49 protein-coding genes, 5 tRNA genes and 1 pseudogene are annotated in these 50,888 nt (G+C 73.2%); 14 read left to right on the forward strand and 41 right to left on the reverse strand.

The window, feature by feature from the left end; all coding sequences use genetic code 11:
* The 4 genes from ACYVPE_RS23365 to ACYVPE_RS23380 form a co-directional block, all read right to left on the reverse strand.
* Nucleotides 1–1,405 (reverse strand): replication-associated recombination protein A (locus ACYVPE_RS23365; RefSeq protein ID WP_461035648.1); only part of this gene is annotated, 1,405 nt, incomplete at its 3' end.
* Nucleotides 1,406–1,445: 40 nt separating this feature from the next.
* Nucleotides 1,446–2,093, reverse strand: coding sequence for a vitamin K epoxide reductase family protein (locus tag ACYVPE_RS23370; protein WP_461035690.1), 648 nt, complete (start codon nt 2,091–2,093; stop codon nt 1,446–1,448).
* 101 nt (nt 2,094–2,194) lie between these two features.
* A complete protein-coding gene (hisS, locus tag ACYVPE_RS23375; RefSeq protein WP_461035691.1) occupies nt 2,195–3,457 on the reverse strand; it encodes a histidine--tRNA ligase in 1,263 nt (420 codons plus the stop codon).
* Nucleotides 3,458–3,484: 27 nt separating this feature from the next.
* Entirely contained in the window at nt 3,485–4,198 is a 714-nt protein-coding gene (locus ACYVPE_RS23380; protein WP_461035649.1) for an MBL fold metallo-hydrolase, read from the reverse strand.
* A 217-nt stretch (nt 4,199–4,415) separates the two neighbouring features.
* Between ACYVPE_RS23380 and ACYVPE_RS23385 the strand changes: the two genes are divergently transcribed.
* Nucleotides 4,416–5,276: a peptidylprolyl isomerase gene (locus ACYVPE_RS23385; protein ID WP_461035650.1), complete on the forward strand. Its 861-nt coding sequence runs from the start codon at nt 4,416–4,418 to the stop codon at nt 5,274–5,276.
* 198 nt (nt 5,277–5,474) lie between these two features.
* Nucleotides 5,475–6,704, forward strand: coding sequence for a DUF349 domain-containing protein (locus ACYVPE_RS23390; RefSeq protein ID WP_461035651.1), 1,230 nt, complete (start codon nt 5,475–5,477; stop codon nt 6,702–6,704).
* Nucleotides 6,705–6,790: 86 nt separating this feature from the next.
* Here ACYVPE_RS23390 and ACYVPE_RS23395 read toward each other — a convergent pair whose 3' ends face one another.
* From ACYVPE_RS23395 to pgsA, 15 genes are all read right to left on the reverse strand, one after another.
* A complete protein-coding gene (locus tag ACYVPE_RS23395) occupies nt 6,791–9,238 on the reverse strand; it encodes a RelA/SpoT family protein (protein ID WP_461035652.1) in 2,448 nt (815 codons plus the stop codon).
* 206 nt (nt 9,239–9,444) lie between these two features.
* A complete protein-coding gene (locus tag ACYVPE_RS23400) occupies nt 9,445–10,020 on the reverse strand; it encodes an adenine phosphoribosyltransferase (protein WP_461035653.1) in 576 nt (191 codons plus the stop codon).
* Nucleotides 10,017–11,189, reverse strand: a complete 1,173-nt coding sequence (gene secF / locus ACYVPE_RS23405; protein WP_461035654.1) for a protein translocase subunit SecF — start codon at nt 11,187–11,189, stop codon at nt 10,017–10,019. The genes ACYVPE_RS23400 and secF overlap by 4 nt, the downstream gene beginning before the upstream one ends.
* Before the next feature lie 2 nt (nt 11,190–11,191).
* Nucleotides 11,192–13,108 (reverse strand): protein translocase subunit SecD, encoded by a 1,917-nt coding sequence (secD, locus tag ACYVPE_RS23410; protein ID WP_461035655.1) that lies wholly within the window; start codon nt 13,106–13,108, stop codon nt 11,192–11,194.
* A gap of 87 nt (nt 13,109–13,195) precedes the next feature.
* Nucleotides 13,196–13,681 (reverse strand): preprotein translocase subunit YajC, encoded by a 486-nt coding sequence (gene yajC / locus ACYVPE_RS23415; protein ID WP_461035656.1) that lies wholly within the window; start codon nt 13,679–13,681, stop codon nt 13,196–13,198.
* Between the two features lie 162 nt (nt 13,682–13,843).
* Nucleotides 13,844–14,932: a Holliday junction branch migration DNA helicase RuvB gene (ruvB, locus tag ACYVPE_RS23420; protein WP_461035657.1), complete on the reverse strand. Its 1,089-nt coding sequence runs from the start codon at nt 14,930–14,932 to the stop codon at nt 13,844–13,846.
* Between the two features lie 41 nt (nt 14,933–14,973).
* The gene (gene ruvA, locus ACYVPE_RS23425; RefSeq protein WP_461035658.1) at nt 14,974–15,597 is read right to left on the reverse strand and encodes a Holliday junction branch migration protein RuvA; all 624 of its coding nucleotides are present in this window, start codon (nt 15,595–15,597) and stop codon (nt 14,974–14,976) included.
* Nucleotides 15,594–16,148, reverse strand: a complete 555-nt coding sequence (gene ruvC / locus ACYVPE_RS23430) for a crossover junction endodeoxyribonuclease RuvC (protein ID WP_461035659.1) — start codon at nt 16,146–16,148, stop codon at nt 15,594–15,596. Before ruvC ends, ruvA begins: the two co-directional genes overlap by 4 nt.
* A gap of 144 nt (nt 16,149–16,292) precedes the next feature.
* On the reverse strand, nt 16,293–17,045 hold the full coding sequence (locus ACYVPE_RS23435) for a YebC/PmpR family DNA-binding transcriptional regulator (RefSeq protein ID WP_461035660.1): 753 nt from the start codon (nt 17,043–17,045) through the stop codon (nt 16,293–16,295).
* A 65-nt stretch (nt 17,046–17,110) separates the two neighbouring features.
* A complete protein-coding gene (pdxT, locus tag ACYVPE_RS23440; protein WP_461035661.1) occupies nt 17,111–17,701 on the reverse strand; it encodes a pyridoxal 5'-phosphate synthase glutaminase subunit PdxT in 591 nt (196 codons plus the stop codon).
* Between the two features lie 16 nt (nt 17,702–17,717).
* Entirely contained in the window at nt 17,718–18,629 is a 912-nt protein-coding gene (gene pdxS, locus ACYVPE_RS23445) for a pyridoxal 5'-phosphate synthase lyase subunit PdxS (protein WP_461035662.1), read from the reverse strand.
* Nucleotides 18,630–18,903: 274 nt separating this feature from the next.
* Nucleotides 18,904–19,446, reverse strand: coding sequence for a LemA family protein (locus ACYVPE_RS23450; RefSeq protein ID WP_461035663.1), 543 nt, complete (start codon nt 19,444–19,446; stop codon nt 18,904–18,906).
* 67 nt (nt 19,447–19,513) lie between these two features.
* Nucleotides 19,514–20,674: a glycosyltransferase family 4 protein gene (locus tag ACYVPE_RS23455; RefSeq protein WP_461035664.1), complete on the reverse strand. Its 1,161-nt coding sequence runs from the start codon at nt 20,672–20,674 to the stop codon at nt 19,514–19,516.
* Between the two features lie 8 nt (nt 20,675–20,682).
* Entirely contained in the window at nt 20,683–21,651 is a 969-nt protein-coding gene (locus ACYVPE_RS23460) for a phosphatidylinositol mannoside acyltransferase (RefSeq protein WP_461035665.1), read from the reverse strand.
* Nucleotides 21,648–22,319 (reverse strand): phosphatidylinositol phosphate synthase, encoded by a 672-nt coding sequence (gene pgsA / locus ACYVPE_RS23465; protein WP_461035666.1) that lies wholly within the window; start codon nt 22,317–22,319, stop codon nt 21,648–21,650. Before pgsA ends, ACYVPE_RS23460 begins: the two co-directional genes overlap by 4 nt.
* A gap of 248 nt (nt 22,320–22,567) precedes the next feature.
* On the opposite strand from pgsA, the gene ACYVPE_RS23470 reads away from it, so the two are divergent.
* The gene (locus ACYVPE_RS23470; protein ID WP_461035667.1) at nt 22,568–24,238 is read left to right on the forward strand and encodes a hypothetical protein; all 1,671 of its coding nucleotides are present in this window, start codon (nt 22,568–22,570) and stop codon (nt 24,236–24,238) included.
* Nucleotides 24,239–24,245: 7 nt separating this feature from the next.
* On the opposite strand, the gene ACYVPE_RS23475 is transcribed toward ACYVPE_RS23470, so the two are convergent.
* The 4 genes from ACYVPE_RS23475 to ACYVPE_RS23490 form a co-directional block, all read right to left on the reverse strand.
* The gene (locus tag ACYVPE_RS23475) at nt 24,246–24,803 is read right to left on the reverse strand and encodes an HIT family protein (RefSeq protein ID WP_461035668.1); all 558 of its coding nucleotides are present in this window, start codon (nt 24,801–24,803) and stop codon (nt 24,246–24,248) included.
* Nucleotides 24,804–24,858: 55 nt separating this feature from the next.
* The gene (gene thrS / locus ACYVPE_RS23480) at nt 24,859–26,838 is read right to left on the reverse strand and encodes a threonine--tRNA ligase (RefSeq protein WP_461035669.1); all 1,980 of its coding nucleotides are present in this window, start codon (nt 26,836–26,838) and stop codon (nt 24,859–24,861) included.
* 103 nt (nt 26,839–26,941) lie between these two features.
* Nucleotides 26,942–27,013: transfer RNA gene (locus ACYVPE_RS23485), tRNA-Val, on the reverse strand.
* Between the two features lie 58 nt (nt 27,014–27,071).
* The gene (locus ACYVPE_RS23490; RefSeq protein ID WP_461035670.1) at nt 27,072–27,575 is read right to left on the reverse strand and encodes an SRPBCC family protein; all 504 of its coding nucleotides are present in this window, start codon (nt 27,573–27,575) and stop codon (nt 27,072–27,074) included.
* 161 nt (nt 27,576–27,736) lie between these two features.
* Between ACYVPE_RS23490 and ACYVPE_RS23495 the strand changes: the two genes are divergently transcribed.
* Both ACYVPE_RS23495 and ACYVPE_RS23500 read left to right on the forward strand, forming a co-directional pair.
* Nucleotides 27,737–28,150 carry an SsgA family sporulation/cell division regulator gene (locus ACYVPE_RS23495; protein WP_003959770.1) on the forward strand — a complete coding sequence of 138 codons (414 nt, stop codon included), beginning with the start codon at nt 27,737–27,739 and terminating at the stop codon, nt 28,148–28,150.
* 189 nt (nt 28,151–28,339) lie between these two features.
* Nucleotides 28,340–28,960, forward strand: a complete 621-nt coding sequence (locus ACYVPE_RS23500; RefSeq protein ID WP_461035671.1) for a CGNR zinc finger domain-containing protein — start codon at nt 28,340–28,342, stop codon at nt 28,958–28,960.
* Here the strand turns inward: ACYVPE_RS23500 and ACYVPE_RS23505 are convergent.
* Together ACYVPE_RS23505 and ACYVPE_RS23510 are read right to left on the reverse strand one after the other, a co-directional pair.
* The gene (locus tag ACYVPE_RS23505) at nt 28,922–29,116 is read right to left on the reverse strand and encodes a hypothetical protein (protein WP_461035692.1); all 195 of its coding nucleotides are present in this window, start codon (nt 29,114–29,116) and stop codon (nt 28,922–28,924) included. The two genes, ACYVPE_RS23500 and ACYVPE_RS23505, sit on opposite strands and share 39 nt — an antisense overlap.
* A gap of 150 nt (nt 29,117–29,266) precedes the next feature.
* Nucleotides 29,267–29,659 (reverse strand): hypothetical protein, encoded by a 393-nt coding sequence (locus tag ACYVPE_RS23510; RefSeq protein WP_461035672.1) that lies wholly within the window; start codon nt 29,657–29,659, stop codon nt 29,267–29,269.
* A gap of 85 nt (nt 29,660–29,744) precedes the next feature.
* On the opposite strand from ACYVPE_RS23510, the gene ACYVPE_RS23515 reads away from it, so the two are divergent.
* Complete coding sequence (locus tag ACYVPE_RS23515) at nt 29,745–30,284, forward strand: DsbA family protein (protein WP_461035673.1); 540 nt, start codon at nt 29,745–29,747, stop codon at nt 30,282–30,284.
* Here ACYVPE_RS23515 and ACYVPE_RS23520 read toward each other — a convergent pair.
* From ACYVPE_RS23520 to ACYVPE_RS23530, 3 genes are read right to left on the reverse strand one after another with little or no spacing between them, the layout of a single operon-like run.
* Complete coding sequence (locus ACYVPE_RS23520; protein ID WP_461035674.1) at nt 30,266–31,105, reverse strand: GNAT family N-acetyltransferase; 840 nt, start codon at nt 31,103–31,105, stop codon at nt 30,266–30,268. The two genes, ACYVPE_RS23515 and ACYVPE_RS23520, sit on opposite strands and share 19 nt — an antisense overlap.
* A complete protein-coding gene (locus tag ACYVPE_RS23525) occupies nt 31,102–31,926 on the reverse strand; it encodes an aminotransferase class IV (RefSeq protein ID WP_461035675.1) in 825 nt (274 codons plus the stop codon). Before ACYVPE_RS23525 ends, ACYVPE_RS23520 begins: the two co-directional genes overlap by 4 nt.
* Nucleotides 31,901–32,986 (reverse strand): chorismate-binding protein, encoded by a 1,086-nt coding sequence (locus tag ACYVPE_RS23530; RefSeq protein WP_461035676.1) that lies wholly within the window; start codon nt 32,984–32,986, stop codon nt 31,901–31,903. Before ACYVPE_RS23530 ends, ACYVPE_RS23525 begins: the two co-directional genes overlap by 26 nt.
* Nucleotides 32,987–33,097: 111 nt before the next feature.
* Between ACYVPE_RS23530 and ACYVPE_RS23535 the strand changes: the two genes are divergently transcribed.
* The 4 genes from ACYVPE_RS23535 to ACYVPE_RS23550 all read left to right on the forward strand — a co-directional run bounded on the left by ACYVPE_RS23535 (nt 33,098) and on the right by ACYVPE_RS23550 (nt 33,433).
* Nucleotides 33,098–33,170, forward strand: a tRNA-Gly gene (locus ACYVPE_RS23535).
* Nucleotides 33,171–33,192: 22 nt separating this feature from the next.
* Nucleotides 33,193–33,263: transfer RNA gene (locus ACYVPE_RS23540), tRNA-Cys, on the forward strand.
* A gap of 1 nt (nt 33,264) precedes the next feature.
* Nucleotides 33,265–33,336: transfer RNA gene (locus ACYVPE_RS23545), tRNA-Val, on the forward strand.
* 22 nt (nt 33,337–33,358) lie between these two features.
* A tRNA-Val gene (locus tag ACYVPE_RS23550) sits at nt 33,359–33,433 on the forward strand.
* A gap of 219 nt (nt 33,434–33,652) precedes the next feature.
* Here ACYVPE_RS23550 and ACYVPE_RS23555 read toward each other — a convergent pair.
* The gene (locus ACYVPE_RS23555) at nt 33,653–33,820 is read right to left on the reverse strand and encodes a hypothetical protein (protein WP_461035677.1); all 168 of its coding nucleotides are present in this window, start codon (nt 33,818–33,820) and stop codon (nt 33,653–33,655) included.
* A 324-nt stretch (nt 33,821–34,144) separates the two neighbouring features.
* On the opposite strand from ACYVPE_RS23555, the gene ACYVPE_RS23560 reads away from it, so the two are divergent.
* Nucleotides 34,145–35,188: a serine/threonine-protein kinase gene (locus ACYVPE_RS23560; RefSeq protein WP_461035678.1), complete on the forward strand. Its 1,044-nt coding sequence runs from the start codon at nt 34,145–34,147 to the stop codon at nt 35,186–35,188.
* On the opposite strand, the gene ACYVPE_RS23565 is transcribed toward ACYVPE_RS23560, so the two are convergent.
* The 8 genes from ACYVPE_RS23565 to ACYVPE_RS23600 all read right to left on the reverse strand — a co-directional run bounded on the left by ACYVPE_RS23565 (nt 35,185) and on the right by ACYVPE_RS23600 (nt 45,283).
* Nucleotides 35,185–36,033 (reverse strand): TrmH family RNA methyltransferase, encoded by an 849-nt coding sequence (locus ACYVPE_RS23565; RefSeq protein ID WP_461035679.1) that lies wholly within the window; start codon nt 36,031–36,033, stop codon nt 35,185–35,187. The genes ACYVPE_RS23560 and ACYVPE_RS23565 overlap by 4 nt on opposite strands.
* Complete coding sequence (gene cobA, locus ACYVPE_RS23570; protein WP_461035680.1) at nt 36,030–37,241, reverse strand: uroporphyrinogen-III C-methyltransferase; 1,212 nt, start codon at nt 37,239–37,241, stop codon at nt 36,030–36,032. Before cobA ends, ACYVPE_RS23565 begins: the two co-directional genes overlap by 4 nt.
* A gap of 142 nt (nt 37,242–37,383) precedes the next feature.
* On the reverse strand, nt 37,384–40,284 hold the full coding sequence (gene cobT, locus ACYVPE_RS23575) for a nicotinate-nucleotide--dimethylbenzimidazole phosphoribosyltransferase (protein WP_461035693.1): 2,901 nt from the start codon (nt 40,282–40,284) through the stop codon (nt 37,384–37,386).
* A gap of 264 nt (nt 40,285–40,548) precedes the next feature.
* On the reverse strand, nt 40,549–41,787 hold the full coding sequence (gene cbiE / locus ACYVPE_RS23580) for a precorrin-6y C5,15-methyltransferase (decarboxylating) subunit CbiE (protein ID WP_461035681.1): 1,239 nt from the start codon (nt 41,785–41,787) through the stop codon (nt 40,549–40,551).
* A 47-nt stretch (nt 41,788–41,834) separates the two neighbouring features.
* The gene (locus tag ACYVPE_RS23585) at nt 41,835–42,449 is read right to left on the reverse strand and encodes a GNAT family N-acetyltransferase (RefSeq protein WP_461035682.1); all 615 of its coding nucleotides are present in this window, start codon (nt 42,447–42,449) and stop codon (nt 41,835–41,837) included.
* A gap of 134 nt (nt 42,450–42,583) precedes the next feature.
* A complete protein-coding gene (locus ACYVPE_RS23590; RefSeq protein ID WP_461035683.1) occupies nt 42,584–43,456 on the reverse strand; it encodes a MetQ/NlpA family ABC transporter substrate-binding protein in 873 nt (290 codons plus the stop codon).
* Nucleotides 43,457–43,541: 85 nt separating this feature from the next.
* Nucleotides 43,542–44,213, reverse strand: a complete 672-nt coding sequence (locus tag ACYVPE_RS23595) for a methionine ABC transporter permease (RefSeq protein WP_461035684.1) — start codon at nt 44,211–44,213, stop codon at nt 43,542–43,544.
* Entirely contained in the window at nt 44,213–45,283 is a 1,071-nt protein-coding gene (locus tag ACYVPE_RS23600; protein WP_461035685.1) for a methionine ABC transporter ATP-binding protein, read from the reverse strand. The genes ACYVPE_RS23595 and ACYVPE_RS23600 overlap by 1 nt, the downstream gene beginning before the upstream one ends.
* Before the next feature lie 411 nt (nt 45,284–45,694).
* Between ACYVPE_RS23600 and ACYVPE_RS23605 the strand changes: the two genes are divergently transcribed.
* Nucleotides 45,695–46,069, forward strand: a complete 375-nt coding sequence (locus ACYVPE_RS23605) for a hypothetical protein (RefSeq protein ID WP_461035686.1) — start codon at nt 45,695–45,697, stop codon at nt 46,067–46,069.
* On the forward strand, nt 46,062–46,496 hold the full coding sequence (locus ACYVPE_RS23610) for a hypothetical protein (protein WP_461035687.1): 435 nt from the start codon (nt 46,062–46,064) through the stop codon (nt 46,494–46,496). Before ACYVPE_RS23605 ends, ACYVPE_RS23610 begins: the two co-directional genes overlap by 8 nt.
* 116 nt (nt 46,497–46,612) lie before the next feature.
* Here ACYVPE_RS23610 and ACYVPE_RS23615 read toward each other — a convergent pair whose 3' ends face one another.
* Both ACYVPE_RS23615 and ACYVPE_RS23620 read right to left on the reverse strand, forming a co-directional pair.
* Entirely contained in the window at nt 46,613–47,113 is a 501-nt protein-coding gene (locus ACYVPE_RS23615; protein ID WP_461035688.1) for a GNAT family N-acetyltransferase, read from the reverse strand.
* 218 nt (nt 47,114–47,331) lie between these two features.
* Nucleotides 47,332–48,450, reverse strand: a complete 1,119-nt coding sequence (locus ACYVPE_RS23620; protein ID WP_461035694.1) for a glycerophosphodiester phosphodiesterase — start codon at nt 48,448–48,450, stop codon at nt 47,332–47,334.
* 303 nt (nt 48,451–48,753) lie between these two features.
* On the opposite strand from ACYVPE_RS23620, the gene ACYVPE_RS23625 reads away from it, so the two are divergent.
* Nucleotides 48,754–49,434 (forward strand): lysophospholipid acyltransferase family protein, encoded by a 681-nt coding sequence (locus ACYVPE_RS23625; protein ID WP_461035695.1) that lies wholly within the window; start codon nt 48,754–48,756, stop codon nt 49,432–49,434.
* A gap of 31 nt (nt 49,435–49,465) precedes the next feature.
* On the opposite strand, the gene ACYVPE_RS23630 is transcribed toward ACYVPE_RS23625, so the two are convergent.
* Nucleotides 49,466–50,440, reverse strand: coding sequence for an aldo/keto reductase (locus ACYVPE_RS23630; protein WP_461035689.1), 975 nt, complete (start codon nt 50,438–50,440; stop codon nt 49,466–49,468).
* Nucleotides 50,441–50,556: 116 nt separating this feature from the next.
* A pseudogene (locus ACYVPE_RS23635) lies at nt 50,557–50,888 on the reverse strand (hypothetical protein); the annotation flags it as partial.

The raw sequence follows: 50,888 nt of genomic DNA on the forward strand, positions 1-50,888 counted from the left end.
CTGGCCGGAGGCCGGGCAGCGGCAGCGGGGAGAAGGGCGGGCGGGCGGGGAAAACCCCCGGCCGGCCCAAGCGGTCGCGTACTCGGGCCAGTATCTCCGTGAACCGCGCCTCCGCCCCATGCGTCGTCGGCCGGTAGTACCGCTTGCCCTGGATCGCGTCCGGCGCGTACTGCTGCGCGGCGATGCCGCCTGGCACGTCGTGCGGGTACTGGTAGCCCTCGCCGTGGCCCAGCTTGCCGGCGCCGCCGTAGTGGCTGTCCCGCAGGTGGGCCGGCACCGGGCCGGCCAGGCCGGCCCGGACGTCGGCCTGGGCCTCGCCGATGGCGAGGACGGCCGCGTTGGACTTGGGCGCCAGGGCCAGCGCGATCGTGGCGTGGCCGAGGGTGATCGCCGCCTCGGGGAAGCCGATCATGGCCACCGCCTGGGCCGCGGCCACCGCCGTCGGCAGGGCCGTCGGGTCCGCCATGCCGATGTCCTCGCTGGCGGAGATCATCAGCCGCCTGGCGATGAACCTCGGGTCCTCGCCGGCCTCGATCATCCTGGCGAGGTAGTGCAGCGCCGCGTCCACGTCGGAGCCGCGGATGGACTTGATCAGCGCGCTGGCCACGTCGTAGTGCTGGTCGCCGTCCCGGTCGTACGTGACGGCCGCCCGGTCGACCGCGGTCTCCAGCGTGGCCAGGGCGATCTCCGACTCGCCCTTGGCGAGCGCCGCGCCCGCGCCGGCCTCCAGCGCGGTGAGCGCGCGCCGCGCGTCGCCGCCGGCGATCCGGAGCAGCATCTCCTCGGTGTCGGTCGGCAGCACGACGGAGCCCGCCAGGCCGCGCTCGTCGGCCACCGCGCGGCGCAGCAGGCCGCGCAGGTCGTCCTCGGCGAGCGGTTCGAGCGTGAGCAGCAGGGAGCGGGAGAGGAGCGGCGAGATCACCGAGAAGTACGGGTTCTCGGTGGTGGCGGCGATCAGCGTGACCCAGCGGTTCTCCACGGCGGGGAGCAGCGAGTCCTGCTGGGCCTTGCTGAAGCGGTGGATCTCGTCGAGGAAGAGCACGGTGTCCTTGCCGTAGCCCCCTGAGGCGCGCCGCGCGCCGTCGATCACGGTGCGCACCTCCTTGACGCCCGCGGTGATGGCCGACAGCTCGGTGAACCGCTTGTCGGTGGCCTGGCTGACGACGTGGGCCAGCGTGGTCTTGCCGGTGCCGGGGGGACCCCAGAGGATCACCGAGGAGGGCCCGGCGGGGCCGCCGCCGCCCTCGCCGACCAGCCGCCGCAGCGGTGAGCCCGGCCGTAGCAGGTGCTGTTGGCCGACGACTTCGTCGAGCGTGCGGGGACGCATCCGGACGGCCAGCGGACGGCCCGTGGGGTTCCGCTCGGCGCGCTCCTCGGCGGCCGCGGTGAACAGGTCGGCTTCCACGCCCCCGACCCTAAGCCACCCCGCTGACAGTCAGGGTGGCTCAGCTGGTCCAGAAGTCCCACCAGCGGGTCAGGATCAGCATGCCGATGATCCCGACGTGCACCGCGGGCAGCAGCCAGTGGAACTCGTCGAGGGCGTTGCGGACGCCGGCCGGCACCCGCAGGACGCCCTGCCGGACGTTGTGCACCGTCGTGTACCAGAACATGACGATGGTGGCGACCCAGGCCAGGCAGCACCACAGGCACAGCGCGTTGATCTCGTACAGCGACTGGTACTGGAGCCAGGTGCAGAAGCCGACGCCGAAGAGCGTGCCGCCCTGCAGCCCGAGCCAGAACCAGCGCCGGTAGCGGGCGCCGGACAGCAGGCCCACGCCGATGGTGATCACCGAGCCGTAGGCGACGAGGCCCAGCATCGGGTTGGGGAAGCCGAAGGCCGACGCCTGGTCGCTCTCCATGATGCTGCCGCACGAGATCACCGGGTTGAGGCTGCACGCCGGCGTGAAGTTCGGGTCCTCGAGGAGGTGGAACTTGTCCAGGGTGATCACCCAGGACGCCAGCAGCCCCGCGAACCCGGTGACGACGAGCAGCAGCGCGAAGCCGCGCCCCGCGCCGACGCCCTGCCGCTCACCGCTCGGCGCGGCCGGTCGCTCGGTCCGCACCTCATCTACTGCCGAAGCCATATCGCCCATCCGCTCGGTCACGGGTACCGGTCCATTCTGCACCAGTGACGCACCGTGCACCCTCCGCCGTCAACGGACGAAGGGCCCCGGGCGAAGGACCCGGGCGGGGTTCAGCCGAGCCGGCGGACCAGCTCGGCGGCGATCCCGTCCCGCGTCACCGGCTCCTGTTCCCCGCTCTCCAGGTCCTTGAGCTGGACGACGCCCTCGGCCAGGTCCCGCTCGCCGGCCACCACGGCGAACCGGGCGCCGCTGCGGTTGGCGGCCTTCATGGCGGCCTTCACGCCGCGCCCGCCGTAGGCGAAGTCGGCCGCGAGCCCGGCCCGGCGCAACTCGGTGACCAGGCCGAAGAGTTCGCTCCTCGCCTCCTCGCCGAGCGGCACCGCGAAGACCTGGGTGGTCGCGGGCAGCGGCAGCTCGATGCCCTCGGCGCGCAGCGCGAGCACGACCCGGTCCACGCCGACGGCCCAGCCGACCGAGGGCAGCGACGGGCCGCCGATCATCTCGGAGAGGCCGTCGTAGCGCCCGCCGCCGCCGACCCCCGACTGCGCGCCCAGGCCGTCGTAGACGAACTCGAAGGTGGTCCGCGTGTAGTAGTCGAGGCCGCGGACCAGCTTCTCGTCGTCGGTGAAGGCGACGCCCGCGGCGGTCAGCAGCTCGCGCACCCGCTCGTGGTACGCCTTGCACGCCTCGCACAGGTGATCACGCATCATCGGGGCGTCGACGAGTTGACGCTGGACCTCCTGGCGCTTGTCGTCGAGCACCCGCAGCGGGTTGATCTCGATCCTGGCCCTGGTGTCCTCGTCCAGGTCGAGGGCGCGCAGGAACTCCTGGAGCCTGGCCCGGTAGGCGGGGCGGCACTCGCGGTCGCCGAGCGAGTTGAGCAGCAGCCGCACACCGCTCAACCCGAGCGAGCGGTAGGCGTCGGCGGCGAGGATGATCAGCTCGGCGTCGAGCGCCGGGTCCTCGGATCCCAGTGCCTCGGCGCCGACCTGCGAGAAGTGCCGGTAGCGCCCGGCCTGCGGCCGCTCGTAGCGGTAGTAGGAGCCCGAGTACCAGAGCTTGACCGGCAGCCCGCCGGCCCGGTGCAGGTTGGCCTGGAGCGCGGCGCGCAGCACGGAGGCGGTGCCCTCGGGACGCAGTGCGAGCTCGGCGCCGCCCTTGGTGGTGAGGGTGTACATCTCCTTGGTGACGATGTCGGTGGACTCGCCGACACCGCGGGAGAACAGCTCCACGTTCTCGAAGCCCGGCGTCTCGACGTAGCCGTAGCCGGCGCGGCGCAGCGGCGCGGCGAGCGCCTCGCGGACCGCGAGGAAGGTCGCCGAGTCGGGCGGGAGCAGGTCGTAGGTGCCCTTGGGGGCGGAGAAGGTGCTCACAGTGCTGGTGCTCACGGAGTGGTTTCTTCACATTCCTTGTCGCGGGGGCGCCTGCTCGGCGGCCCCGTGGCCAGCGGCCAGCTCCCGCAGGAACGGGTTGCTGGCGCGCTCGCGGCCGATGGTGGTCTGCGGGCCGTGCCCGGACAGCACCACGGTCGAGTCGTCGAGCGGGAGGCAGACACGGGTCAGCGACCGCAGGATCTCGGCGTGGTCACCGCCGGGGAGGTCGGTGCGTCCGATGGAGCCGGCGAACAGCAGGTCGCCCGAGAAGAGGACCGACGGGACGTCGGTGTGCTCGGGCAGCCGGAAGGTCACCGACCCCCTGGTATGGCCCGGGGCGTGCGCGACGGAGAACGAGAGGCCGGCCAGTTCGAGCTCGGCCCCGTCGGTCAGCTCCCGAAGGTCGTCGGGCTCGCCGATGGTGAGGTCGCCGAGCAGCGGCTGGCCGATCCGCATGCCGAGTGCCCTGCCGGGGTCGGTCAGCATGTAGCGGTCCTCGGGGTGCAGCCAGGCCGGCACGTCGTGCGCGCCGCAGACCGGGACGACGGAGGCCACGTGGTCGAGGTGGCCGTGGGTGAGGACGACGGCGACGGGCTTGAGGCGGTGCTTGGCGATGGTCTCCTCGACGCCGGGGGCCGCCAGGTGGCCGGGGTCGACGACGACGCACTCCTCGCCCGCCGCCGGGGCGACCAGATAGCAGTTCGTCCCCCAGGCTCCGGCGGGGAAGCCAGCGATGAGCACGGGCGTCCTTAGGTCGTCGTTACGCGGCTTCGGCTACACGTTGAACCCGATCGCGCGTCGTCGGTGTGCGGGATCAGGTCAGTTCGGGTGCGGGCCGGGTCGGATGCGGGCCCTCCCGAGCCAAGAGCCTACCGGCGTCGGTGCGACGTGGGCGAACCCGTATACGGTACGCCCACGGGTCCAGTCGAGAGCAGGCCGGTTGTGGGAGGAGAGCGCGGTGGTCACCAGGGATCAGCGGCGAAAGCAGCTGGCACGGGCCAAGTTCGAGCGGCAGACGGAGCGCAGGCACGACCGGGCGCGGCGGGGGCGTCGGCGCCGGGTGCTGTTGAGTGCGTTGCTGGTGCTCGTGGTGGCCGGCGGCGGCACGGCGCTCGTGATGCTCAACCGCGACGACGACAGCACGGAGGAGGTGGCGGACGACCAGCCGACCACCGAGCCCACCGCGGAGCCGAGTGACCCGCCGGAGGACCCGTGCGAGGCACCGGCCGAGGGTGAGCCGTCGACCGGCCAGTGGGACGCCGAGCCCGAGATGGCGGTGGACGAGGGGGCGAGCTACGTGATGCGGCTCGCCACCACCTGCGGCGACATCGAGATCACCATGGACGCCGGGGCCGCCCCGCGCACCGTGAACTCGTTCGCCTTCCTGGCCGGCGAGGGCTACCTCGACCACTCGCCGTGCCACCGGCTGGTGACCGAGGGCATCTACGTGCTGCAGTGCGGGGACCCCACCGGCTCGGGGCAGGGCGGTCCCGGGTACACCATCCCGGACGAGAACCTGGACTCCCCCGCGCTGGCCGAGGGCGTCTACCCGGCCGGCACGGTGGCCATGGCCAACACCTACGACGCGTCGACCGACAGCGGGCGCGACTCGGGCGGCAGCCAGTTCTTCCTGGTCTACCAGGACAGCCAGCTGCCCCCTGACTACACCCCCTTCGGCCAGGTGACGGCCGGGATGGACGTGCTGGAGACGATCGCGAGCACCGGTGCCGCGCCGCCGGACCCGACGACCGGCAACACCGCGCCCTATGCGACCGTGGTGGTCGACGAGGCGACGGTGGAACCGGCCGCCGAGGGCTGAGCGGGACGCCCCCCGGGTGCCGGGGGGCAATTTCCGCACGGCAAGGTGCGGACAGCCGGGTGGGGCGTCGCCTATGTTGGCGTTGTGTAGGGTCCCTTCGCCGGTCAGGCGGGCCCGACAGCCGGTTGCACCGGACGAGAACTGTGGACGATGCCGGGGGCGTCACATTCCCCCGCGGGCATCAAACGAGGAGGCGCTGTGAGCAGCGAGCCGTGGGGCCGCGTCGACGAGACGGGGACCGTTTACGTGCGGACGGCCGACGGTGAGAAGGTCGTCGGCTCCTGGCAGGCCGGTTCGCCGGACGAGGCGCTGGCCTATTTCGAGCGCAAGTTCGACGGCCTCGTGGTGGAGATCGAGCTGCTGGAGCGTCGGGTCAAGACGACCGACCTGTCCGCCAAGGACGCGACGACGGCCATCGGTCACCTGCGGGAGCAGGTCGACGCGGGGCACGCGGTCGGCGACCTGGCGTCACTCGGCCGGCGTCTCGACGAGCTGACGGGCGTGGTCGACGCCCGCCGTGAGGAGCGCAAGGCGGCCAGGGCCAGGCAGTCGGAGGAGGCCAGGGGCGCCAAGGAGGCGCTGGTCGCCGAGGCCGAAGAGCTGGCGGCCAGCGAGCAGTGGCGGTCCGCGGGCGAGCGGCTGCGGGGTCTCGTCGACACGTGGAAGGGCCTGCCGAGGCTCGACCGCAAGACGGACGACGAGCTGTGGCACCGCTTCTCCCAGGCGCGGTCCGCCTTCTCGAAGCGGCGGAAGGCGCACTTCGCGGCGCTCGACACGCAGCGCGAGGACACCAGGCGGCGCAAGGAGAAGCTGATCTCCGAGGCCGAGGCGCTCTCCGACTCAACGGACTGGGGCACGACCGCGGCCCGCTACCGCGATCTGATGCGGGAGTGGAAGGCCGCCGGCCGGGCGCAGCGGGACGCGGAGGAGGATCTGTGGGCCAGGTTCCGGGCCGCGCAGGACGTGTTCTTCCAGGCCAGGGGCGCGACGTTCGCCGAGCGTGACGCGGAGCAGCGGGACAACCTGGCCCGCAAGGAGGAGCTGGCGGCCGAGGCCGAGAAGCTGCTTCCGATCACGGACCTGCGGGCCGCCAGGGCCGCGCTGCGGTCGATCGGCGAGCGCTGGGAGGCCATCGGTCACGTGCCGCGCGACGCGAGGCCCGCGATCGAGGGCCGGATGAGCGCGGTGGACCGGGCCGTCTCGGAGGCCGAGGAGGCCGAGTGGCGGCGCACCAACCCGGAGGCGCGGGCGCGGGCCGCCGGCCTCACGGGGCAGCTCCAGGACGCGGTGGACCGACTGCGTGAGCAGGCGGAGAAGGCCAGGGCCGCGGGCAACACGGCCAAGGCCGACAAGCTGGAGCAGGAGCTCGCCGGGCGGCAGGCGCTGCTCGACCAGGCGCTCAAGGGGCTCGCCGAGTTCGGCGGCTGATCGGCACCCGGCACGACGAGGGCGGCCGCCCGGGACTCCTCCCGGGCGGCCGCCCTCGTCGTGGCCCGCGTGGTGCCGCGGGCCGCTCAGCTCCTGCGGGAGGAGGTGACCCGGTAGACGTCGTAGACGCCCTCCACGCCCCGCACCGCCTTCAGCACGTGCCCGAGGTGCTTGGGGTCGCCCATCTCGAAGGTGAACCGGGAGGTGGCCACCCGGTCCCGCGAGGTCTGCACGGCGGCCGACAGGATGTTGACGTGCTGGTCGGAGAGCACCCGCGTCACGTCGGACAGCAGCCGGGACCGGTCGAGCGCCTCGACCTGGATGGCGACCAGGAACACCGAGGACTGGGTGGGCGCCCACTCGACGTCCAGGATCCGCTCGGGCTCCCGGGACAGCGAGTCGACGTTGACGCAGTCGGCGCGGTGCACCGAGACGCCGTTGCCCCGGGTGACGAAGCCGATGATCGGGTCGCCTGGCACGGGGGTGCAGCAGCGGGCGAGCTTGACCCAGAGGTCGTCCACGCCCTTGACCACCACGCCGGGGTCGGCGTTGCTGCGCCGCTTGCTGCGGACGGGCACCGGCGGCGCCGCCTCGGCGATGTCCTCGTTGGCGGCCTCCTCGCCGCCGACCGCCTGGACCAGCTTCTGCACCACGTTGTGCGCCGAGACGTGGCCCTCGCCGATGGCGGCGTAGAGCGAGGAGATGTCCGGGTAGCGCATCTCGTGGGCCAGGGTGACCAGGGCGTCGCCGCTGAGCACGTGCTGGATGGGCAGGTTCTGCTTGCGCACGGCGCGGGCGATGGAGTCCTTGCCGAGCTCGATGGCCTCGTCCCGGCGCTCCCTGGAGAACCAGCCGCGGATCTTGTTCCGCGCCCGCGGCGACTTGACGAAGCCGAGCCAGTCGCGGGACGGCCCGGCGCCGTCGGCCTTGGAGGTGAAGATCTCCACCGTGTCGCCGTTGTCCAGGGTGGACTCCAATGGCACCAGGCGGCCGTTGACCTTGGCCCCTATGGTGCGGTGGCCCACCTCGGTGTGCACCGCGTAGCCGAAGTCCACCGGGGTGGCGCCGGCGGGGAGCGCGATCACGTCGCCCTTGGGCGTGAAGACGAAGACCTCGTTGCGCGACAGGTCGAAGCGCAGCGACTCGAGGAACTCCCCCGGGTCCTCGGTCTCCTTCTGCCAGTCGAGCAGCTGACGCAGCCAGGCCATGTCGTCGACGGTGCTGCGGCCGCCGCGCCGCTCGCCCTTCTTGGGGGCGTCGGAGCGGACCTTGGAGGCGCCGGCGACGGCCTGCTGCTTGTACTTCCAGTGGGCCGCGATGCCGAACTCGGCACGGCGGTGCATGTCGAAGGTGCGGATCTGCAGCTCGACCGGCTTGCCCCCGGGTCCTATGACCGTCGTGTGCAGCGACTGGTACATGTTGAACTTGGGCATCGCGATGTAGTCCTTGAACCGGCCGGGCACCGGGTTCCACCGGGCGTGCACCGTGCCGAGCGCCGCGTAGCAGTCACGGACCGTGTCCACCAGGACCCGGATGCCCACCAGGTCGTAGATCTCGGCGAAGTCCCGGCCGCGCACGATCATCTTCTGGTAGACGCTGTAGTAGTGCTTGGGCCGGCCGGTGACGGTGGCCTTGATCCTGGCCCCCCGCAGGTCGGCCTGGACCTCGTCGATGACGGTGGCCAGGTACTCGTCCCGCTTGGGCGCGCGCTCGGCGACCAGCCGCACGATCTCGTCGTACATCTTGGGGTAGAGGATGGCGAAGGCCAGGTCCTCGAGCTCCCACTTGATGGTGTTCATGCCGAGCCGATGGGCCAGCGGAGCGTAGATCTCCAGCGTCTCGCGGGCCTTCTGCTCCTGCTTCTCGCGCTTGAGGAAGCGCATGGTGCGCATGTTGTGCAGCCGGTCGGCGAGCTTGATCACCAGGACCCTCGGGTCCTTCGCCATGGCCACGACCATCTTGCGGACCGTCTCGGCCTGCGCCGCCTCGCCGAACTTGACCTTGTCGAGCTTGGTGACGCCGTCGACGAGCAGCGCGACCTGGTCGCCGAAGTCGCGCCGCAGGGTGTCGAGGCCGTACTCGGTGTCCTCGACGGTGTCGTGCAGCAGGCCGGCCATCAGCGTCGCCGCGTCCATGCCGAGCTCGGCCAGGATGGTGGTGACGGCCAGCGGGTGGGTGATGTAGGGATCGCCGCTCTTGCGCTTCTGGCCGCGGTGCCAGCGCTCGGCGACCTGGTAGGCGCGCTCGATCTGGCGCAGGGCCGCGGTGTCGGCCTTGGGGTCGTTGGCCCGGACGACGCGGAGCAGCGGTTCGAGCACCGGGTTGTACGGGGTGGAGCGCTGGACGCCCAGCCGGGCGAGCCTGGCCCGCACGCGGTTGGAGGAGCCGGAGCGACCTGAGACGCCGGAGACCGCGGCCGTGGGCTGCGGGGCCGGCGGCTGGGCGCGGGTGTCCGCGCCCTCCCGCCAGCCGAGGGTCGACGGCTGCGAGTTCTTCCGCTGAGCCGAGGTGAGCGGCTGGGCGTCGTCTGGCAAGGGCACTCCTCTGCGGGCCCTTCCCCGCCATGGGCGGCCGGGAAAGGGAACGGTCCTCCTGGGCCCTCAGCGGCCCGAGGCGGAGTCCGGCCGGGTAACGATCGGACTGCCATCGTAACGAGGTCTGGCCGACCGCTCGCGCCGGACAGGCGTACGCGCCCGGGCTCCGCCTTCTCGGCGGGGCCCGGGCGCGTAGCGGTGGAGACTCACACGGTGAGCAGGGCCTGGTAGGGGGCCTCGCCGAGCGCCCCGGTCACCCGGTCGCGGCCGGACAGGAACGTCAGCTCCATCAGCACGGCCAGACCGGCCAGCTGGGCTCCGGTGCGCCGGATCAGGTGGATGGCCGCCTCCGCGGTGCCGCCGGTGGCCAGCACGTCGTCGATGATCAGCACCCGGTCGTCCGGGGTCAGGTCCTCGGCGTGGATCTCCATCTCGGCGGTGCCGTACTCCAGCTCGTAGGACTGGGCCAGCGTGGCGCCCGGCAGCTTGCCGGCCTTGCGGACCGGCACGAAGCCCATGCCGGCCCGGACGGCGACCGGCGCGGCCAGGATGAAGCCGCGAGCCTCGAGACCGACCACCTTGGTGGCGCCCTGGGCCAGGGAGAACGCCGCGAGCTCGTCGGTGAGGGCGGTCAGCGCCTCGGGGTCGGCGAGCAGCGGGGTGATGTCCTTGAAGAGGACCCCTGGCCGCGGGTAGTCGGGCACGTCCCTGATGCGGCTCAGCAGCAGGTCCGCGAGGGCGGGGCGGGAGGAGACCGGCGAGGTCTCGGCCCGCGGGCTCACCGGCGCTTCCCCGAGGGCCTGCCGCGGCCGCGGGAGCGGGCCGCCGGCTGGCGGCGCGGGCCGCGCGGGCCACCGACCCCGGCCGGCGCCGCCGGCTCCTCGTCTACGGGCTCGACCGGCTCGTTCTCAGGCTCGGCGCCGGACGCCACGCCCTCCTCGTCCAGGTGATCCTCGCCCTCGGTGCCCTCGGCACCCTCGGCGCGCTTCGCGCGCCTGGAGAGGACGCGCCGATCCTGGGCCCTGATCTCCGACTCCCGCGACTTGAGGTCGGAGACCAGCGGGGTGGCGATCACGATCGAGGAGTAGGCACCGGCGGTGAGGCCGACGAAGAGCGAGAGGGCGATGTCGTTGAGCATGCCGCCACCCAGCAGGCCACCGCCGATGAAGAGCAGCGCCCCCACCGGGAGCAGCGCGACCACCGAGGTGTTGATGGAGCGCACCAGGGTGCCGTTGAGGCTGCGGTTGGCCAGCTCCGCGTAGGTGTAGCGGGTCTGCCGGGTGAAGTGCTTGGTCTGCTCCTTGAGGCCGTCGAAGACGACGACGGTGTCGTAGAGCGAGTAACCCAGGATGGTGAGCAGGCCGATCACCGTGCCCGGGGTGACCTCGAAGCCGACCAGCGCGTAGACGCCGACCGTGATCGTGAGGTCGTGGACCAGGGCGACGAGCGCCGCCAGGGCCATCCGCCACTCGAAGGCGATGGCGAGGTAGATCACCACCAGCACGAGGAAGATGGCCAGGCCCTGCCACGCCTTGTTGGCGATCTGGTCGCCCCAGCTGGGGCCGATCACCTCGGCGTTGAGGCTGTCGGTCGGGACGCCGAGCTCCTCGGCGAGCGCCTCCCTGGTGGCGTTCGACTGATCGGTGTCCAGGCCGCTGACCTGGATCCGCATCGAGCCGTCGTCGCCCAGGGTCTGCACCAACGCCTGGCTGCCCGACGCCTCCTCCGCCACCTCGCGGGCCTCCTCGACGGAGACCTCGGTGGCCGAGGTGGTGAAGACCGCGCCGCCCTCGAACTCCACGCCCATGTGCAGCCCGCGGATCAACACCCCGGCGAACGCCAGGATGGTGATCAGGACCGAGACGCCGTACCAGATCTTCCGCCTGCCGACGAAGTCGACGCCGATCTCGCCACGGTACAGCCGGGCCCCAAGATCGCCGATCCGTGACATGCTCACGCCTCCTTCACGTCGGGCTGGACGGGGGCCGGACCGCGACGGGCGCCGCGGAGCAGCGGTCGGGCACCGAGCCGCTTGGGATCGAGGCCGGACCACTTGTGCCCGCTGGAGAAGAACTTACGCCGGGCGAGCAGCGTCATCAGCGGCTTGGTGAAGAGGAAGACCACCACCACGTCGAGCAGGGTGGTCAGGCCGAGAGTGAAGGCGAAGCCCTGCACCTTGCCGACCGTGACCACGAAGAGCACGGCAGCGGCGAGGAAGGACACGAAGTCCGAGACCAGGATGGTGCGCCGGGCGCGCGGCCAGGCACGCTCCACCGCCGGCCGCAGGCTGCGGCCCTCCCTGACCTCGTCCCTTATCCGCTCGAAGTACACGATGAACGAGTCGGCGGTGATGCCGATCGCCACGATGGCGCCGCAGACGGCCGGCAGGTTCAGCGCGAAGCCGATGGCCGGGCCGAGGAGCGACATGAGCGTGTAGGTGAGGACGGTGGAGACCAGCAGGCTGGCGACCGCGATCAGCGAGAGACCCCGGTAGTAGACCAGCATGTAGATCACCACGAGGGCGAGGCCGATGCCGCCGGCGATCAGACCGGCATCCAGCTGCTCGCCACCCAGGGTCGGGGAGACCGTGGAGACGCTGGCCTCCTCGAAGCTGAGCGGCAGCGCGCCGTACTTCAGGATGTTGGCCAGGTCCTCGGCGGACTCCTGGCTGAAGCTGCCGGAGATCTCGGCCCGGCCGCCGCCGAGGCGCTCGGAGACGCTGGGCGCGGAGACGACCTCGCCGTCCAGCACGATCGCGAACTGGTTCATCGGCTGGACCTGGGTGGCCAGGTCGGCGGTGACGTCGGCGAACTTGCCGGCGCCCGAGTTGCTGAACTCCATCTGGACGATCCAGCCCTGACCGCGCTGGGTGTCGTAGACGGCGCTCGCGTCGGTGACGTCGGTGCCGGGCACGGCCACCGGGCCGAGGGCGTACTTGGCGTCCTGGTCCGGGTAGCAGGCGACGACCGGGTCCTCGGGGGCGGCCTGCCCGGCCGCCCGGCCGGAGGCCAGCCGCGCCTCGTCGGTGCCGCAGTCCAGCGCGTCGAGCTGCGCCTGCAGCTCGGCGGCCTGCTGCTGCGCGGGATCGGTCGCGGCGTCGCCGGTGTCGCCACCTGTGTCACCCGCGTCGCCACCGGTGTCGCCCTGGTCCGACTCCTCGGTGGTGAAGGACGCGGTGCTCGCGGTGGTGGCGGAGCCGCCCTGGCCGAGCGGGGCGAGGCCCTGGTCGGTGGTGTCGGACTCGGTGCCCGCGTCGCCCTCGGTGCCGGCCGAGTCGCCGGAGTCGGCGGACTCGCCCGAGTCCTGGCCGGCGCCGGAGTCCGCGGTCTCCTCCGAGCCGCCGGTGTCGGCCGAACCCTCGGTGTCCCCGGTGTCACCCGTGTCGCCGGTCTCCCCGGTTCCGCCCGTCTCCCCGGTGTCCTCGGGAAGCGGCTGCGCGGAGGTGGCGCTCAGCACGGGCCGGAAGCCGAGCTCGGCGGTGGTGCCGACCTGCTCCCTGGCCTGCTGCTCGTCGGAGCCCCTGGGGATGTTGACGATGATGTTCCGGTCGCCCTGAGTCTGGACCTCGGCCTCCGACACGCCCAGACCGTTGACCCGCCGCTCGATGATGTTGACGGCGGTGTTCAGGTTGGTCGTGTTGATCGCGTCCTGGTTGTCGCCGTCCGGCACGGCGGAGAGCGTGATGCTCGTGCCGCCGGCGAGGTCGATTCCCAGGCGGGGGGTGGTGTGCCCGGAGGCGAACATCCCTCCGATGAGGCCGCCCATGATCAACACGATCAGGAACAGGGCGCGCCCGGGCCTGCCCTGGGCTGCCCGGGACCCGAGATCCCTCTTCCGCGAGGACCCGAGGTCCTTCTTCGGTGTCGCCACCTTCTCGTCTTCTCTCTGTCCAACGACCGGCGCGATGATCGCCGCGCGGTTCAGCGGATGACTACGGACGGCCCGGTGCCGTCGCCCTCAGCTGTCGGACCTGGAGCCGCGCTCGCCGTCGTCCTTCTTGGGCTCCTCCGCCGCGGACTCGGCCGTGGCGCCCTCCTTGCCCAGCTCCACCCGCTCCTCCCGGTCCTCCCGGTCATCCCGGTCCTCGTCGGCGTCGGCCGAGGTCTCGGTCAGCGAGGAGGCGTCGTCGGGGACGACCGGAGCCTCCTCGTCGATCTCCTCCACGCCGTTCACGATGCGCTCGTACTCCTCGGCGTCCAGGACGGCGCCGATGGCGTTCTTCGCGAACAGGGCGTGCACACCGGGGGTGAGCTCGAGCAGCACGGTGTCGTCACGGACTTCCTTGACCTGGGCATACATGCCGCCGATGGTCCGCACACCAGTGCCCGGTTCCATCGCGTCGCGCATCTCCATGGCCTGACGCTGCCGGTTCTTGGCCGAGCGCGTCATCAGGAACATGACGCCGATGAGCAGAATGAATGGGAAGAGAAACGCGAGATCCACGATGGAGGAATTTCCTTTGTATGACCGCTGCCGCGGCCTCTATTCGGGGGTGGGCACGCCGCCCTCGAAATGGGGACGGCATCGGCGGAGTCTAGGCGAGCTGCACCGGGGGAACAACGCCTCGGATGCTATCGGAGTTCCCACTCGGGAAAATCCACGCCCTCACGTCCCGAACAGTCCCTCTTGTCCGCCCGGGGCCGGCTGCTGGGGCGGTTCCATGCCGAGATGGCGCCAGGCCGCCGGGGTCGCCACCCGCCCCCTCGGGGTGCGCGCGAGCAGGCCCTCCCTGACCAGAAACGGTTCGGCGACCTCCTCCACCGTCTCCCGCTCCTCCCCCACCGCCACGGCCAGCGTGGCCAGGCCGACCGGGCCGCCGCCGAACAGCTTCAGCAGCGCCAGCAGCACCGCCCGGTCCAGGCGGTCGAGGCCGCGCTCGTCCACCTCGTAGACCGCGAGCGCCCGGGTGGCCGCCTCCTTGGTCACCACGCCGTCCGCCCTGACCTGCGCGTAGTCCCTGACCCGGCGCAGCAGCCGGTTGGCGATGCGGGGGGTGCCCCGGGAGCGGCCGGCGATCTCGGCGGCGCCCTCGCCCGTGGTCTCGACGCCGAGCAGCCCGGCCGAGCGGTGCAGCACCCGCTCGAGCTCGGCCGGGGCGTAGAACTCCATGTGTCCTGTGAAGCCGAACCTGTCGCGGAGCGGCGGCGGGAGCAGCCCGGCCCTGGTGGTGGCGCCGACCAGGGTGAAAGGCGGCAGCTCGAGCGGGATGGCGGTGGCTCCCGGGCCCTTGCCGACGATCACGTCGACCCGGAAGTCCTCCATTGCCATGTAGAGCATCTCCTCGGCCGGCCTCGACATCCGGTGGATCTCGTCGAGGAAGAGCACCTCGCCCTCGGTGAGCGAGGAGAGGATGGCGGCGAGGTCACCGGCATGCTGGATGGCGGGGCCCGAGGTGATCCGGATCGGGGCGCCCATCTCGGCGGCGATGATCATGGAGAGCGTGGTCTTGCCGAGCCCGGGGGCGCCGGAGAGCAGCACGTGGTCGGCGGTGGCGCCGCGCGCCCTGGCGGCGCGCAGCACCAGGTCGAGCTGCTCGCGGACCCGGGTCTGGCCGACGAACTCGCCGAGGTCCTTGGGGCGGAGCGCGGCCTCGACGGCCAGGTCGTCGCGGTCGGCGTCGGCGCCGACCAGCCGCTCCTCCCCCACGGCCTCGCCGTGGCCCGTCTCCTCTTCCCAGCTCGGCTGCTGCGGCATGCCGCCCTTCCCTCTCGATGCTTCGGAGCCCGTGCGGTGCGTCATCGGGCGCGGTTGAGGCTCTGCAGCGCGGCGCGCAGCAGCCGGGCCACCGACGGCTGGGCGCCCTCGGCGCCGGCCTCGGCGGCCGGGGCCACCGCCTCGATCGCCTGGTCGGCCTCGCGGGGCGCGTAGCCGAGGCCGACGAGGGCCTGGTGCAGCTGCTCGCGCCAGCCGGCCGCGGTCGAGGCCGCGGCGCTCCGCGGGGCGACGACGGTGCCGAGGGGTTCGCCGAGCCGGTCCTTCAGGTCGAGGAGCAGCTTCTGGGCGCCCTTCTTGCCGATGCCCGGCACGGCGGTCAGCGCCTTCTCGTCGCCGGCGGCGACCGCGCGGCGCAGCGCGTCCGGTGTGTGGACGGCGAGCATGGCCTGGGCGAGCCGGGGGCCGACACCGCTGGCGGTCTGCAGCAGCTCGAAGACGGTGCGCTCGTCCTCGTCGGCGAAGCCGTAGAGGGTGAGCGAGTCCTCCCTGACGACCAGCGAGGTGGCGAGCCTGGCGGGCTCGCCGACCCGCAGCCCGGCCAGCGTGCCGGGGGTGCAGTGGACGGCCATGCCGACGCCGCCGACCTCGACCACGGCGGTGTCCGGGCCGAGGGCGGCGACCTGCCCTGCGACGGAGGCGATCAAGACGGGGTGCCGCCCTTCGGGCTCGACGGGGTGGGGGGCCGGCGGGCCGCCGTGTAGGCCCGCTCGAGGCGCTGCTTGGCCGGGGCGCGCCAGATGTGACAGATGGCGAGGGCCAGCGCGTCGGCGGCGTCGGCCGGCTTGGGCATCGCGCTGAGCCTGAGCAGGCGCACCACCATGGAGCCGACCTGTGCCTTGTCCGCCCGGCCGTTGCCGGTGACCGCAGCCTTGACCTCGCTCGGGGTGTGCAGCGCGACGGGCAGGCCGCGCCGGGCCGCGCAGAGCATGGCGACCGCGCTCGCCTGCGCGGTGCCCATCACGGTGCGGACGTTGTGCTGGCTGAACACCCGCTCGACGGCGACGACTTCGGGCTGGTGCTCGTCCAACCACGCCTCTATGCCCTGCTCGACGAGGACCAGCCGGCGGGCCGTGTCCTCCTCGGCCGAGGTGCGGACCACGCCCACCGCGACCATCCGCAGCGGTCGGCCCGCGGTGCCGTCCACCACGCCAACCCCACAGCGCGTCAGCCCGGGGTCGACCCCAAGTACCCGCACCGGCCCCTCCTCTCGCGATCGCGCACGGCGTGACCCGCCGTGGCCGACCAGCCGCTCAGGAGGCTACCGGGCGCCACTGACAATCGGTGGGAACGGGCGGACCCGTGGCGCCGCACCTCGGCGCCACGGGCCCGCCCGACGGAACTACGCCTCGATGCTGGCCATGATCTCGTCGGCCACGTCGAAGTTGGCGAAGACGTTCTGCACGTCGTCGCTGTCCTCGAGGGCGTCGATCAGCCGGAAGATCTTGCGCGCCCCGTCCTCGTCCAACTCGACCTGCATGGTGGGCAGGAAGCCGGCCTCCGCCGAGTCGTAGTCGATCCCGGCGTCCTGCAGCGCGGAGCGCACCCCCACCAGGTCGCCGGCCTCGCTGACCACCTCGAAGGACTCGCCCAGGTCGTTGACCTCCTCGGCGCCCGCGTCGAGCACGGCGCCGAGCACGTCGTCCTCGCTCAGCCCGCTCTTCGGGACGAGGACCACGCCCTTGCGGTGGAACAGGTAGGAGACGGACCCGGGGTCGGCCATCGATCCGCCGTTACGGGTCATGGCGACCCGGACGTCGGAGGCGGCGCGGTTGCGGTTGTCCGTCAGACACTCGATCAGGACGGCGACACCGTTGGGGCCGTAGCCCTCGTACATGATCGTCTGGTAGTCGGCGCCGCCGGCCTCCAGGCCGGCGCCGCGCTTGACGGCCCGATCGATGTTGGTGTTGGGGACCGAGCTCTTCTTGGCCTTCTGGATGGCGTCGAAGAGGGTGGGGTTACCGTCCGGGTCCGCGCCACCCGTCCGGGCCGCGACCTCGATGTTCTTGATCAGCTTGGCGAACAGCTTGCCACGCTTGGCATCGATCACGGCCTTCTTGTGCTTGGTGGTTGCCCACTTGGAGTGGCCGGACACAGCGCTGCTCCTTCAGAGATGTCACCTGTTCTTCAACCCGACGTGGTGATCCTACCGGCCGTGGTCTACGCCGCCGCCCGCACCATGTCGGCGAACATCGCGTGCACCCGGTGGTCGCCGGTCAGCTCGGGGTGGAAGGCGGTGGCCAGCAGGTGGTCCTGGCGGACGGCCACCGTGCGCCCCTCGAAGGCGGCGATGGACCGGGCGCCGGCCCCCAGGGACTCCACCCAGGGGGCGCGGATGAAGACCCCGTCGACCGGTCCGCCGTCCACCCCGGCCACCTCGACGGCCGCCTCGAAGGACTCGTTCTGCCGCCCGAAAGCGTTACGCCGCACGATCATGTCGATGCCGCCGACGGTCTCCTGGCCCGAGCGCGGGTCGAGGATCTTGTCGGCGAGCATGATCATGCCGGCGCAGGAGCCGTAGGTCGGCATCCCGGCGCGCACCCGGGCGCGCAACGGCTCGAACAGGCCGAAGGCGTCGGCCAGCTTCGAGATGGTGGTGGACTCGCCGCCGGGGATCACCAGGCCGTGGACGGCGGCCAGCTCCTCGGGGCGGCGCACCTGGCGCGCCTCGGCGCCGGCGGCGGCGAGTGCGGCCAGGTGCTCGCGGACGTCGCCCTGGAGGGCCAGGACGCCGATGACCGGGGATGTCACGCGCACGATCCCCCGCTCACCAGCCGCGGGACGCGTAGCGCTCGCCCTCGGGCAGCACGTCGATGTTGATGCCGACCATGGCCTCGCCGAGGCCACGCGAGACGTCGGCGACGACCTTGGGGTCGTCGAAGAAGGTGGTGGCCTTGACGATGGCGGCCGCGCGCTTGGCCGGGTCGCCCGACTTGAAGATGCCGGAGCCGACGAAGACGCCCTCGGCGCCGAGCTGCCGCATCAGCGCGGCGTCGGCCGGGGTGGCCACGCCGCCGGCGGAGAACAGCACGACCGGCAGCTTGCCGAGCTCGGCGACCTCCTTGACCAGCTCGTGGGAGGCGCGCAGCTCCTTGGCGGCGGCGTAGAGCTCGTGGTTGTCCAGGCCCCTGAGGCGGGCGATGTCGCCCTTGATCTGCCGCAGGTGGCGGACGGCCTCGACCACGTTGCCGGTGCCGGCCTCGCCCTTGGAGCGGATCATGGCCGCGCCCTCGGAGATCCGGCGCAGGGCCTCGCCCAGGTTGGTGGCGCCGCAGACGAAGGGGGTGGTGAAGGACCACTTGTCGGTGTGGTTGACCTCGTCGGCCGGGGTCAGCACCTCGGACTCGTCGATGTAGTCGACGCCGAGGGCCTGGAGCACCTGGGCCTCCACGAGGTGCCCGATGCGGGACTTGGCCATCACCGGGATGGAGACGGCCTCGACGATGCCGTCGATCATGTCCGGGTCGGACATCCGGGCCACGCCGCCGTCCTTGCGGATGTCGGCCGGCACCCGCTCCAGGGCCATCACGGCGACGGCGCCGGCGTCCTCGGCGATCCTGGCCTGCTCGGGGGTGACGACGTCCATGATCACGCCGCCCTTGAGCTGCTCGGCCATGCCGCGCTTGACGCGGGCGGTGCCGGTCTCGGGGGTCTGGGCGTTGCTGGGGGACGTGCTCACGGTGGCGACCTCACTCGGGGTTCGGCGGTCGTTCAGGACGGCTGAACGACGGGACGACTGGACTACAGGACGGCTGGACGGCTGGACGGCTGGACGGCTGGACGGCTGGCTGAACCGGGTGGAAACCACCCGATACGACCATCGTAGGCCCGTTCGAACACGAATCCGGCCGGCCGGCGTGTGGAGCCGGGCCACGGCCGCCCATGGAAGTCCAGCGGTGGCCCGGTCGGAAAGGGCCAATCGGCAGCCAGTGGCCTGGAGCGCCGCCCGGCGGTCAGCCCGCTGAGCGATTGGTGAGCGAGGTCGGCGGCTCGTCGTCCATCTCGAACGCCATCGGGAACGCCGCGTGCCCGGCCAGCCGGAACCAGCGGACCGTCCGGTGCCGGCGCACGGCCCGGGCCGCGCGCACCGCGTCGTTGTGGAAGCGCCTGGCCATCGGGACCCGGCGCACCGCGGCGACCAGCTCGTCGACCATGGGCGGCCCGCCGGGGGCGTCCCTGATGGCAAGCACCTGGGCGCTCTCGGCCAGCACCGCCCGCAGCGCCTGGCTGAGTTCGCTCTCGGCGACCTCGCGCTGCTCGTCCTCGGCGAGCCGGGCGGCGTGCGCCGCCTGGTAGAGGACCATCGAGGCGGCCGGGTCGAAGACGCCCGCGGTGGCCAACTCCTGGGCGATGGAGGCGCGGCGCAGCAGCTGCGCGTCGAGCGCGGCGCGGGCGGCGTCGATGCGGGCGTGCAGCCGGTCGAGCCGGCCCGCGGTCCAGCTGAGGTAGACGCCGACCAGCAGCAGCGCCACGGCGATCCAGATGACGGTGGTCACGCCCGGTCACCCTACCGGGCCGCCCGGACGCCCCGGCCGCCGGCCGGCACTCGGGGGCCCCGAGGGCTCAGTCGCGGGCGAAGCCGAGCCGGCCGAGCAGGCCGACGCGCTCGTCGGGGGCGACGGCGCCCGCGCCGTCGGTGACGGTCTCGTAGACCGCCAGGATGTCGGAGCCGACCGTGGACCAGTCGAAGCGCCGCACATGGGTGCTGCCGCGCTCCCGCAGCTCGGCGAGCCGTCCCGGGTCGGCGAGCAGCCGGTTCGCGGTGGCGGCCAGGGCGTCGGCGTCCTCGTTGGGGAAAAGCTCGCCCGCCGCGCCGCCGTCCAGCACCTGGGCGAAGGCGTCGAGGTCGCTGGCGAGCACCGGGGCCGCGGCCGACATGGCCTCGACGAGGATGATGCCGAAGCTCTCGCCGCCGGTGTTGGGCGCCACGTAGAGGTCGACGCTGCGCAGCAGCCGCGCCTTGTCCTCGTCGCTGATCATGCCGAGGAACTCGACCCGGTCCCGCATCCTGACCGGCAGGTCGGCCACGGCCTCCTTCTCGTCGCCGCGCCCCGCCACCAGCAGCCTGGCGTCCGGGTGTTCGGCGAGGATCCCGGGCAGCGCGCGCATCAGCACCGGGAGCCCCTTGCGCGGCTCGTCGATCCGGCCGATGAAGCCGATCGTGCCGCCCTGCCACTCGGCCTTGGGCTCGGCGCCCGCGAAGAACTCGACGTCGACGCCGTTGGGGATGACCACCGCGTCGCCGCCGAGGTGCTCGACCAGGGTGCGCCTGGCGTACTCGCTGACCGCGATCCGGGCGCTGATCTTCTCCAGCGCCGGCTGGAGAATCGGATAGGCGGCGATCATGGCCCGGGAGCGCGGGTTGGAGGTGTGGAAGGTGGCGACGATCGGGCCCCGGGCCGCCCAGCAGGTGAGCAGGGCGAGCGAGGGGGCGGCGGGCTCGTGGATGTGGAGCACGTCGAAGTCGCCCTCGTGCACCCAGCGGCGGACCCGGGCGGCGGACAGGAAGCCGAAGTTGAGCCGGGCCACGGATCCGTTGTACGGCACCGGCACGGCCCGGCCGGCGGAGACGGCGTAGGCGGGCAGCGGGGTCTCGTCGTCGGCCGGCGCGAGCACGGAGACCGTGTGCCCCTGTCTGATCAGGTGCTCGGCCAGGTCCCTGACGTGGAACTGCACCCCGCCCGGGACGTCCCAGGAGTAGGGGCAGACGATGCCGATCCTCATGCCGTTCCCTACGTTCCTTCCCTGGCTTCCGGGCCCTCGCGCGCCTCGACCGGCCGGGCCGCCGGGGGCTCGGTCCCGGCGGTGTCCGCGGTTCCGCCGAGGTCGCTGAGCCACAGGCGTTGGAGCATGTGCCAGTCCTGCGGGTGCGCGGCGATGCCGGCCGCGAACGCGTCGGCCAGGGCCTGGGTCATGACGGCGGTCCTCTGCGCCCTGGTGCCGGTCTCCGGCACCGGGATGTGGGGGTGTATCCGGCCCTTTATCACCGTGGTCTCGTCGTACCACAGGCTGACCGGCAGGAGCAGCGCGCCGGTCTGCTGGGCCAGCAGCGCGGGCCCGGCCGGCATCCGCGCGGTCTCGCCGAAGAAGGAGACCTCGATCCCCGAGGTGGAGAGGTCCCGGTCGGCCACCAGGCACACTATCCCGCCGCCCCGCAGCCGCCTGGCGAGGGTGCCGAAGGAGGCGCCGCCGGTGTGCGGCACGACCTCCATGCCCAGTTTCTCGCGGTAGGCCACGAACCGGTCGAAGAGCCGCTCGGGCTTGAGCCGTTCCGCGACGGTGGCGAACGGCAGGTCGAGCGCGGTGACCAGCCAGGCGCCCGCCAGGTCCCAGTTGGCCATGTGCGGCAGGGCGAGGACGACGCCCCGGCCCTCGGCGAGCGTGTCGGTGGCGCGGTACGTGTCGGCGAGTTCGAAGGAGTCCCTTATCCGGTCCCGGCTCCAGGCCGGCAGCCGGAAGGACTCCGTCCAGTAGCGGAGGTAGCTGCGCATCCCGGCCCGCGACAGCTCCCGCAGCCGCTCCGGGTCGGCGTCCGGCACCACCCGGGCGAGGTTGGCCTCCAACTGCCGCACCCCGGCGCCGCGGCGCCGCCAGGCGGTGTCGGCGACCCGCCGGCCGAGGGCCATGGCGACGGGCTCGGGCAGCCGCTTGACCGCGGTCCATCCGAGCCCGAACGCGGCGTCGATGAGTCGGTCCCTCATGCCTGGCCGCTCCCCGTGGCCTCGGCCGCGGCGGCCGCGTCCGCCTCGGCGGACTCCCGGCGCACCGTGACCACCCGCTGGACGAGGGTGACCAGGCTGCCGCCGGCCACCACCCACAGCGCGATGGGCAGCAGGACCCCGATGTGCGGCACGCCGAAGGACCGTTCGAAGCCGGCGAACCCGGCGAGCACCAGGGTGATCACCAGTCGCTCGGCCCGCTCGACGAGGCCGTTGACCCGCACCGGCAGGCCGATGCTCTCGCCCCGCGCCTTGGTGTAGGAGACGACCTGTCCGCTGGCGAGGCAGAACAGGGTGACGGCGCAGAGCATCAGGTTGTCGCCGTCGCCCGCGTACCAGAGGGCGATGCCGGAGAAGATCGCCGCGTCGGCCAACCGGTCGAGGGTGGAGTCGAGGAAGGCGCCCCACCGGCTCGACGTGCCGATCTGCCGGGCCATGTTGCCGTCGACCATGTCGGAGAAGACGAACGCGGTGATCACGACCGTGCCCCAGAAGAACTCGCCCATGGGGTAGAAGACCAGGGCTCCCGCCATCACTCCCGCGGTGCCGATCAGGGTCACCGCGTCGGGCGTCACCCCCAGCCTGATCAACAGGGCGGCGAACGGCGTGAGGACACGCGTGAAGAATGCACGCGCGTACTTGTTGAGCATGTCCTTCCCTGGGGTCGCACGGGCCGCGCGAAGGAAGGCGGCCACCGGAGGGACCCCATCGTAGCCACGCCGCACACCCGGACGACGACGGGTCCGTTCTCGGGCGGGTGGCGGAACCCGCGTTGGGGACCTCCGGGCGGCCGTCCGCCGTTAGGCTGAACACCATCAGGTGTCACGGGCCCGCGGTGCGGGAACTGCCCTGACGGCGGCTGGAGTTCGAGGACTGGTTCGAGAGCTGGGGGTGCCCCATGTCGGCGCTGGACGACCTCAGGAGAGCGGCGGGGGTGGAGTTCGACTTCGCGCCCGGCGCCCAGGTGCCGCTCTCCGGCACGAGCGGTGGCAGCGGCCTCAGCCACGCCATCGCCTCGGTGGCCTACCGTGACGTGGCCCCCGAGGACATCAAGGTGCCCAACGACGCGGCGAAGGTGAACAAGGGCCGGTTCACACTGCTGGAGCCGAATCTCGGCGAGGCGTTCACCCGCGCCGTCGAGACGCGGATGCTGGCGGACGGCCGCAAGCCGCTGATCCAGTCCTTCGGCGTCGATCCCGGCGTCGTGGTGGAGCACGCGCTCAACGCCAAGCGCGTCCGCCGGCAGCGGGACCGGCAGCTGAGCGCGATCATGATCGGGTTCGGGCTGCTCTTCCTGCCGGGCGTGGCGATCTGGCTCGGCCTCTTCCAACTGCGGCGCACCATCGCCGGCTCGCAGGACCGGCGGGCCGGTTTCTTCGGCGTGCTGGTGCTCGGGCTGCTCGCGGTGCTGATCGCGGTGGCGGTGATCCGCGCCCCGTTCGACGGGGTGCTGCGGATCTACGTGTGGAGCATGCTGCCGGCGCCGATCATCGGCTGGTTCCTCGCCCAACGGATCTGCGAGCGCGCGGCGCAGAACCTGCGCACCCACTGGTCGGCGCAGATCGGCGGCGGTTCGGGCGCCAAGATCCCGGAGGCGGTGCCGCAGAACCCGAACGACGCGGAGGCGGAGCGGATCAGGCTCGGCCTGGCCAAGCTGACGGCCGAGCAGAGCAGCAACATGACGTACTACGCCGGGCCCAAGGGGATACTCGGCATGGGCGTGCGCTGGGGCAGTTGGCAGTTGGCCGAGGAGTTGCGCCCGCGCGACCCGTCGCGGGAGATCGACCCGTTCCGCAGCTGGGACGTGGCCCGCGCCATCGGCGACCAGCTGCGGATGCTGGAGCGTGGCCCGCTGCACACCGGCGGTTTCACCCAGCCGTCCATAACCCACTGGGTGGTGCGGCACGTCGGCGAGGGCGCCGGCGAGGTGTCGCGGCCCGACGGGCCCAACGCCGACGGCTACAGCGTCAGCTCCCTCGAGGTGCAGCGGATCTGCAACGAGTCGCAGTACGACAGCGGCGACCGGCACTACCTGGGCGTGCAGTTCGTGCTGTGGGGCGGTGAACTGGTCGTCACCATGATGATCTCGGTGACGGTGCTGCACCACACGCTGCGGATCGAGGTGACCGGCTACGCGCTCGGTCCGGTGGACGGCTTCTTCCGCAAGGGCCCGGACGCCAAGACCAAGGAGATCACGGACCCGCTGCGGCCCTGGCGGAAGGTGAAGCGGCCGGCGCCGCTCGTCGAGGTGAGCGAGGTGGTCAGGCTCGCCGCGCGGGCGCCGCTGACCTGGTTCCCGGCCCGCCTGGACAAGCTCGGCGGCACCATCGCGTTCCCGGAGCCCTTCGGGCTGCGGCACGTCTGGGCGACCACCCCGTGGAAGCACCGCTTCATGGTGGACGACGTGCTGCGCACCGCGACCCCGGTGCTGCGGGTGGCGCACGCCGCCGCGTTCAAGGTGCTGGCGGAGAACGGTGTGGACATCTCGGCGTTCGACAGCCGCTCGCAGGCGCTGGGCGGTCAGGTGCAGTCGGCCTCCCCCACCAAGGCCGACGAGTACAACATGTGAGGGCGCGTCAGGCGGGCCAGGCCGCGGCGAGCATCCGTCGGGTGTCGGCGAGCAGTTGCGGCAGCACCTTGGTGTGGCCCACCACGGGCATGAAGTTGGCGTCGCCGCCCCATCGGGGCACCACGTGCTGGTGCAGGTGGGGCGCGATGCCGGCGCCGGCGGCCGAGCCCTGGTTCATCCCGATGTTGAAGCCGTGGGCGCCGGAGGCGACCCGGACGGCGGTCATGGCCCGCTTGGTGAGCTCGGCCAGCTCCGCGGTCTCCTCGGCGGTGAGCTCGGTGTAGTCGGCGACGTGCCGGTAGGGCACCACCAGCAGGTGGCCGCCGTTGTAAGGGTAGAGGTTGAGCACCGCGTAGACGGTGTCACCCCGGTTGATGATCAGCCCGTCCTCGTCGCTCTTGCCGGGGATCGCGCAGAAGGGGCAGCCGTCCCCCGCGCCCGGCCCGGTGGGCTTGCCCTCGCCCTGGATATAGGCCATCCGGTGGGGCGTCCACAGCCGCTGGAAGGCGTCCGGCGTCCCGACCCCGATCTGCTGCTCCGGCTCGCTGGTCATGCCGGTCAGCATATGGCGTGTCGAGGGAGCGGCCGGCCCCCGGGGCGGTTCCGGGGGCCGACCGGCGTCACACCTGGACGCGCCGTTCGACGGCGTCGGCGATCTCCCGCAGCGCCTCGGCGCGCGGGATGCCGTTCTTCTGCGAACCGTCGCGGTAGCGGAAGCTGACCGCGCCGTTGGCCATGTCGTCGTCGCCCGCGATCACCATGAAGGGGACCTTGGCCTTCTGGGCGTTGCGGATCTTCTTCTGCATGCGGTCGGCCGACGAGTCGACGTCGACCCGCAGCCCGCGCGCCCTGGCCTCGGCCGCGAACTCCTGGAGGTACGGCACGTGGGTGTCGCCGATCGGGATGCCGACCGCCTGCACAGGCGCCAGCCACGCCGGGAAGGCGCCCGCGTAGTGTTCGAGGAGGACGGCGAAGAACCGCTCGATCGATCCGAACAGCGCGCGGTGGATCATCACTGGCTGCTGCCGGGAGCCGTCGGCCGCGGTGTACTCGAGGCCGAACCGCTTGGGCTGCTGGAAGTCGACCTGGATGGTGGACATCTGCCAGGTGCGGCCGATCGCGTCCTTGGCCTGGACGGAGATCTTCGGCCCGTAGTACGCGGCGCCGCCCGGGTCCATCACCAATTCGAGGCCCTGCTTGCCGGCGGCCTGCCGCAGCACCTCGGTGGCCTCGGCCCACTCCGCTGGCTCGCCGATGAACTTGTCCGAGTCGTCCCTGGTGGACAGCTCGAGGTAGAAGTCGCTCAGGCCGTAGTCGCGGAGCAGGTTGAGCACGAAGGTGAGCAGCCCGTCCAACTCGGCCGGCATCTGCTCCTTGGTGCAGTAGATGTGCGAGTCGTCCTGGGTGAAACCGCGCGCCCTGGTGAGGCCGTGGACCACGCCCGACTTCTCGTAACGGTAGACCGTGCCGAACTCGAAGAGCCGGAGTGGCAATTCCCGATAGGACCGCCCGCGCGCCTTGAAAATCAGGTTGTGCATCGGGCAGTTCATCGCCTTGAGGTAATAGTCCTGTCCTTCGAACTGCATGGGCGGGAACATCGACTCGGCGTAGTTAGGCAGGTGGCCCGAGGTCTCGAAGAGCTTGGCCTTGGTGATGTGCGGCGTGTTGACGAATTCGTATCCGGATTCCTCGTGCCGGCGCCGCGAGTAGTCCTCCATGACCCGGCGGACGACGCCGCCCTTGGGGTGGAAGACGGCGAGGCCCGAGCCGAGTTCCTCGGGAATGGAGAAAAGGTCGAGCTCGGCGCCGAGCCGCCGGTGGTCACGCTTCTCGGCCTCGGCCAGGAATTCCAGGTGGGCCTTCAGCTCGTCCCTGGTCGGCCACGCGGTGCCGTAGATCCGCTGGAGCTGCGGATTGCGCTCGCTGCCCCGCCAGTAGGCGGCGGCGCTACGCATCAGCTTGAAGGCCGGAATGAGCCGGGTGGTCGGCAGGTGCGGCCCGCGGCAGAGGTCCTTCCAGCACAGCTCGCCGGACTTGGGGTCGAGGTTGTCGTAGATGGTGAGCTCGCCGGCGCCGACCTCGGCGGAGGCGCCCTCGGCCGATTCGGCGGCGGCGCCCTTGAGGCCGATCAGCTCCAGCTTGTAGGGCTCGGCGGCCAGTTCAACGCGGGCCTCGTCGTCGCTGACGACGCGGCGGGCGAAGCGCTGCCCCTGCTTCTGGATCTGCTGCATGCGCTTCTCGATGCGGCCCAGGTCGTCGGGGTGGAAGGGCTGGGCCACGTCGAAGTCGTAGTAGAAACCGTCCCTGATGGGCGGGCCGATGCCGAGCCTGGCCTCGGGGAACAGCTCCTGCACGGCCTGGGCCATGACGTGGGCGGTGGAGTGCCGCAGGATGTCGAGGCCGTCGGGCGAGGTGATCTCCACCGGCTCGATCTCGTCGCCCTCGGACAGCGGGTGGGCGAGATCACGCAGTTGACCGCCGAGGCGGACGGCGACGACGGCACGCTCGCCCTCGAAAAGGGCCCCGGCCGTCGTGCCCGCGGTCACCAGGCGTTCTTCCCGCTCGGAATCGCGCTGGATGATCACACGGACATCGGACACCGGACTCTCCTGACTCATCTGGGCTGTGTCTCCGCGGCCCACGGGCCACGGTAACCGCGACGAAGGCCGGCCCGCCTCGACGGCGGACCGGCCTTGCCCGGGGTGGGCGATACTGGGATCGAACCAGTGACCTCTTCGGTGTGAACGAAGCGCTCTCCCGCTGAGCTAATCGCCCCCTGGGGTGTTGTGCCCTGCGGCACGTTCAGAACAATACAGTGCCGTTGACCTCGGTTTCAAACCAGCTTCCCGCCACCCCCGGAACCGGGCCCGGGACGAACTCCCAACCAGGCGCGGAGACCTCGGCGCGCGGCCCGCATCATCAGCGCGTGGTTGGCCACCAGGACCGGCCGCGCGGCCCTCGGGAGCCGCCGCAGCAGCGGGTGGCGCAGCGCGGTCTCCTGCCGGTAGCCGACCCTGGTGCCGGCCACTCCGCCCGCTCCCCCGGCGGCCAGCGTCCACCGCATCCAGCCGTCGAGGTCGCCGGCGAGGCCGACCTCGAGCACGCCGGCCGCGGGGTCGCGGCGGATCGCCACGGCCGTCACGCACAGGTCGACGGGTAACACGGAGCGGAACCGGCAGTGGCCGCTGTCGGGCCCGAGCCGGCGCACCTCGCGGACCTGGGGCCACCACCGCGGATACTCCTCCGGGCGATCGAGCACCGCGTAGACCGCGGCGGGCGCCGCGGCCACCCACCAGGCGGAGCGGAATCGATACCCGCCGGTCTCGTCATCCGGCATCGGACCGTCTCCCGCTATATCGCATTTAGCATTCCTCCATTGGAATGAGATTAAAGGGCGCAATTAGGGCAGAGGGGTTTACAACCGGCGGGTACGTGGCATGTCGATTTGGCCGACGTGCGAATCCCCGAGCGCACACTGAGCGAAAGGCCCTGGCGCTTATGAACACCACGGTCAGCTGCGAGCTGCACCTGCGCCTCGTTGTATCGAGCGAGTCCTCACTACCTGTACCCGCGGGGCTGCGGTATGACACGGCGGACCCCTACGCCGTACACGCGACCTTTCACACCGGAGCCGAAGAAACCGTCGAATGGGTTTTCGCCCGCGATCTCCTCGCCGAGGGGCTCCATCGCCCCACAGGGACCGGCGATGTGCGGGTCTGGCCATCCAGGAGCCACGGTCAGGGCGTCGTGTGCATCGCCCTCAGTTCACCGGAGGGCGAGGCATTGCTCGAAGCCCCGGCCCGGGCTCTCGAATCTTTCCTGAAGCGAACGGACGCCGCCGTTCCGCCAGGCACGGAACATCGTCACTTCGACCTCGATACGGAGCTCTCGCACATTCTGGCGGAGAGCTAGGACCCGCCGGCTTCTCGCGCCATCTGAACTCGGGGCGATGGCGCGGAGCCGGCGATGAGCGACGCGAGGGCGTCGCCGCGGTACCACCGCGGTGACGCCCTCGCGCGCGTCATGGGGCGGGCCAGCCGTTAGAGTCGCGGACACCATCGCCCGCCACCGCCGTCCGGCCTGACCCCGGAGCCGCCTTCCGTGCTGATCGACCACGACGTCAGATGCTCGCTCGACCTCGTCGTCGACCTGCTGAACTCCGCGCCCGAAGGGCGGGCGGACGAACTCGCCGACGTCGCCGGGCTGCGGGCCTTCGTGGCCCGGCACAACATCAGCGACGTCGCGGTCGACACGCTCGTGGCCTCGGACGTGGCCGCCGTGCGGCGGGTGCGGGACCGGTTCGCCGGGGTGTTCGCCGCCCCGACCGAGCGCGCGGCGGCCGAGCTGATCAACACGCTGGTCGCCGCGGCGGGCACCACGCCCCGGCTGACGGACCACGACGGTCACGCCTGGCACGTGCACTACTTCGCGCCAGGCGCCTCGATCGCCGACCACCTGGCCGCCGACTGCGGGATGGCGCTCGGCTTCTTCCTCGTCGCCGGCGAGCGGGAGCGGCTGCGGCGCTGCGAGGCGCCGGACTGCGGGCGGGCCTTCGTCGACCTGTCCCGGAACCGCTCCCGTCGGTACTGCTCGAACCGGACCTGCGGCAACCGCCTGCACGCCGCCGCCTACCGGGCCAGGCGGCGCGACGCCGAGGAGAGCGCGCGCCGGGACCCGCCGGGGTCACAGGAGGAACTGGTCGTGCACCCCCGCGAGGAGTAGCAGCCCACCGATCACGGTGAGGAAGAGCATCAGCGGCGGCTGGGACAGGGCGAAGAGACAGCCGCGGCGCTCCTCGGGGGCGACGGGCGCGCCGGCCTGGCCGGCGGCGGTGGGTCTGACGGTTGGCGCTGAGTCGGGAACGTTTTCCCTGGTGATGTGTTGCATGGCGCCGCGATCATGACCCAGCCGGACGGCCCTTCGCGATCAACGCGCCTTCTTTGCAGGGCCTTTCGGCGATTTTCGCCGCTTCTCCCGGTTCTCTGTGCTATGGCAGCCTCGCGGTATCGCCGCCGTGCCCCCGACCGGTCAGATGCCGTGCTTCTTGAGGATGGCCTCGATGTCCGAGAAGTCCTCGGCTGGCGCCGCGCTCCCCCGGGAGGCGGGCAGCGCGGAGGGGGCGGCGGGCGCCGAGCGGCGTTCCTCCGAGCGGCCCTCGCGGGCGGCGCCGCGCCCGTCGGCCAGCCGGCCCGAGAGGAAGAGCAGCACGGCCAGGGCCAGCACGCCGAAGCCGGCCCAGGCGACCGGGTTGAACGTCATGTTGACCACGAACCGCACCACGCCCGTCATGGCGAGGCCGACCGGCAGCAGCGCCACGGCGGCGGTGCGCAGCGCGAGGGCGTAGCGGCGGCGGCGCGCGATCAGCAGGGATATGCCGAGACCGGCGGCGGATAGAAGGGTGCAGGCAGTACCAATCAGCATCTTTCCATCCTGCCTCGCCCGCGGCCGTGCGGCCATGGTGTCGGCCCCCGGATCAGGGTCATTTCCGGGTGGGAGACTGGGCGCCATGAACGCTGACGACGAGACCAGCAGGGACGGCGGGCCCGAGCCCGTGGTCCTGGACGTGTGGTGCGACCTCCAGTGCCCCGACTGCCACCGGGCCGAATCGGACGTGGCCGCGCTGCGGGAGCGGTTCGGCGCGCGGCTGGAGATCCGGCGGCGCCACTTCCCGCTCAAGGGGCACCAGCACGCGCTGGCCGCCGCCCAGGCCGCCGAGGAGGCGTTCGCGCAGGGCCGCGGCGAGGCGTACTGGACGGCGCTGCTGGCCCGCACCGCGGAGCTCGGCAGGCGTGGGCCCGCGGTGCTCCTCGAGGTGGCGGGCGAGGTCGGCGTCGACGCCGAGGAGGTGGACACCGCACTGATCGACGGCCGGCACCTGCTGGTGGTGGACGCGGACCAGGCGGAGGGGCAGGCGATCGGGGTGACCGGCACCCCGACCTATGTGATCGGCGGCGAGCGGCTCGACGGCGGGCGGAGCCAGGAGGGGCTGCACGCCCGCGTCGCGGAGATCGCCGACTCGCTACTGGCTCAGCGCAGCGGCTTGTAGAGGTGGTGGCGGACGGCCCGGTAGCCGAGCGACTCGTAGAGCCGCAGGGCCGGGGTGTTGTCGGCGTAGACGTTGAGGCCGAGCACCCGGCCGCCGGCCGCGACGACGAGCCGCTCGGCCTCCCCCATCAGTGACCTGCCGTGGCCCCGGCCCCGGTGTTCCTCGGTGACCGCGACGGCGAAGACCCAGTGGTCCACGCCGAGGTCGGCCGGGAGGCCGGCGGCGGCCGCCACCCACAGGGTGCCGACGTCGAGGCCGTCGTGGACGAGCACCCGCAGCCAGGCGTCCTTGGTGGCCGGCCCGTCCGGCAGCCTGGTGGCGTGGGCCCGCTCCGCCGCGGCGACCGCGACCGCCTCGGGAACGGCCCGCGTGGTCAGGCTGCGGATCACCTCCTCGCGGTCGCGGTCGCGCCAGGCCGGGTACTCCTCGTCGGTCAGCGCCCTGGTGGTGGAGCCAGGGGGCAGGGCCGGCGGGCGCTCCCCGAGGGGCTTGACCATGTTGCGGCCGCGCTCGCGGTAGCCGAGGGTGCCGGCGAGCGCCGCGGCGGCGGGCGGCTCGGCCGGCACGGCGACCTCGACGGCGGCGCAGCCCCAGTCGCGCAGCACCTCCTCGGCGGCCAGCGCGGCGACGGTGCCCCGGCCGCGCCGCCGGTCGGCCGCTTCGACCACCAGCCGCTCGACGCGGCCGACGCCGGCGCGCGGCTCGGTGGCGAGCCGCAGCTCACCGGCCCGGCGGCCGTTGACGCGGATCTCGTAGCCGCGGGCCCGGCCGCCGCCCGGGGTGCTCTCCTCGGGCCCGGTGGGGCGCAGCGTGGTGGTCACGGGTCGATGTCCGCGGCCGAGCGCTCCTGGAAGACGCGCATCGCCTTGGCCGTCACGGGCCCTGGCGCGTCGGGCAGTTCGCGCCCGTCGACGCGACGCACGGCCTGCACGTCGCGGGTGCTGGAGGTCAGGAAGATCTCCTCGGCGTCCCGCAGGCAGTCCATGGGCAGCTCGGTCTCGCGGGCGCCGGTCCACTCCACGACCAGGGCGCGGGTGATGCCGGCGAGGCAGCCGGCGGAGAGCGGCGGGGTGTGCGGTTCCCCGTCGAGCACCACGAAGACGTTGGTGCCGGTGCCCTCGCACAGTTGCCCCGCGGTGTTGGCGAACAGGGCCTCGGAGGCGGCCTCCTGGCGAGCGCGGGCGAGCGCGATCACGTTCTCCGCGTAGGAGGTGGTCTTCAGGCCGGCCAGGGCGCCGCGCTCGTTGCGGGTCCACGGCACGGTGATGACGGCCGTGGTGTCGGGGCGGCGCGGCGTCTCGGCGTGGGCGACCACCAGGGTGGGGGTGGCGTCGCCGCGGTCCGAGCCCAGCGGGGAGAGCCCGCCCGTGTAGGTGATGCGGAGCCGGCCCAGGGGCAGCGGCACGGCGTCCAGGACGGCGCGGCAGGCGCGGCGGACCTCGTCCCCGTCGGGCGCCGGCAGGCCGAGCCCGGCGGCGGAGGCGGCGAGGCGGTCCAGGTGGCGGCTGAGCGCGAACGCCCGGCCGTCCTGGGTCTTCAGGGTCTCGAACACGCCGTCGCCGACGGTCAGTCCGTGGTCGAAGACCGAGACCCGCGCGCTGTCGGCGTCACGCAGCTCACCGTCCAGCCAGATCAACGCCATGTGCGCTCCTCTCTCGTGCGATGCCAGGGTGCGGCACTCCCTCAGAAGCTACCCCGAGGAGGCGGGACGCCTTCAGCTCGGTCTCCGCCCATTCACCCTCGGGATCGGAGTCCCAGGTGATGCCGGCGCCGCTGCCGAAGCGCAGCACGGGGCGGCCCGCGTCACGGCGGAGCCAGAAGGTGCGGATGGCGACGGCGAGCTCGCCGGTCCCCCGGTCGGCGTCCACCCAGCCGACGCCGCCGCAGTAGGGGCCGCGCGGGGCGGTCTCCAGGGCGTCGATGACGCGCAGCGCGGTGGACTTGGGGGCGCCGGTCACGGAGCCGGGCGGAAAGGTGGCGGCCAGCAGCTCGGCCCAGCCGGCCCCGGGCGCCAGCCGGCCCCGCACGGTGGAGACCAGGTGGACGAGGCCGGGGTGGCGCTCCACGGCGCACAGCCGGGGGACGGTGACGCTGCCGGGCTCGCAGACCCGACCCAGGTCGTTGCGGACCAGGTCGACGATCATGACGTTCTCCGGATGGTCCTTGGGGAGCAGCTCGTCCGGGGTGCGGGCGGTGCCCTTGATCGGCCCGGACTCGACGACGCGGTCGTGCCGGCGCAGGTAGAGCTCGGGCGAGGCGGTGGCGATCTCCAGGCCGTGGGCCGGCAGCCGGACCGTGCCGGCGTAGGGGGCCGGGTTGCCGCGGGCGAGCCGGGCGGTGAGGGCGTCGATGTCGGCCGCGGGATCGGGCAGCGGCGCGGAGAGCACCCGGCACAGGTTGACCTGGTAGACCTCGCCGGCCGCGATGTGCTCGCGGACGCGGGCCACGCCCGCGGTGTAGGCGGCGCGGTCCAGGGAGCTGCTCCAGTCGGCCGGGTGGGGGCCGTGCCACGGGGGCGGCGTGACGGGTGCCGGGGGCGCCGGGCGGACGTCGTCGAACCGGGCGCAGACCAGCTCTCCTTCGTAGCCGGCGACCACCGCCCACCAGCCGGTGGAGTCCAGGGCGGTCGGGTCGTGGGTGACGTCGCGCAGGCCGGTGGCCAGGAATCCGCCGAGGCGGGCGAGCGGAGCAAGGTCGTACACATGCGCGAGTCTAGGTGGGGGTGCCGCGATACCGAGTTTGAGCTGGCTGACGAATCCGCTAGAGTTCGTGACGTCGCCGGGAGCACGGAAGTGAGGCCGGAGGCGCCAAATGCGGACGTAGCTCAGTTGGTAGAGCACCACCTTGCCAAGGTGGATGTCGCGAGTTCGAGTCTCGTCGTCCGCTCGAAGGGGGCCCGCCCCCATCCGGTGGAGTGGCCGAGAGGCGAGGCAACGGCCTGCAAAGCCGTCTACACGGGTTCAAATCCCGTCTCCACCTCGGACGATTAGCTCAGCGGGAGAGCGCTTCCCTGACACGGAAGAGGTCACTGGTTCAATCCCAGTATCGTCCACTGGATCCGCGAGGATCCACCCGCGCGATTAGCTCAGCGGGAGAGCGCTTCCCTGACACGGAAGAGGTCACTGGTTCAATCCCAGTATCGCGCACCAGGTGTCATTGCGAAGGGCCGGAGAGTCGTCACTCTCCGGCCCTTCGGCGTGTGTCGGTTGGGCGGTGCGGCCCGTTGTCTTGTCCGGGTGGGAAAAAGCGCGGTGCCCGGGCAGCTCCCCAGCTGCCCGGGCACATGTGCCGTCCGCCTACCCCCGTCCCCACGGGGTGTGGTGCCGGTGTCCCCGACCCGGGCCGCTCTCCCGGGCCTGGGGCGCCGCTCAGCGCCCCAGAATGCCGGCTACGGACGACGCCTGTGTGACGACGGCCTCCACGCCGCCGATCACGACGGCGAGCACGAGGGCCAGCGGCAGCACCATGGCCGCCGCGACCAGCGGATGGCGCCGCCCTGCGGGTGGGGCGCTGGGCCGCACCGCGATTCGTGCCATCTCTCGGCTCCCGTCTTCGGATTGGGGCGGCGGGCGGGTGACCTCGGGGGACGAGTTTTGCGCCCGCCGCTTGATCTCCACAGTAGTTGGCGCGGGCGGGCGTGACGTCAACCCGGCGTATTGACCTGGGGGCCTCCCGCAGGATGACTCCGGACCTGCCCGGATACTCCTCAGGGTGGACAAGGGGAGGGAGAGGCCGGGGGTTTTCCCCCAGGGGGGTCCGGAAGGACCGGCTTATCCGCCTCGGCGCGCGGCCTTATCGTCGCTCGGGCCAGGCAGTCCGTAAGCTGTGCGACATCACAAGCACGGGGCAGCGAGGTGGACATGACGATGATGCGGCTCCGACGCGAGGACCCGCGAGTCGTCGGAGCCTTCCGGCTCCACCGGCGGCTGGGCGCCGGCGGCATGGGGGTCGTCTACCTCGGCTCCGACCGGCGCGGGCAGCGGGTGGCGCTCAAGGTCATCAGGCCGGACCTGGCGGAGGACCAGGAGTTCCGCTCCCGGTTCGCCCGCGAGGTGTCGGCGGCACGGCGGATCAGGGGCGGCTGCACGGCCCGGCTGGTGGCCGCGGACCTCGACGCCCAGCGCCCCTGGTTCGCGACCCAGTACGTGCCAGGCCCCTCGCTGCACGACAAGGTGATGTCGGACGGCCCGCTGTCCGCCGCCGAGACGGCGGCGATCGGCGCCGCGCTCGCCGAGGGTCTGGTGGCGGTGCACGAGGCCGGGGTGGTGCACCGGGACCTCAAGCCGTCGAACATCCTGCTCTCGCCCAAGGGCCCCAGGATCATCGACTTCGGCATCGCCTGGTCGACCGGCGCGAGCACGTTGACGCACGTCGGCACGGCGGTCGGCTCCCCCGGCTTCCTGGCGCCCGAGCAGGTGCGGGGGCAGGCGGTGTCGCCCGCGAGCGATGTCTTCTCGCTGGGCGCGACCCTGGCCTACGCCGCGCTCGGCGACTCGCCCTTCGGGCAGGGCAGTTCCGAGGTGATGCTGTACCGGGTGGTGCACGAGGAACCGCAACTGGTCGGGGTTCCGGCGGCGTTGGCGCCGCTGCTGCGGTCGTGCCTGGCGAAGTCGCAGCAGGACCGGCCGAGCACCGTGCAGCTGTCGCTTCGGCTCAAGGAGATCGCCGTCCGGGAGGCGCGCGGCGAGGGACAGCGGGTGCTGACCAGGGCGCCGCAGCAGCGCTCGGCACCCGAGCGGCGGCCCGCCCGCCCCGCGCCCACCAGGCCGGCCGAGCGCCGCCCTTCCGCGCGGCGGGGCGTCGACCGGCGGCTGCTGCGGCAGCGCCTGTTCGTGTTCGTGACCGTGACGCTGCTGGTCGCGCTGGGGATCGCCGCGGCGCAGGGCTGCCAGGGGCCGGTCTAGACCGTCGTTCGGTCGTCCTCGGCTGGATCGCCGGGCACTGCGGTGGTCACCGCGTAGAAGGCGACCGCGGCGGCGGCCGCCACGTTGAGCGAGTCGACGCCGTGCGACATCGGGATCCGCACCCAGGCGTCGGCGGCGGCCAGCGCCCCGGGGGTCAGCCCGGCGCCCTCGGCGCCCAGCATCAGCGCCAGCCGACCGCCGCCGCTCCCCCGCAGCTCGGCGGCGATGTCGACGGCCCTGGCGTCCGGGGTCAGGGCCAGCAGCCGGAAGCCGGCGGCGCGTACCTCGGCCAGGCCGGCCGGCCAGTGGTCGAGGCGGGCGTAGGGGAGCGAGAAGACCGCGCCCATCGAGACCTTGACGGAGCGCCGGTAGAGCGGGTCTGCGCAGTCGGGCGAGAGCAGCACGCCGTCCAGGCCGAGGGCCGCGGCGCCCCGGAACACGGCCCCCACGTTGGTGTGGTCGTTGACGGCCTCAAGGACGGCGAGCCGGCGGGCGCCGGCCAGCAGCTCCGCGGCGGCCGGCAGCGGCCGGCGGCCCATGGCGGCCAGCGCGCCGCGGTGCACGTGGAAGCCGGTCACCCGCTCGGCGAGCTCGGGGCTCACCAGGTAGACCGGCGCGCTGGTGGCGTCGATGACGTCCCTCAGGGCCTCGACCCAACGGGCCGTCAGCAGCAGCGAGCGCATCGGGTAGCCGGCGGCGAGGGCGCGGCGGACGACCTTCTCGCCCTCGGCCATGAACAGGCCCTCGGCCGGCTCCCGGCGGCGGCGCAGGGCGACGTCGGTGAGGTCGGTGTAGTCGACGAGCCTGGGGTCGGCGGGATCGGTGACGGCGATCGGTTCGCTCACGCGCCCGCCACCCGCACCACGTCGCCGACGACGATGACGGCGGGCGGCCGCACGCCCTCCTCGGCGATCCGCGCGGCCAGCGTCTCCAGCGTGGCGTCGACCCGGCGCTGGCCGGCCATGGTGCCCTCCTGGACGACGGCGACCGGGGTGTCGGCCGTTCTGCCGTGCCGGATCAGGGCTTCGGCGATGGCGCCGGCCCACTCGACGGCCATCAGGAGCACCAGGGTGCCGCGCAGCGCGGCCAGCGCCGGCCAGTCGACCAGGGACCTGGGGTCGTCAGGGGCGACGTGCCCGCTGACCACGGTGAACTCGTGGGCGACGCCCCGGTGGGTGACGGGGATGCCGGCGGCGCCTGGCACACTGATGGCGCTGGTGACGCCGGGCACCACGGTGACGGCCACGCCGGCCGCGGCGAGCGCCGCGGCCTCCTCGCCGCCGCGCCCGAAGACATAGGGGTCGCCGCCCTTGAGGCGGACCACGAACCTGCCAGCCCTGGCGTGCTCGACCAGCGCCTCGTTGATGGCCTCCTGGGCCATGGCGCGGCCGTAGGGGATCTTGGCGGCATCCACGACCTCGACGTGCGGCGGGAGTTCGTCCAGCAGCTCGCGGGGGCCGAGGCGGTCGGCGATCACCACGTCGGCCTCGGCGAGCAGCCGGCGGCCGCGCACGGTGATCAGGTCGGGGTCGCCAGGGCCGCCGCCGACCAGCGCCACGCCGGCGGATCGACCGCGGTGCCGGGGCGCGGTCAGCGTGCCGTCCCGCAGCCCCTCGACGACGGCGTCCCTGACGGCGGCCGAGCGCCGCGGGTCCCGGCCGGTGAGCACGGCCACCGTGACCCCGTCGACCCGCCCGGTGGCCGGGGTCCAGGCGGTCGCCGCCTCCGCGTCGTCGCTGCGGACGCACCAGACGCGGCGCTCCTCGGCCTCGGCCGAGGCGGCCGCGTTGACCGCCGGATCGTCGGTGGCGAGCAGCGCGTACCAGACGCCTTCCAGGTCGCCTGGCCGGTAGCCGCGGCGCCGCCAGTCGAGTTCACCGGCCTCGGCCATGGCCTGCACGGCAGGCGTGACCTCCGGGGCGACCAGCACGATGTCGGCGCCGGCGGCGAGCAGGGCGGGCAGCCGGCGCTGGACGACGGTGCCGCCGCCGAGCACCAGCACGCGGCGGCCGGTGAGGCGCAGTCCTACCGGGTAGGCGGGGTGTTCTGACATGGCGGGGTGCGGCTCCTCGGCGCTGGGACGGTGGGCGTCGATGGGCGGGCCGCCCACCACCGCTGCGGCGCTGGAGCGGTCGGCGAACATGCGGGGCCCGGGCCCCCGCCCACCCTAGGGTCTGGTGGGGGCCCGCGCGGGTTCAGCTCTTCTCGGTGACCCCGGCCGCGTCGAAGGTGGCGACCTCGCGCATCGCCCGGGCCGCGCTCTGCACCACCGGGAGCGCGAGCAGGGCGCCGGTGCCCTCGCCGAGCCGCAGGTCGAGATCGACCAGCGGCCGGAGGCCGAGCGCGGTGAGCGCGGCCATGTGTCCCGGCTCGGCGCTGCGGTGGCCCGCGATGCAGACGGAGACCGCCTCGGGGGCGATGGCCCGGGCGGCGAGCGCGGCGGCGCCGGCGCTCACCCCGTCGAGGATCACCGGCACGCGCAGCGAGGCGCCGCCGAGGATCAGGCCGGTGAGGGCGGCGTGCTCCAGGCCGCCCACCGCGGCGAGCACGCCGATCGGGTCGGCCGGGTCCGGCTGGTGGTGCTGGAGCGCGCGGCGCACCACGTCCACCTTGCGGGCGTGCGTCTCGTCGTCGATACCGGTGCCGCGGCCGGTCACCTCGGCCGGCTGGGCGCCGGTGAAGACGGCGATCAGCGCGGCCGCGACGGTGGTGTTGGCGATGCCCATCTCGCCGCTGAGCAGCGCGCGGTTGCCGGCGGCGACCAGGTCACGGGCGGTCTCGATGCCCACCTCGATGGCCCGCAGCGCCTCCTCGCGGCTCATGGCGGGGCCGGTCGTGAGGTCGGCGGTGCCGGCGCGCACCTTGCGCGGCATCAGCCCCGGCCTGGCCGGCAGCTCGCCGCGCACGCCGACGTCGACCACACAGATCTCGGCGCCGACCTGGGTGGCGAACGCGTTGCTGACGGCGCCACCGGCCAGGAAGTTGGCCACCATCTGGGCGGTGACCTCCTGCGGCCAGGGGGTGACCCCCTGGGCGTGCACCCCGTGGTCGCCGGCGAAGATCGCCACCGCGGCGGGCTCGGGCACCGGCGGCGGGCAGCTGCGGGAGAGCCCGCACAGCTGGGCCGAGATGACCTCCAACGCGCCCAGCGCGCCGGCCGGTTTGGTCATCCGCTTCTGGCGCTCCCACGCCTCGCCGAGGGCGTGCGCGTCGAGCGGACGGATCTCGGCGAGGGTCTCGCTGAGCAGGTCGTGCGGCTCGGCGCCGGGCAGCGCGCGGCGGCCGTAGCTCTCCTCGTGCACCACCCAGGAGAGCGGACGGCGTTGGGCGGGGGCGCCCTGGGCCTGATCCGGCTCGGCGGGGAGCGGGTCGACGTAGCCGACGCAGAGGTAGGCGATGATCTCGAGGTGGTCGGGCAGCCCGAGGGCCCGGGTCAGCTCGTGGTCGTCGAGGAAGCCGACGAGGCCGACGCCGAGGCCCTCGGCACGGGCGGCCAGCCACAGGTTCTCGACGGCCAGCGCGGTCGAGTACGGCGCGAGCCCGGGCCGGCCGGCCGGCACCGCCGGCCGCTGGCCGCCGCGGGTCGGGTCGGCGGTGACCACGATGTTGACCGGCGCGTCGACGACGGCCTCGGCGTTCAGCTCGGCGAACTGCCTGGCGCGCGCCCTCGGCAGGGAGGCCGTGTAGGACTCGCGCTGCTGGACGGCGATGTCGTGGACCGTCCGCCGGGTCTCCTCCGACCTGATGATGACGAAGTCCCAGGGCTGCGCCAGGCCGATGCTGGGCGCGGTGTGGGCGGCCTCCAGGACGCGGATCAGCACCTCGTGCGGGATCGGGTCGGCGCGGAACCCGGTGCGGACGTCGCGCCGTTCGCGCATCAGCCGGTGCACGGCCTCGCGCTCGGAATCCGAGTAGGGGGCGCTGTGCGGTGCCTCGGCCGGCGCCTGGCCGGCGGGCTCGGGCTGAGCCTCGGGCGTCTCGGGCGCCGCGGGTGGCGCGGCCGGCGCGGGGCCCTCGACGACGGGCGCGGTCGCCTCGACCTCGACCTCGGGTTCGGGCCCGGGCTCGGCCGGGGCCTCGGGGGCGGGTGCCGCCGCCGGCTCCGGTGCCTGGGGGTCCTCGGCCTCGGCCTCGACCTCGACCGGGGCCGCAACGGGCTGCGCGGGCGCGGGCGCCACGGGGGCCTGCTCGGCTTCCATGACGGGGGCCGCCGGCGCCGGCTCCCGCGGTGCCTCGGCCGGTGCCTGGGCGGCGGGTTCTGGCTCCTCCGCGGCGGGCTGCGGTTCCGCGACGGCCGGCTGCTCGGCCGGCACCGGGTCGGGTTGGGTGGGTGCGGGCGGCACGACGACGGCGACCGGTTGCGGGGGAACAACCGTCTCCGGGGCCGGGGCCGGGGCCGGGGCCGGGGCCGGGGCCGGGGGCTCGGGCGCGGCCTCCTGGGCGGGCGGCTGCGGCGCGGCGGCCACCGGCTCCACCCCGCGGGCCGGCTCCACGACGGCCGGCTGTTCGACCGGTGTCGGGGCGGCCTGGGCCACGGGCTCGGGGGCCGGCTGGGGCTCGGGGGCCACCGGCTCCTGCGGAGCCGCGGCGGCCACGGGAGCCGCGGCGGCCACGGGGGGTGCCTCGACGACCTCGGGGACCGGGGGCACGACATGGGCCACCGGCTGGGCGACCACCGGGGCGGCGGGAACCGGTTCCGCGTGGGGAACCGGTTCCGCGGCGACCGGCTCGGGAACCGGGACCGGCTCGGGAACCGGGACCGGCTCGGGAACCGGGGCCGCCGCGGCGACCGGAGGGGCGATCGGAGTCGGGATCGGGGCCGGCTCGGGCGCCGGCGCGGGCGACTGCCAGGCACCCGGTTGGGCCGGCACCACGCCTGGCGCGCTCACCGGGACGACGCCGTCCAGCGGCGCGGCGGGCGTCGCCCCGTCGGCCGGCACCACCGGCTGCGCCGGCGCGGCCGCCGGCGCGCGGTCGGCGAGCGGCCGCACCGCGACGGCGGGCGTGATGGCCTGCGGCGGCGCGACGACCGCGTCACCCCAGGCGCCGTTCCCACCCGGCATCAGCAGCTCCTCCTCGTCGCCTTCCATGTCCATCGCTTCGTCGGGCTGGCCTGGGAAGGGGTAGGGGGCCGCGGCCACCGGGGCCGCCGGCGGTGCCTGCTCCCCTGGTCCCCCCTCCGGGGTCTGGCCGGTGTCCGTCACGCGTCCACCTCGCCCATCGCACGCGCTCCTTCCCATCCCGGACATGACGGACGAATCATCAAGTCCGGTCGACGGCACAACGATCCACCAGACTACCCGGCATGCGGCGGGCCCCGGCCCGTGGGTGGTCGGCTGGCCCCGGAAGGTCCCGGTTTGTCACCGGGGGGTGGCCGCCCTGCGGCCGGCGAGCAGGAAGGCGACGCTCCGGCCGCTCTCCGTCCAGTGGTCGGCCTCCAGTTCGACGGACTGGAGCAGGGTGCACTCGACCTCGTAGCCGGCGCCGGTCAACACCCGGCCGGCCGCCTCGGCCTGATCCCGGGTCAGGGCGTGGGTGACGATGCGCTGCGGTCGGCGGTCGGCGCAGGCGACGAGCGTCCGGTGGCCGCCGCCCCCGACGCGGATGATGTCGGGTTCCGGCAGGTCCTCCAGGATCTGCGGCGCGACGCCCCGGACGATGTGCAGCTGCACACCGAACCGGCGGGCGGTCGCCTCGGCCAGGGCGCAGGCCTGCGCGTCGCGGTCGACGGCGATCACGGCGGAGCCGAGCCGGGCGGCGTCGATGGCGGCGAGCCCGCCGCCGGCGCCGACGTCCCAGAGCAGGTCGCCGACCCGCGGGCCGAGCGCGGCCAGTTCGAGGGCGCGCAGCCGCGGGCTGCGGCCCGGCCCGGCGTCAGGCGACTCGGGGGCCGGCTGGCCGTAGGCGGCCGGGGCGAGGGCCCAGCCCCTGGGCTGGGTGGCCGCGCCCGGGTCGAGGCCGGCGAGCCAACTCGCGCCGCTCTCCCGGGTGGTGCCACCCCCGCCTATCACGATCACCACGTTGGGGTCGGTCCAGCGGCGCTGGCTGACGGTGTCGGAGGTGAGGACGGAGACCCGCTCCCGGTCGGTGCCGAGGGACTCGCAGATCACGAAGGTGCGGTGGGTCCTGCCGAGGAGCAGGGCGATCTCGGCGGGGCCCGCGCCGGGCGCGGTGAGCACGGCGACCTTGGGGTGGGCGCGGCAGACGTTGACGGCCCGGCGCAGGGTGCGCGGGGTGGCGACGACCACCCGGGCGTCGTCCCAGGGCATGCCGGCCCTGGCGAAGGCGGCGGCCACGGCGGAGACGGCCGGGACGACCTCGACCTCGAGGCCGTGCTCGGGGCCACGGAGCGCCCGCACGACGCCGAAGAAGCCGGGGTCGCCGTCCGCCATGACGACCGCGGAGCCCCGGTGCGCGGCGATGCGGCGGGCGGCGAGGGGAAGGCTGCCGAGCGTGACGCGCTCGGCACGGGCCGGGACTTCCGGGAGAGCCAGGTGCCGGGGGGCGCCGGCCACCAGGGTGGCCGCCTGGAGGGCTGCCCGGGCGGCCGGGTCAAGCGGGGAGCCGTCCCATCCGATCACGGTCACGCGGTCGGCCATGCTCGGCGTGCTCCTGGACTGGTTCGCAGGTGAAGGACGCGCTGAGCCTACCGCGCGCCGACCGGGCCGTGACCGTGCGCGTCCTCCAGGTCCTCGGGCAGCAGTCCCCAGACGATGAGGTCGGTGCGGATGTCGGTCCAACCGCCGTCCTCGGTGCGGGATCGCACTATCAGCGCGTTGCGCAGCACCCCCTCGCTGACGCTGCCGATCTTCTGCGCGACCTGCTGGGACGCGGTGTTGCCTGCCGCGGTGCGGAGTTCGAGGCGTTCGAACTTCTGGTCGCGGAAGAGCCACTGGGCGATGGCCAGCACGGACTCGGCGGCGTAGCCCTCGCCGCGCGCCCAGGGGGCGACGACGTAGCCGACCTCGCTGGTCAGGGTCCCCCAGTTGGTGTTCTTGAGGTGGAGGGAGCCGACGAGCCGGTGGGTGAGCAGTTCGTCGACGGCCAGCACGATGCCCCGCCCCGAGGTGCGCTCCGTGGGCGCGCTGCGGGTGATCCACCGGTGGGCGTCGCCCGGGGTGTAGGGGATGGGGACGGAGGTCCAGGCGGCGGTCAGCTCGTCGTTCATCATGTCGGCGAGCGCGGGGATGTCCGCCTCCTCGAACGGGCGCAGCACCAGCCGGTCGGTGCTGATGGAGACGTCGGGGAAGGTGGATGTCATGGGCCGCTCCATGCCTGGGGTCAGAGGGGACAGCATGCAGTATCACCGGGTCGGGAGACAGCGGCGGGCCCCGGCTGGCTGCCGGGGCCCGGATGTGGGGCTTGGCGGGCCGGGCGGTGGCCCGGCCCGGTGGGTCAGGAGGCCGGGGTGCCGAAGGCCGGGACGACGGACCCGTCGTACTCGTTCTCGATGAACTGCCTGACCTCGTCGGAGTTCAGGAGTTCGGCGAGGGTCTGCACGCGGGGGTCGTCCTCGTTGCCGGCCTTGACCGCCAGGAAGTTGGCGTAGGGGTTGCCGTCCGCCGCCTCCAGGACGAGGGCGTCCTCGGCGGGGGCGAGGTCGGCCTCCAGCGCGTAGTTGCCGTTGATGACGGCGGCGTCGACGTCCTGCAGGGCGCGCGGCAGGGTGGCGGCCTCGAGCTCCTGGAAGCTGATGCCGTGGTCGTCGGCGATGTCGTCGAGGGTGGCCTCGGCGCCGACGCCCTCGTTGAGCTCGATCAGGCCGTTCTCGGCGAGCAGGTGGAGGGCGCGCCCCTCGTTGGTGGCGTCGTTGGGGATGGCCACGGTGGCGCCCGAGCCGAGCTCGTCGGGGTTGGTGACCGAGTCGGAGTAGAGGCCGAGCGGCTCCAGGTGGACGTTGACCACCGGGACGATGTCGGTGCCCTGGTCGGCGTTGAACTGGTCGAGGTAGGGCTTGTGCTGGAAGAAGTTGGCGTCCACCTCGCCGCTCTCCACGGCGGTGTTGGGCAGCACGTAGTCGCTGAACTCCTGGACCTCGAGGTCGAGGCCGGCGTCCTCGGCGAGGTTGTCGCGGACGAACTCCAGGATCTGGGCGTGCGGGACGGGGGTGGCGGCCACGGTGAGCGGGGCGCTGGCGTCGGCCTGTCCCGCGTCGTCGCCGGTGTCCGGGTCGGAGTCGGTGCCGCAGGCGGCGAGGCCGAGCGCGAGGGCGGTGGTGGCGGCGAGGACGATGCCGGTTCTGACGGGGCTTCCGATGGGGGTACGCACGAAAAGTGCCTTTCTTCTTGTGTGACGAGTGTTACCGGTGGTGCGGGTGGTGCGGTGCGCACGGCCGCCGGGCGGGCGGTCGTGCTCAGGTGGAGGCTCGTTCGCGGCGGGAGAGCAGCCGCACGGCGCCGTCGCCGAGCAGCTGGACCGCCGTCACGACGACGACGAGCACGAGGACCGTGACGAGCGTGAAGCCGGTCTCGAAGCGCTGGTAGCCGTAGACCAGGGCGAGCGAGCCGAGCCCGCCGCCGCCGACGGCGCCGGCCATCGCCGAGTAGCCGATGACGGCGATCACGGTGGTGGTCAGGCCGGCGACCAGGGAGGCCAGGGACTGCGGGAGCAGCACCTTGAGGACGACGGTCCAGGTGCCGCCGCCCATGGCGTGGGCGGCCTCGACCAGGCCGTGGTCGACCTCGCGCACGGCGGTCTCGACCAGCCGGGCGAAGAACGGGATGGCGCCGATGGCGAGCGGCACGATGGCGGCCGTGGGGCCGATGGCGGTGCCGATGATGGAGCGGGTGACCGGGATCAGGGCGACCATCAGGATGATGAAAGGCAGCGAGCGGCCGACGTTCACGACGACGCCGATGGCCTTGTTGAGCACGGCGTTCCGCAGCGGCCCGCCGCGGTCGGTGAGGACGAGCAGCACGCCGAGCGGCAGGCCGCCGAGGACGGCGATCAGCGTGGACCAACCGGTCATGTAGAGGGTGTCGATCGTGCCCTGTTCGAGCAGGGGCCGCATCTGGTCCCAGGTCATCAGGCACCCTCTCCGGTGAGTTCGACGGCGGGCGCGCCGGCCGCCGGCCCGGTGGCGGGCGCGGTGGCCCCTGGGAGCTCGACGGTGAGGCCCTGCTCGCGCAGGAAGGCGAGGGGGGCGGCGTTGGCGGCGACGGGTCCCGGCAGCTCGATCCGCATCCGGCCGACCTGGCGGCCGCCGACGGTGTCCATGGCGGCGCCGAGGATGGAGACGTCGAGGCCGTGGCCGCGGGAGAGCTGGGAGATGACGGGGCGGCCCGCGGTCTCGCCGTGGAAGGTGATGTCGACGACGGTGCGGTCGTCGTCGGTGGCGGCGCCGCCGACCGGGAACAGCTCGTGGGCCAGGCGGGAGCCCGGGGTGGCGAGCAGTTCCGAGACCACCCCCGACTCGACGATCCGGCCGGCCTCCATCAGGGCGGCGGAGTCGCAGACGGCCTTGACCACGTCCATCTCGTGGGTGATCAGCAGCACGGTGAGGCCGAGCTGCTGGTTGAGGTCGCGGAGCAGCCTGAGCACGGAGCGGGTGGTCTCGGGGTCGAGGGCCGAGGTGGCCTCGTCGGAGAGCAGCACCTTGGGGTCGCCGGCCAGCGCCCTGGCGATGCCGACGCGCTGCTTCTGGCCGCCGGAGAGCTGGGCCGGGTAGGCGCGGGCCTTGTCGGCGAGGCCGACGAGGTCGAGGAGTTCCAGGGCCTTGGCGGCGCGTTCGCGACGGGTGAGGCGGAGGATCTCCAGGGGCAGCTCGACGTTGCCCTGCACGGTGCGCGAGGACAGCAGGTTGAAGTGCTGGAAGATCATGCCGATCCGGGTGCGCGCCTCGCGCAGCGGCCGGCCGGCGCGGTGCGCCCGGCGGCCGGCGAGGGCGGTGAGGTCCTGCCCGTCCACGGTGACGGTGCCCGAGGTGGGCCGCTCCAGCAGGTTGAGGCAGCGGATGAGGGTGGATTTGCCCGCGCCGCTGCGGCCGATGACGCCGTAGACCTCGCCGGGTCGTACGTGCAGGTCGACGCCGTCGAGGGCGGTGACCTCGCGGCCGCGTGAGCGGTAGACCTTGGTCAGGTCCGAAGTCGTGATCAATGCGATTCCGTCACTGTCGGGCGCCGGGACACGCGGCGGGGCGCGGTCGGGCGCGGGCATGGCCTGGCGCAGGCAGGCCGACTGGGAGCGTCGGGCGGAGGCGGCGTCAGGCGGGGTGAGCGCGGTCGCTTCGGGGCGCGGGGCGGCTCAGGTGGGGGCCCTCAGCGGCGACACATTCGACAGCGCGTGTGACAACGCGCGTGACGCGGACAACGAGCACCGGGCATCGACACTGCCTCGGTCGTCGGGGGACGGTTGCTCGTCGCGGTCATGTGCTCCAGTAAATCAGACGTTCCGTCCGGGTTACGGGGAGTGTCCTGGCGCTGTGGCCAACGCCACGTCGGCGACCGGTCCCGGAGCGTGCCGGGCCCCGCCGACCGGGGGTTTCGCGGTGCCCCGTAGAGTCGGCGCATGCTTACCCCGCTGACGGTCGTGGTCGCCGTGGCCGCGCTGCTGCAGGCCGCGTGGTGCGGGTACGCGGCGTTCCGCGACCAGCCGGTGAAGGACTGGCACTACGCGGGAATGGCCGCGGTGCTGCTGCTCACGCTGGTCCAGCTGGTGGTGGGTCTGGTGGCGCTCGGCGGCGGGGAGCGGCCGGCCGGGGACGGCACGGCGGTGTTCGTCTCGTACCTGGTGATGGTGGTGCTCTGCCTGCCGGTGGTGGCGATCGTCTCGCTCGGGGAGCGCAGCAGATGGGGCTCGGCGACGGTGTCGGCCGGGGCGCTGGTGCTCGCGGTGCTCGAGCTGCGGCTGGCGGACGTGTGGGCGGGAGGCGTCGGTGGTTGAGCGTGGTCTCGGCGTGGTGGGGCGGCCGGATCTGACGCGTGGTCCCGGGCGGCTGCTGGTGACGCTCTACGGGGTGTTCACGGTGGCGGCGGCCTCGCGCTCGGTGTACCAGCTGTCCACGCGCTTCGACGAGGCGCCGCTGGCCTATCTGCTGTCGGCGCTGGCGGCGCTGGTGTACGCGTTCATCACGGTGTCGCTGGTGCGCGGCGGGGAGACGGCCCGGCGGGTGGCGCTGGTGTGCTGCGCGGCGGAGCTGACCGGCGTGCTGGTGGTGGGCACCTGGACGCTGGTCGACTCGGCGGCGTTCCCGGATGCCACGGTGTGGTCGGACTACGGCCTCGGCTATCTGCTGCTGCCGCTGATCCTGCCGGTGACCGGGCTGCTGTGGCTGCGGAAGGCGAACCCGGCCGCCGCCGTCGAGGGTTAGCCGCCCGCGGGCCGTCGAGGGTTAGCCGACCGCGGGCGGTTCCGCCGGTTTCCGCGGTGGGAGGGCGGCCCAGGTCTCGCCGCCGCCCTCCACTCGTCGCGTGGTCCCCGACTCCGTCAGGCCGTGGCGGCCAGGGAGGTCGGGGCCTCCTTCTCCAGCGTGATCAGGCTGAGGTGTCGCGAGACCTCCTCGGTCGCCACCGGGGCGTAGCCGAGCCTGCGGTAGAGGCGCAGGTTGCCGGGCAGGCGCTGGCCGGCGAAGAGCCGGTACCTGGCGGCGTCGCGCTCGGCGGCCAGCCGCTCCTCGACGGCGGCCAGCAGCCGGCCGCCCAGGCCGTGGCGCTGCATCCTGGGGTGCACGATGAGGCGGCCGATGTGCGCGGTCCCGTCCGGGTCGACGGTGCCGCGCACCGAGCCCACGACCTCCTGGCCGAGCCGGGCCACCAGCACGCAGGTGTCCCGTACCTCGGCGCGCACCTCGGTCAGCGTCTCGGTGAGCGGGGCGATGGTGTAGTCCCCGGAGAGCTCGGCTTCGCCCTGGAAGCAGAGGTACTGCAGTTTGAGGATCTGCTCGGCGTCCTGGTCTTTCGCCGCGTCGATCAACACGCTCATGCCCATGTGTGCGTACGCCTCCCAAGCGAGGTGTCGGCCGGCCCGGCGGGGGGTGAGGGTTTCGCGAACGGGCCGGCGATAGCCCTGACGGCGCAGGTCAAATGGACCTGCGCCGTCAGCATTGTGCTAGGGAAACAACGATGGAGGGAATGTGCTGGAGCCAACTACCTTGTGAGATTCCCGACTCGGGCCTCATGATTGCCCGCCATCGGAGTGGGACGGGGTCAGCGGCGGTGGTCGGCGGCGGCCAGCAGGGCCGTGTCGGGGTGGTCCGCGAAGACGCCGTCGATGCCGGTGCGGAAGTAGGTGCGGAGCGCGCCGAAGACGTCGCCGTAGGCGTTGGGGTCGTCGCCGCGGCGGTACTCGGCGGGCAGGAAGCGGTTCTCGTTCCGCAGCGTGTAGGGGTGGACCACGAGTTCGGCCGTGTGGGCCTGGGAGACCAGGCGGGTCGGCTCGGCCAGGCTGCCGTCGGAGCGGCGCGGGATGACCAGGTCGAGGGTGGGGCCGATGCCCTGGGCGTAGCGGGAGATCTCGCGCAGCCCGGACGGGGTGACGAGGTCGGCGACGGTCCGCGGGTCGCCCTTCTGCTGGAGGTCCCAGGGGCGGGAGTCGGCGCTGGAGAGCAGCACCACCCGGGGCGTGTCGACGAGTTCGGCCATCCGCTGCATGCTGGTCGGCTCGAACGACTGCAGCAGCAGTCGGGCGCTGGCCCGGTCACGGCCGTACCGGCGCAGCAGCCTGGCCAGCGGCTGTTCGAGGCCGAGGCCGATGGAGCGGAAGTAGGTGGGGTGCTTGGTCTCGGTGTACAGCCACACCGGCCGGTCGCGCTTCCTGCCCTGCTCGTCGGCCCAGCGCAGCACCTCCTCGAAGGTGGGGACGGTCCACCGGCCGTCGTAGAGCGTGTTGTCGCGGCGCTGGTCGGGGATGCGCTCGGTGGCCCGGAGCGTCTTGAGCTCGGCGAGCGTGAAGTCCTCGGTGAACCAGCCGGTGAGCGACTGGCCGTCCACGGTCTTGGTGGTGCGCCGGTCGGCGAACTCGGGGTGGTCGGCGACGTCGGTGGTGCCGGAGATGTCGTTCTCGTGACGGCAGACCAGGTGGCCGTCCTTGGTGGGCACCAGGTCCTGCTCGACGATGTCGGCGCCCAGGTCCAGGCCGAGTTGGTAGGAGCCCAGGGTGTGCTCGGGGCGGTAGCCGGAGGCGCCGCGGTGCGCGACGACGGTGGGGGTGGGGAGTTCGCCGAGGCCGCCGCGCCCGAGGGCGGCGGCACTCGTGGGGCGCGCGCCCTGGGCGTGCGCCGGGGTGGCGGTGGTGAGCGCCGCGGCGCCGCCGGCGCCGGCCGCCATGGCCGCGCCGAGCAGGGCGCGCCGCCCGAGGCCGTTCGAGTTCGTCGCTTCTGTCGAGTACGTCACGCCTGTCGGCGCCGCGTCTGCCGCCTGCCGAGCTGCCATGGGGCCTCCCTCTGAGTCGCGGCTGATGCTAGGGACGCGGCGTTGTCCGGCCGGGGACCTCCGAGGAAACAGATGACGAAGGCACATCAAAGCTGAGTATCCGTCGTGTGAACCCGGTGCGCGAACCGAGGCGAAGCGCGAGTATCGTCCCGTACGCATGCGGCGGAGCGCATGACCATGAACAAACCGGAGGGGAAGTTGTCCCGATTCGTCCTGATGAAGGCGCTGTTCGGCCCGTTGCTGAGGCTCTTCTTCCGGCCCCGGGTCGAGGGATTGGAGAACGTACCCGCCGAGGGGCCGGTGATCTTGGCCGGCAATCATCTCACGTTCATCGACTCGGTCATCCTCAACCTGGTCAGCAGGCGACAGGTCTTCTTCATCGGCAAGGCGACCTATGTCACGGGCCGGTCCCTCAAGGGGCGGGTGATGGCCTGGTTCTTCACGGCCGTCGGGATGATCCCGGTGGACCGGGACGGCGGGCACGGCGGGGTGGCCGCCCTGATGACCGGCCGCCGGGTGCTCGACGAGGGCAAGGTCTTCGGGATCTACCCGGAGGGCACCCGCTCCCCCGACGGCCGGCTCTACCGGGGCCGCACCGGGATCGCGCGGCTGACCCTGATGACGGACGTGCCGGTGGTGCCGTTCGCCATGATCGGCACGGACCAGGTGCAGCCGGGCGGCAAGGGGCTGCCGCGCGTCGGCCGGGGGCGGCGGATCGCCGTGCGCTTCGGCCAGCCGTTGGACTTCTCCCGCTACGAGGGCATGGACCGCGACCGGTACGTGCTGCGGGCGGTCACCGACGAGGTGATGACCGAGGTCATGCGGCTCTCGGGGCAGGAGTACGTCGACATGTACGCCACCAAGGTGAAGGCGGCCTGAGCCGACCTTCGGCCGGCCGCGCCGCCGCTCGTCACTGCCAGGGCAGCGACGAGCGGTGCCGCCAGTACGCGGCGGGCGGCTCGACGAGCTCGGCCAGGGCGTCCGCCGCCGCCTCGTCGAGTGTGATCCCCGTGGCCGCCAGGTTCCCGGTGAGCTGGTCGACGGTGGCCGCGCCGGACAGCACGACGCCGGCCCAGGGCTGGCGCAGCACGGCGGCCAGCGCCACCGCGTCGGGGCCGGTGCCGACGGCCTCCGCGATCCGCCGCACCGCGGGCGGGGCCGCCTCGCCGGCCAGCCGGCCGTTGGCCATGGCCTCCTTGACGATCACGGTGCGGCCGGCGGCGTGCGCCTCCGCGAGGGCGGGCCCGGCCGAGGTCTCGAGAACGTTGAAGGTGGACTGCACGGTGCCGAACAGCGGCCGGCCGTCCACCTCGACCTCCAGCGCGGCGCGGATCGCCTCGGCCTGCCCCGGGCCGCTGGTGGACAGGCCCACGGTCACGCCGGCCGCGGCGAGCCCGGCCAGCCGGTCGAGCACCGCCGGGTCGGTGAGGGCGGGGCTCTCCGGGGTCACGGAGTGGATCTGGTAGAGGTCCAGGTGCTCGCCGAGCAGGGCCCGGGTCTCCGCGTACTGGCGGTCGAAGGTCGCGGCGCCGTGGTCCTTCACCTCGTGCACCTCGGCATCGGTGCGCCAGCCGGCGGTGTACGTGTAGCCCCACTTGCTGCCGACCACCACGTCGGGCGCGGCGTCGGGGCGGGCCGCCAGCCAGCCGGCCAGGAACTCCTCGGCCCGGCCGTAGGAGCGGGCCGCGTCGAGATAGCGCACGCCGTGCGCGTGGGCCGCGTCCAGCAGCCGGTGGCTGCGCTCCCGCAGCGCCTCCGGGGCCCGGTCGGCGGGGAGGTCGCGGTCCCGGCCGAGATTGATGTAGCCCGGGCGGCCCACGGCGGCCAGGCCGAGGCCGATCCGGGCGGTGTCGGTGGCCTCGGGGTCGAAGCGGGTGAACGCCATGGCACCTCTCGGTCGGGGCACGGGAGCCGGCACCGGGGCGCCGGCTCGGGCTCGGGGTGGTGTGCGGGTCGGGCGCGGCCGCCGGGGCGCGCGGGGGTCTCACGATAGCGGTGGGCTCAGGGCGCGACCTCGGCGGCGTCGTCGTCCAGGGCGGGCTCCTCGGTGCCGGCGTCCACGGTGACTGCCCCCGCTGTGACGGCGCCCACCGTGACTGCCCCGGGTGTGCCGGCCGCCCAGGCCGCGGCGGACAGGGCGTGGGCGACGGACTCCGTGTACGACGCGGCGGCCAGCCAGGCGCGGGCGAACCGGTCGGCGTCGGCGGGCAGCAGCCGACCGAACACGTCACGGCCGCGGTCGGCGGCGGCCAGGCGCAGCTCGGCGAGCAGCTCGGCGCCGGTGGCCAGCACGGCGCGGCGCAGCCGTGGCAGGTCGTCGGCGACCGTGCCCG

The sequence above is a fragment of the Streptomyces mayteni genome, assembly GCF_054783955.1.

Excerpts from the sequence above, each read along its gene's own strand:
- ACYVPE_RS23370 (WP_461035690.1), bottom strand. The coding sequence starts at position 2,093 with ATGGGCGATATGGCTTCGGCAGTAGATGAGGTGCGGACCGAGCGACCG.
- secF (WP_461035654.1), bottom strand. The coding sequence starts at position 11,189 with ATGTCACGGATCGGCGATCTTGGGGCCCGGCTGTACCGTGGCGAGATC.
- ruvB (WP_461035657.1), bottom strand. The coding sequence starts at position 14,932 with ATGCCGCAGCAGCCGAGCTGGGAAGAGGAGACGGGCCACGGCGAGGCC.
- ACYVPE_RS23455 (WP_461035664.1), bottom strand. The coding sequence starts at position 20,674 with ATGAGGATCGGCATCGTCTGCCCCTACTCCTGGGACGTCCCGGGCGGG.
- ACYVPE_RS23460 (WP_461035665.1), bottom strand. The coding sequence starts at position 21,651 with ATGAGGGACCGACTCATCGACGCCGCGTTCGGGCTCGGATGGACCGCG.
- pgsA (WP_461035666.1), bottom strand. The coding sequence starts at position 22,319 with ATGCTCAACAAGTACGCGCGTGCATTCTTCACGCGTGTCCTCACGCCG.
- ACYVPE_RS23470 (WP_461035667.1), top strand. The coding sequence starts at position 22,568 with ATGTCGGCGCTGGACGACCTCAGGAGAGCGGCGGGGGTGGAGTTCGAC.
- ACYVPE_RS23475 (WP_461035668.1), bottom strand. The coding sequence starts at position 24,803 with ATGCTGACCGGCATGACCAGCGAGCCGGAGCAGCAGATCGGGGTCGGG.
- ACYVPE_RS23490 (WP_461035670.1), bottom strand. The coding sequence starts at position 27,575 with ATGCCGGATGACGAGACCGGCGGGTATCGATTCCGCTCCGCCTGGTGG.
- ACYVPE_RS23495 (WP_003959770.1), top strand. The coding sequence starts at position 27,737 with ATGAACACCACGGTCAGCTGCGAGCTGCACCTGCGCCTCGTTGTATCG.
- ACYVPE_RS23510 (WP_461035672.1), bottom strand. The coding sequence starts at position 29,659 with ATGCTGATTGGTACTGCCTGCACCCTTCTATCCGCCGCCGGTCTCGGC.
- ACYVPE_RS23515 (WP_461035673.1), top strand. The coding sequence starts at position 29,745 with ATGAACGCTGACGACGAGACCAGCAGGGACGGCGGGCCCGAGCCCGTG.
- ACYVPE_RS23525 (WP_461035675.1), bottom strand. The coding sequence starts at position 31,926 with ATGGCGTTGATCTGGCTGGACGGTGAGCTGCGTGACGCCGACAGCGCG.
- ACYVPE_RS23555 (WP_461035677.1), bottom strand. The coding sequence starts at position 33,820 with ATGGCACGAATCGCGGTGCGGCCCAGCGCCCCACCCGCAGGGCGGCGC.
- ACYVPE_RS23560 (WP_461035678.1), top strand. The coding sequence starts at position 34,145 with ATGACGATGATGCGGCTCCGACGCGAGGACCCGCGAGTCGTCGGAGCC.
- cobA (WP_461035680.1), bottom strand. The coding sequence starts at position 37,241 with ATGTCAGAACACCCCGCCTACCCGGTAGGACTGCGCCTCACCGGCCGC.
- cobT (WP_461035693.1), bottom strand. The coding sequence starts at position 40,284 with ATGGACATGGAAGGCGACGAGGAGGAGCTGCTGATGCCGGGTGGGAAC.
- cbiE (WP_461035681.1), bottom strand. The coding sequence starts at position 41,787 with ATGGCCGACCGCGTGACCGTGATCGGATGGGACGGCTCCCCGCTTGAC.
- ACYVPE_RS23585 (WP_461035682.1), bottom strand. The coding sequence starts at position 42,449 with ATGACATCCACCTTCCCCGACGTCTCCATCAGCACCGACCGGCTGGTG.
- ACYVPE_RS23595 (WP_461035684.1), bottom strand. The coding sequence starts at position 44,213 with ATGACCTGGGACCAGATGCGGCCCCTGCTCGAACAGGGCACGATCGAC.
- ACYVPE_RS23605 (WP_461035686.1), top strand. The coding sequence starts at position 45,695 with ATGCTTACCCCGCTGACGGTCGTGGTCGCCGTGGCCGCGCTGCTGCAG.
- ACYVPE_RS23615 (WP_461035688.1), bottom strand. The coding sequence starts at position 47,113 with ATGGGCATGAGCGTGTTGATCGACGCGGCGAAAGACCAGGACGCCGAG.
- ACYVPE_RS23620 (WP_461035694.1), bottom strand. The coding sequence starts at position 48,450 with ATGGCGGCCGGCGCCGGCGGCGCCGCGGCGCTCACCACCGCCACCCCG.
- ACYVPE_RS23630 (WP_461035689.1), bottom strand. The coding sequence starts at position 50,440 with ATGGCGTTCACCCGCTTCGACCCCGAGGCCACCGACACCGCCCGGATC.